49 protein-coding genes, 2 tRNA genes, 3 pseudogenes and 1 other annotated feature are annotated in these 49,015 nt (G+C 30.5%); of the genes and pseudogenes, 13 read left to right on the top strand and 41 right to left on the bottom strand.

Annotated features, from left to right (window positions below; genetic code table 11):
- From B5F09_RS09480 to B5F09_RS09430, 11 genes and pseudogenes are all read right to left on the bottom strand, one after another.
- Positions 1–397: pseudogene (locus B5F09_RS09480) on the bottom strand (3-deoxy-7-phosphoheptulonate synthase); the annotation flags it as partial.
- Between the two features lie 38 nt (positions 398–435).
- Positions 436–682 (bottom strand) — a binding site (T-box leader).
- A gap of 207 nt (positions 683–889) precedes the next feature.
- Positions 890–1,225, bottom strand: a complete 336-nt coding sequence (locus tag B5F09_RS09475; protein WP_087373817.1) for an inorganic diphosphatase — start codon at positions 1,223–1,225, stop codon at positions 890–892.
- A 122-nt stretch (positions 1,226–1,347) separates the two neighbouring features.
- Complete coding sequence (locus tag B5F09_RS09470) at positions 1,348–1,899, bottom strand: Sir2 family NAD-dependent protein deacetylase (protein WP_087299254.1); 552 nt, start codon at positions 1,897–1,899, stop codon at positions 1,348–1,350.
- 179 nt (positions 1,900–2,078) lie between these two features.
- Complete coding sequence (locus B5F09_RS09465; protein WP_239404305.1) at positions 2,079–2,825, bottom strand: NAD-dependent epimerase/dehydratase family protein; 747 nt, start codon at positions 2,823–2,825, stop codon at positions 2,079–2,081.
- A 78-nt stretch (positions 2,826–2,903) separates the two neighbouring features.
- Entirely contained in the window at positions 2,904–3,905 is a 1,002-nt protein-coding gene (locus B5F09_RS15205; RefSeq protein ID WP_239404304.1) for a methyltransferase domain-containing protein, read from the bottom strand.
- A gap of 219 nt (positions 3,906–4,124) precedes the next feature.
- Positions 4,125–4,622: a GyrI-like domain-containing protein gene (locus tag B5F09_RS09455; protein ID WP_087373813.1), complete on the bottom strand. Its 498-nt coding sequence runs from the start codon at positions 4,620–4,622 to the stop codon at positions 4,125–4,127.
- A 69-nt stretch (positions 4,623–4,691) separates the two neighbouring features.
- On the bottom strand, positions 4,692–5,132 hold the full coding sequence (locus tag B5F09_RS09450) for a GNAT family N-acetyltransferase (protein WP_087373811.1): 441 nt from the start codon (positions 5,130–5,132) through the stop codon (positions 4,692–4,694).
- Between the two features lie 143 nt (positions 5,133–5,275).
- Positions 5,276–6,394 (bottom strand): 5-methyltetrahydropteroyltriglutamate--homocysteine S-methyltransferase, encoded by a 1,119-nt coding sequence (locus tag B5F09_RS09445; RefSeq protein WP_087373809.1) that lies wholly within the window; start codon positions 6,392–6,394, stop codon positions 5,276–5,278.
- 117 nt (positions 6,395–6,511) lie between these two features.
- Complete coding sequence (locus B5F09_RS09440; RefSeq protein WP_204215278.1) at positions 6,512–6,958, bottom strand: flavodoxin family protein; 447 nt, start codon at positions 6,956–6,958, stop codon at positions 6,512–6,514.
- Positions 6,924–7,109 (bottom strand): flavodoxin family protein, encoded by a 186-nt coding sequence (locus B5F09_RS15320; protein WP_087373805.1) that lies wholly within the window; start codon positions 7,107–7,109, stop codon positions 6,924–6,926. The genes B5F09_RS09440 and B5F09_RS15320 overlap by 35 nt, the downstream gene beginning before the upstream one ends.
- A 58-nt stretch (positions 7,110–7,167) precedes the next feature.
- A complete protein-coding gene (locus B5F09_RS09430) occupies positions 7,168–7,401 on the bottom strand; it encodes a hypothetical protein (protein ID WP_087373803.1) in 234 nt (77 codons plus the stop codon).
- Between the two features lie 132 nt (positions 7,402–7,533).
- Here B5F09_RS09430 and B5F09_RS09425 point away from each other — a divergent pair, with 132 nt between their 5' ends.
- Both B5F09_RS09425 and B5F09_RS09420 read left to right on the top strand, forming a co-directional pair.
- Entirely contained in the window at positions 7,534–8,415 is an 882-nt protein-coding gene (locus tag B5F09_RS09425) for a LysR family transcriptional regulator (RefSeq protein ID WP_087373801.1), read from the top strand.
- A 95-nt stretch (positions 8,416–8,510) separates the two neighbouring features.
- Positions 8,511–9,987 (top strand): annotated as a pseudogene (locus B5F09_RS09420) (glycoside hydrolase family 1 protein).
- Between the two features lie 58 nt (positions 9,988–10,045).
- Here B5F09_RS09420 and B5F09_RS09415 read toward each other — a convergent pair.
- Together B5F09_RS09415 and B5F09_RS09410 are read right to left on the bottom strand one after the other, a co-directional pair.
- Entirely contained in the window at positions 10,046–10,966 is a 921-nt protein-coding gene (locus tag B5F09_RS09415; protein WP_087299276.1) for an aldo/keto reductase family oxidoreductase, read from the bottom strand.
- 23 nt (positions 10,967–10,989) lie between these two features.
- Entirely contained in the window at positions 10,990–12,114 is a 1,125-nt protein-coding gene (locus tag B5F09_RS09410; RefSeq protein ID WP_087373799.1) for an aldo/keto reductase, read from the bottom strand.
- Between the two features lie 127 nt (positions 12,115–12,241).
- Here B5F09_RS09410 and B5F09_RS09405 point away from each other — a divergent pair, with 127 nt between their 5' ends.
- The 3 genes from B5F09_RS09405 to B5F09_RS09395 all read left to right on the top strand — a co-directional run bounded on the left by B5F09_RS09405 (position 12,242) and on the right by B5F09_RS09395 (position 14,711).
- The gene (locus B5F09_RS09405) at positions 12,242–13,009 is read left to right on the top strand and encodes a YdcF family protein (RefSeq protein WP_087373798.1); all 768 of its coding nucleotides are present in this window, start codon (positions 12,242–12,244) and stop codon (positions 13,007–13,009) included.
- 67 nt (positions 13,010–13,076) lie between these two features.
- Complete coding sequence (locus tag B5F09_RS09400) at positions 13,077–13,421, top strand: hypothetical protein (protein ID WP_087373796.1); 345 nt, start codon at positions 13,077–13,079, stop codon at positions 13,419–13,421.
- Between the two features lie 228 nt (positions 13,422–13,649).
- Entirely contained in the window at positions 13,650–14,711 is a 1,062-nt protein-coding gene (locus tag B5F09_RS09395) for a WYL domain-containing protein (RefSeq protein WP_087373794.1), read from the top strand.
- A 355-nt stretch (positions 14,712–15,066) separates the two neighbouring features.
- On the opposite strand, the gene B5F09_RS09390 is transcribed toward B5F09_RS09395, so the two are convergent.
- Positions 15,067–15,142, bottom strand: a tRNA-His gene (locus B5F09_RS09390).
- A 160-nt stretch (positions 15,143–15,302) separates the two neighbouring features.
- Positions 15,303–15,644 (bottom strand): phenylpyruvate tautomerase MIF-related protein, encoded by a 342-nt coding sequence (locus tag B5F09_RS09385; protein WP_087299285.1) that lies wholly within the window; start codon positions 15,642–15,644, stop codon positions 15,303–15,305.
- 331 nt (positions 15,645–15,975) lie between these two features.
- On the opposite strand from B5F09_RS09385, the gene B5F09_RS09380 reads away from it, so the two are divergent.
- Complete coding sequence (locus tag B5F09_RS09380) at positions 15,976–16,179, top strand: cold-shock protein (protein WP_087299287.1); 204 nt, start codon at positions 15,976–15,978, stop codon at positions 16,177–16,179.
- Between the two features lie 33 nt (positions 16,180–16,212).
- Here the strand turns inward: B5F09_RS09380 and B5F09_RS09375 are convergent, their stop codons facing one another.
- Positions 16,213–16,989, bottom strand: a complete 777-nt coding sequence (locus tag B5F09_RS09375; RefSeq protein ID WP_087373792.1) for a Cof-type HAD-IIB family hydrolase — start codon at positions 16,987–16,989, stop codon at positions 16,213–16,215.
- A gap of 140 nt (positions 16,990–17,129) precedes the next feature.
- Between B5F09_RS09375 and B5F09_RS09370 the strand changes: the two genes are divergently transcribed.
- From B5F09_RS09370 to B5F09_RS09360, 3 genes are all read left to right on the top strand, one after another.
- Positions 17,130–17,924 carry an MBL fold metallo-hydrolase gene (locus B5F09_RS09370; RefSeq protein WP_087373790.1) on the top strand — a complete coding sequence of 265 codons (795 nt, stop codon included), beginning with the start codon at positions 17,130–17,132 and terminating at the stop codon, positions 17,922–17,924.
- A gap of 71 nt (positions 17,925–17,995) precedes the next feature.
- Positions 17,996–20,875: a PD-(D/E)XK nuclease family protein gene (locus B5F09_RS09365; protein ID WP_087373788.1), complete on the top strand. Its 2,880-nt coding sequence runs from the start codon at positions 17,996–17,998 to the stop codon at positions 20,873–20,875.
- On the top strand, positions 20,865–24,566 hold the full coding sequence (locus tag B5F09_RS09360; protein WP_087373786.1) for a UvrD-helicase domain-containing protein: 3,702 nt from the start codon (positions 20,865–20,867) through the stop codon (positions 24,564–24,566). The genes B5F09_RS09365 and B5F09_RS09360 overlap by 11 nt, the downstream gene beginning before the upstream one ends.
- Positions 24,567–24,601: 35 nt before the next feature.
- Here B5F09_RS09360 and B5F09_RS09355 read toward each other — a convergent pair whose 3' ends face one another.
- On the bottom strand, positions 24,602–25,609 hold the full coding sequence (locus B5F09_RS09355; protein WP_087299296.1) for a nucleoid-associated protein: 1,008 nt from the start codon (positions 25,607–25,609) through the stop codon (positions 24,602–24,604).
- A gap of 67 nt (positions 25,610–25,676) precedes the next feature.
- On the opposite strand from B5F09_RS09355, the gene B5F09_RS09350 reads away from it, so the two are divergent.
- Positions 25,677–26,405 (top strand): YaaA family protein, encoded by a 729-nt coding sequence (locus tag B5F09_RS09350; RefSeq protein ID WP_087373784.1) that lies wholly within the window; start codon positions 25,677–25,679, stop codon positions 26,403–26,405.
- Positions 26,406–26,423: 18 nt separating this feature from the next.
- Here B5F09_RS09350 and hisC read toward each other — a convergent pair whose 3' ends face one another.
- The 3 genes from hisC to pfkA are packed head-to-tail and all read right to left on the bottom strand — an operon-like array spanning position 26,424 to position 29,253.
- Positions 26,424–27,479, bottom strand: coding sequence for a histidinol-phosphate transaminase (hisC, locus tag B5F09_RS09345; RefSeq protein WP_087373782.1), 1,056 nt, complete (start codon positions 27,477–27,479; stop codon positions 26,424–26,426).
- Positions 27,480–27,491: 12 nt separating this feature from the next.
- Positions 27,492–28,280, bottom strand: a complete 789-nt coding sequence (locus B5F09_RS09340; RefSeq protein ID WP_087299303.1) for a Cof-type HAD-IIB family hydrolase — start codon at positions 28,278–28,280, stop codon at positions 27,492–27,494.
- Between the two features lie 13 nt (positions 28,281–28,293).
- Positions 28,294–29,253, bottom strand: a complete 960-nt coding sequence (gene pfkA / locus B5F09_RS09335; protein ID WP_087373779.1) for a 6-phosphofructokinase — start codon at positions 29,251–29,253, stop codon at positions 28,294–28,296.
- Positions 29,254–29,518: 265 nt separating this feature from the next.
- Here pfkA and B5F09_RS09330 point away from each other — a divergent pair, with 265 nt between their 5' ends.
- Positions 29,519–29,860: a helix-turn-helix domain-containing protein gene (locus tag B5F09_RS09330; protein WP_087299307.1), complete on the top strand. Its 342-nt coding sequence runs from the start codon at positions 29,519–29,521 to the stop codon at positions 29,858–29,860.
- 74 nt (positions 29,861–29,934) lie between these two features.
- Here B5F09_RS09330 and B5F09_RS09325 read toward each other — a convergent pair whose 3' ends face one another.
- From B5F09_RS09325 to B5F09_RS09280, 10 genes are all read right to left on the bottom strand, one after another.
- Complete coding sequence (locus B5F09_RS09325) at positions 29,935–30,810, bottom strand: zinc ribbon domain-containing protein (protein ID WP_087299309.1); 876 nt, start codon at positions 30,808–30,810, stop codon at positions 29,935–29,937.
- An 8-nt stretch (positions 30,811–30,818) separates the two neighbouring features.
- A complete protein-coding gene (locus B5F09_RS09320) occupies positions 30,819–31,268 on the bottom strand; it encodes a thioredoxin family protein (protein ID WP_239404303.1) in 450 nt (149 codons plus the stop codon).
- 65 nt (positions 31,269–31,333) lie between these two features.
- Positions 31,334–32,851, bottom strand: a complete 1,518-nt coding sequence (gpmI, locus tag B5F09_RS09315; RefSeq protein WP_087299312.1) for a 2,3-bisphosphoglycerate-independent phosphoglycerate mutase — start codon at positions 32,849–32,851, stop codon at positions 31,334–31,336.
- Positions 32,852–32,948: 97 nt separating this feature from the next.
- On the bottom strand, positions 32,949–33,131 hold the full coding sequence (locus B5F09_RS09310; RefSeq protein WP_087299313.1) for a hypothetical protein: 183 nt from the start codon (positions 33,129–33,131) through the stop codon (positions 32,949–32,951).
- 49 nt (positions 33,132–33,180) lie between these two features.
- The gene (locus tag B5F09_RS09305; protein WP_087299315.1) at positions 33,181–33,561 is read right to left on the bottom strand and encodes a hypothetical protein; all 381 of its coding nucleotides are present in this window, start codon (positions 33,559–33,561) and stop codon (positions 33,181–33,183) included.
- Positions 33,542–34,135 (bottom strand): CDP-alcohol phosphatidyltransferase family protein, encoded by a 594-nt coding sequence (locus B5F09_RS09300; protein ID WP_239404302.1) that lies wholly within the window; start codon positions 34,133–34,135, stop codon positions 33,542–33,544. The genes B5F09_RS09305 and B5F09_RS09300 overlap by 20 nt, the downstream gene beginning before the upstream one ends.
- A 61-nt stretch (positions 34,136–34,196) precedes the next feature.
- The gene (locus tag B5F09_RS09295; RefSeq protein WP_087299317.1) at positions 34,197–34,625 is read right to left on the bottom strand and encodes a GNAT family N-acetyltransferase; all 429 of its coding nucleotides are present in this window, start codon (positions 34,623–34,625) and stop codon (positions 34,197–34,199) included.
- Positions 34,625–35,542 carry an alpha/beta fold hydrolase gene (locus tag B5F09_RS09290; protein WP_087373775.1) on the bottom strand — a complete coding sequence of 306 codons (918 nt, stop codon included), beginning with the start codon at positions 35,540–35,542 and terminating at the stop codon, positions 34,625–34,627. The genes B5F09_RS09295 and B5F09_RS09290 overlap by 1 nt, the downstream gene beginning before the upstream one ends.
- A 42-nt stretch (positions 35,543–35,584) precedes the next feature.
- A complete protein-coding gene (locus B5F09_RS09285; protein ID WP_087373773.1) occupies positions 35,585–36,781 on the bottom strand; it encodes an AI-2E family transporter in 1,197 nt (398 codons plus the stop codon).
- A gap of 86 nt (positions 36,782–36,867) precedes the next feature.
- The gene (locus B5F09_RS09280) at positions 36,868–37,608 is read right to left on the bottom strand and encodes a copper homeostasis protein CutC (RefSeq protein WP_087299323.1); all 741 of its coding nucleotides are present in this window, start codon (positions 37,606–37,608) and stop codon (positions 36,868–36,870) included.
- Positions 37,609–37,862: 254 nt separating this feature from the next.
- Here B5F09_RS09280 and B5F09_RS09275 point away from each other — a divergent pair.
- Positions 37,863–37,939 (top strand) — tRNA-Arg (locus B5F09_RS09275).
- Between the two features lie 210 nt (positions 37,940–38,149).
- Here B5F09_RS09275 and xerC read toward each other — a convergent pair.
- The 4 genes from xerC to B5F09_RS09255 all read right to left on the bottom strand — a co-directional run bounded on the left by xerC (position 38,150) and on the right by B5F09_RS09255 (position 40,943).
- A complete protein-coding gene (gene xerC / locus B5F09_RS09270) occupies positions 38,150–39,595 on the bottom strand; it encodes a tyrosine recombinase XerC (RefSeq protein WP_087287469.1) in 1,446 nt (481 codons plus the stop codon).
- 19 nt (positions 39,596–39,614) lie between these two features.
- Positions 39,615–39,815, bottom strand: a complete 201-nt coding sequence (locus B5F09_RS09265; protein ID WP_087287472.1) for a helix-turn-helix domain-containing protein — start codon at positions 39,813–39,815, stop codon at positions 39,615–39,617.
- Between the two features lie 472 nt (positions 39,816–40,287).
- Positions 40,288–40,524, bottom strand: a complete 237-nt coding sequence (locus tag B5F09_RS09260; RefSeq protein WP_087287475.1) for a helix-turn-helix domain-containing protein — start codon at positions 40,522–40,524, stop codon at positions 40,288–40,290.
- Between the two features lie 2 nt (positions 40,525–40,526).
- The gene (locus B5F09_RS09255) at positions 40,527–40,943 is read right to left on the bottom strand and encodes a sigma-70 family RNA polymerase sigma factor (protein WP_087287479.1); all 417 of its coding nucleotides are present in this window, start codon (positions 40,941–40,943) and stop codon (positions 40,527–40,529) included.
- 574 nt (positions 40,944–41,517) lie between these two features.
- On the opposite strand from B5F09_RS09255, the gene B5F09_RS09250 reads away from it, so the two are divergent.
- Positions 41,518–41,874 (top strand): helix-turn-helix domain-containing protein, encoded by a 357-nt coding sequence (locus tag B5F09_RS09250; RefSeq protein WP_087287267.1) that lies wholly within the window; start codon positions 41,518–41,520, stop codon positions 41,872–41,874.
- A 155-nt stretch (positions 41,875–42,029) separates the two neighbouring features.
- Here B5F09_RS09250 and B5F09_RS09245 read toward each other — a convergent pair whose 3' ends face one another.
- The 7 genes and pseudogenes from B5F09_RS09245 to B5F09_RS09215 all read right to left on the bottom strand — a co-directional run.
- Complete coding sequence (locus tag B5F09_RS09245) at positions 42,030–42,221, bottom strand: cysteine-rich KTR domain-containing protein (protein ID WP_087287263.1); 192 nt, start codon at positions 42,219–42,221, stop codon at positions 42,030–42,032.
- Between the two features lie 43 nt (positions 42,222–42,264).
- On the bottom strand, positions 42,265–43,155 hold the full coding sequence (locus B5F09_RS09240) for an alpha/beta fold hydrolase (protein WP_087373771.1): 891 nt from the start codon (positions 43,153–43,155) through the stop codon (positions 42,265–42,267).
- A 10-nt stretch (positions 43,156–43,165) separates the two neighbouring features.
- Complete coding sequence (locus tag B5F09_RS09235; RefSeq protein WP_087287259.1) at positions 43,166–43,807, bottom strand: TetR/AcrR family transcriptional regulator; 642 nt, start codon at positions 43,805–43,807, stop codon at positions 43,166–43,168.
- A 191-nt stretch (positions 43,808–43,998) separates the two neighbouring features.
- Positions 43,999–44,901: a conjugal transfer protein gene (locus tag B5F09_RS09230; RefSeq protein ID WP_204215280.1), complete on the bottom strand. Its 903-nt coding sequence runs from the start codon at positions 44,899–44,901 to the stop codon at positions 43,999–44,001.
- Between the two features lie 18 nt (positions 44,902–44,919).
- The gene (locus B5F09_RS09225; RefSeq protein WP_087287254.1) at positions 44,920–45,924 is read right to left on the bottom strand and encodes a bifunctional lytic transglycosylase/C40 family peptidase; all 1,005 of its coding nucleotides are present in this window, start codon (positions 45,922–45,924) and stop codon (positions 44,920–44,922) included.
- On the bottom strand, positions 45,921–48,029 hold the full coding sequence (locus B5F09_RS09220) for a CD3337/EF1877 family mobilome membrane protein (RefSeq protein WP_087287251.1): 2,109 nt from the start codon (positions 48,027–48,029) through the stop codon (positions 45,921–45,923). The genes B5F09_RS09225 and B5F09_RS09220 overlap by 4 nt, the downstream gene beginning before the upstream one ends.
- 5 nt (positions 48,030–48,034) lie before the next feature.
- A pseudogene (locus tag B5F09_RS09215) lies at positions 48,035–48,907 on the bottom strand (ATP-binding protein); the annotation flags it as partial.
- Positions 48,908–49,015 lie beyond the last annotated feature (108 nt).

Genomic DNA, 49,015 nt, shown 5'->3' with positions numbered 1-49,015 from the left:
TTGGTTTGAAAGCACCACCTCTTAAAATATTAGCCCCTGAAGCTTTGATTGATTTAGCTATTTCAATTACCTGTTCTTCACTTTCAACAGAACATGGTCCAGCAATCAAAGCCAGATTATCACCACCGACTTTAACCCCAGCTACATCGACAATCGTATCTTCAGGATGAAAAGCACGATTAGCTAATTTATATGGTTCAGAAACCTTCATTACTTTTTCAACACATTCTTCTACTTCAATTACTTTAGGATCGATTCTGGTAGTATCTCCTACCATTCCAATAATTGTTTGAATTTCTCCTTTTGATACATGCGGTTCAGCACCATTATCACGAATTATTTCTTCAATTTTTTTAATATTTTCATCATTAGTATGCGGTTTTAAAACAATAATCATTTGATTTTCCTCCTTATATAACAAAAAAACTCGTCCTAGCAAAGGACGAGATAACTTCGTGGTACCACCTTTATTCACTAATAGGTCACCCTATCAGCCTCATCAAGTACGCCATATTAATTATGGTTCATACTCTAACACGATAACGGGTGTTCCCGGAGATGCCTACTATTTTCAACATTCTACTCCTTGATGTATTCAACTATTTGTTTGGATATCGTCACACCACACCGATACTCTCTTTGCCTAAACGCCTAGCCTACTAGTTCAATTCTTCGTATTTAATTTATTATGTTATTAACATAATACTAGTAAATAATTTTTTTGTCAATTAATAAATATTTATTTTTTTATCTCTTCTAACGCCATTCTAATTAGTAATAGGATTACCATACAAAAATAACTTATTATATAATGTCTAAACTTTATTCATTTAATCATCTTTTGATTATTTCGTAAATATAGATATACATACATTTATAATGCTAGGGTTCATCTTATAATTATATGTTTAAAAAAACGTTCTTGAAATTCTACTAAAGCTTCAAGTTGCTCATTACTATAGTTTTTATTCGTTGGAACTATTACTAATTTATCATCATTATCATCGATTCTATGAATCAATGCGATACATTTTCCAGTAAAATATTTTATTGGTTCAAATACTCCTAATATATAACAATCTAATTCTTCACTATCCCCACTAATGGTATTTGGAACATACCCATAATTAATTGGATAAATAAAACCATAGTCAGGATGTTTACTTCCAAATTCTCTGTCTATTTTAACCTCAAGAATCCTTCCAACATATTTTTTATTATCCAAATTCAGTTACCTCCATAAATAAAATTTGTATAAAACATATAATAATATATTAAAAGCATCCTATTTTCTTACTGTACTGATCCAAAAGTTTTATACTGATACTCCTTTTTTTAAAATCATATTTACTTAATCAATTTATCCAATACTTTCCTAACATTATGAGCAGCATCATCTTGAATTTCAATAATTCTTGCTCCCCTTGACTTAGCAACCTCTCTTAAATCAACAGCTATTGCGGTATGATAAGAACATCCAATCACTAAAAATACATCACCAGGTCCTAGACCATAAACCATTTCATATGCTTTTTGATAATTAGGCGCAGGGTCACCATATAAAACCGGCTTATTATATAATGACCAGGCTTGATCCATTTCATCATCTTCAGGTAAACCACCATGCATTTCTAATGCATCACTTCCAGCCAACTTATGTAATCCGTCAATATTCATTGTAATAACTGGAATTTTATATTCAGCTAAAGCAATGTGGGCATCATTTGGTTTTGCCCCATTCATATTAGCTTTTAATTGTCTAATAACTTCGTTATATTCTTCATGATGAGTATTAGCATAATCTCTAAACAACTTTTCTCTAACTTCAGGCTGTTCCATAAAAGTAGGAATATTAGATTGCTTTGATATTCCTGCACCTGTAAAAGCTAAAATTTTCATTAAAACCATCTCCTTTATTCTATATTAAATATTTAATTTTAAATTATATTTATTTTTATTTGCAATAAAACTTATTTATCATAATTATACTTGATTTATAGTATAAAACAAAATAAAAGATACTCAATAGAATAGTAATTAAACTCTCAAGTATCTTATAATAACACTAAAACAACATCTTATAATTCGTTTGTTTTATTAAATATATTATTATCAATAAATTCAATGAATGGCTTTTTGTTTACCTCATCCATGTTTTTTATATACCACTCATATGACTCTTTTAAACCATCTTCTAATGATAGTGTTGATGATATTAAAGTATCCTGATTTGTAACATCCAAATAATATTCGTAATCATAAAAACTAAAATATTTTCTTTGATTTATATTATCATAAACATTTATAAACTTAGGCTTTTTATTCAACACACCATAACAAGCTTCTACCCATTCTTTGATAGTAATTGCTTCTTTATTTCCTACATTAAAAATGTGTTGTGCCGGTTTATTTTCTATAAGAAAGTCTATAACCCGACATAAGTCTTTAACATGGAAAAATTGTAATTTCATTGAACCATCTTTAGGCAAATAAAATGGTCTATCATCAATTGCACAATCAAAAACAAAAGCTTCTCGATATACATTATTCATCGGTCCATATAAATATGGTGGTCTAAGAATATAAGCATCACTCACTCTTTGCATAAGTGTTTTTTCAGCAGCGATTTTATCAGTCCCATATTTTCCCCAAAACTTATTTTTTGCTAAAACACTATTCTCTTTAAAAGGCTGACTGCCATATTCAGGATAAACCGCACTAGAACTTATCATGATATATTGTTTAAAATTACCTAAACCATCTAATAAATCATTAATATCATTTTCATTATATGCAACAACATCGATAACTACATCAAAACTCATATTCTTGAACTTTTCTTGCTTTAAACATTCCCGCATGTGTTGTTAAATAAAAAATCTTATTTTTGTCAAAATAATGTTTTAAATATTGGTAAAATTGCACTTTTTTCTATATAACGGTTCTAAATTAGGACTCAGTCCTTTTCCGCTTAATATAAATTGATAAAATAAATCCATATCTGTAATTTCATAAGTTTCTTTACGATCAAATGATTCAACATTGCAAAAATATTTGATTAATTTTTCTTTACCATTTTCATATCCAAATCGGTTATATAATATCTCTTGATCAAATGATATTTTAGAATCAAATTTTTTTAACATCTCATCTCTTTCTACCATCATATCCTTAGCTATTGTCGAACAATATATAGTACCTCCTTTTTTTAGTACCCTATATATTTCTTTTAAAGCCTGATCTAAATTTTCAAAATACATTAAAACATGATTAATGATTATAATTTCAAAACTTTCATCATCATATGGCAAATGAAAACAATCAGCCAAATCAAAAGATTTTATTTGTGAGATGCCATAAAGTTTCAAATAACTTTCATCTATCATCTTTTGAGAAATATCACTTAAAATTATTTCAATATTTTTAGGAATCCTATCTTTATTACATTGCCATAATGTACCATCTCCACAACCTATTTCTAAAATCTTGTCACTATCGTTAAATTGATAATGATCAAACATCCATTCATGAAAGTTTTGATCAAAATGGGTATGTCTATGATGAAATAAAACCCTTGTTTTTAATCCATCTGGTGTTTCAAATTGAAGTTGTAAATTTTGTCTATTTTGAATTTGTAAAAATTTTGTATATATTTTTGAAATATTCATGTTATTTTCATTTTGTATTTCATCAATAAGAGATAACATTATTTTAGTATTAGTTAACTGTATATTTAATAAATCTTTTTGCATGACTATTTGTTCTTCAATGTTTTTATCCTTAATAATGTATTTGATTTCTTCTAGAGTATAGCCTGCTTTCTTTAAAAGTTGTATTGTCTGTAATTGTATAAAATAATCTTCTTCAATATATTTTCTACCATTTTCAATAACTGGTATAATCAAATTTATGCTTTCATAATATTCTTAAAGTTCTAAGTGTTGTATGAGTAATATTTGAAAATTCTCTATAACTATATTTTTCCATTACCTTCACCTCTTGATTAGATTATAATTTGGAACGTAACGTCACTGTCAACTGAAATTTCTATTAATATCTTTTATTATTTTAATCCAAATTATTTATACCCATATCAAAAGTATACATCATCCTATATCAATAAATTATTTTTTTAGCTTAACAGGAATCCAGATTTCACTATATGCATAATCTTCTTTATATTCATTCATTTTAGTAAAAGAAAAGGAAAAAGAAAATGCTAATTCATAATTAGAAGCAGGCAGCCATTTTGAATATATTTTGGCCATCGTATTTTGTAGTGTAAAAGGGAATGGCCCTTTATTTGGAAAAACTGCCCATGTACAAGCTGGCATTGAACACTTATCAAATTGATTACTAAAATCCTCTCGTGTAGTTAAAACCCCAACTAAATGTGTTAAATGGCCTTTTTCTTCAAGAAAATCGCTATCAGAATCATAAGATACATTTACTACTTCAAATGGTTCAATATTTTGTAATTCACGTAACTCCTTCCATTGATTTTCTGTTATTCCTTGTGTCAATTTTACTATTTCGTTATTTACACCTTCAAATTGCAAGGCTACGCGTTTACTAACTCCAACAAAATTAAATGCTTCTTTTTCAACAATTTTAAAATCCATACTTTTCTCTTTAAACGATAATATATTCTTTAAAAAATCATTTATTTTAATTCATTTATTAATAACTTCCTATATTTTTTTCTGATATATTTTTTCAATCTTTCCATGCCGATTTTCTTTATAATCACATATTTTAAAGCCATATTTTTCATATAAATTTACATGATCTGATACTATATATACTGCTATAAATCCTAAACTGCTTGCATAATCAATAGCCTTATCTATCATTTTTTTACTTAATCGGTAACCTCGATATTTTTCATCAACATAAATATAGCCAATAAATGGTCTATAATTTACATTTTTAATGCAATCTTCTTTAGTAAATGTACAAAAAGCAATAATATTATTATCTTTTAAAACAATCAAAACACGCTGCCAATCATTAAAATAGTTATTAATCATTTTACTAGCTAATGATTTTCCAGCTTTCCACGGACAATTTTGGATATATTCTATTGCTTTTTGCCATTCTTTGTCATTTGATGTAATAAATTTTAATTCCATTTTATCTTCCTTATAATAGTAATATTTTAATGTAATTATTTTATCAAACAATAATATTATTTTAAATCTCTTCAATTACTTTTAGTATAATTTTAATAAACAAAAAAGAAGATCTCTTTGACCTTCTTTTGCCTATTTTAAGATTATTTCCAAATTTCATCTGCTATTTCTTTAACTAACTCTAATTTTGCCCATTGCTGTTTTTCAGTTAGTTTATTTCCAATTTCACAAGAAGCAAAGCCACATTGGGGACTTAAGCATAGTCTATCTAATGGAATATATTTTTTAGCCTCATTGATTCTAGCGATAATCTCTTCCTTATTTTCTAAAACTGGTGATTTTGTTGTAATTAAACCTAAAACAACTTTTTTATCTCCAGATACTTTTGCAAGTGGTGCAAATCCACCAGATCTTTCATCATCAAATTCTAAATAAAATGCATCAACATTTTGATTGCCAAATAAAACATCGGCTACTGGATCATAGGCACCACTATTGGCATATGTAGAATGGAAATTTCCTCTACAAACATGCATACTAATGACCATATCTTTTGGCGCATTAGCAATAACCTTATTATTAATATCTTTATGAATCTTTTGGATTTCTTTTAGTCCTTCTGGAGTAGTTCCATATGCAAGATGACCAGTTTTATCAGCCATCATTCCCCAAGTACAATCATCAAATTGTAAATTTCGACATCCTGCATTATACAAATCATCAATTACCTTTTTATAACCAGCAACAATATCATTAATTAATTCTTCATCACTTGAATAATACTTTTCAGTATTTTCTCTATTAAAAGGCATTATAAATTGTGCTAAAAATTGAGCTGGTGCAGGAATTGTTTGCTTAGCTACTGTATTTTCATCTTCTAATGCTTTAATAAATCTAAAATGATCAACAAATGAATGTTCATGTGTTAATTTAACTTTACCAGTTAAATAAGTATCATCTATCATTGCTGCCTCATCATGAAATGGTAAACCAGTGTTTGTCTTAGAGTGCCCTACTCCTTCAAAATCCCACATAAAATCTAAATGCCAAGTAGCACGTCTAAATTCACCATCAGTAATAACATGATATCCTAGTTTTTTTATTTTAGTTACCAAATCAATAATACATTCATCTTCGACATTTTTTAATTCACCGTAAGATATTGAACCAGCCTCAAATTCTTTTCGAGCGTTTTTTAATTTCTCTGGTCGTAAAAAACTACCGACAAAATCATATTTAAAAGGTATTTGTAAGTTACTCATTAATTCATCCTCCTATAATATCTACCGGATATTTTAACAAGCTAATTACTATTTGAAAAATATAAAAATTTATCGGTTTACTATAGTTTTTATCTATAGCAAAAAAATTTTAAGCCTTTAAATTCTTTTTGAATCATTTCCATCACTTTTTTTTAACCTTTTTAAAACATATGCCATATTCTGACCAATATTTTTCATGTTTTCGATTCCTTCTAAATCAGTTTCAACATCACCTGGTAATTGACCATAAACCATATTCCAATATGTTGAACCAACAATAATCATTTGCTGATTCAAGAAAAAATGATTCATTGCATCCACTGCATTTAAACCACCACGTCGAAGTGATACGATGGATGCTCCTGCTTTATATTTAATTGAAAGGGTTTCTTTATTCATATCCAATACAACTGCAGCTCTTTCTAATAAAGCCTGCATAGATGAAGATATATTAGCCATATATACTGGTGAGCCTAATATGATTCCATCAGCAGTCATCATTTTGTTAAAAACATCATTAAAATCGTCTTTATAAACACAATTTTTTTCTACTATTACAAGCAAAGCAGGCACGACAAGGATTGATTTTTTTGTCATAGAGAGTTACTAATTCTGTTTCTATTCCTTCCTTATTTAACTCTTTAAAAATATATTTAATAAGTATTGTAGTATTACTATCTTTTCTAGAACTACCGTTTATTCCTATTACCTTCATCTTTGCTCCTCAATTTATTTTCATTAATACTATATTTAATTGATATAGAACAGTTATTTTATTCAATATCTTTTTTTAATTTACATAATAAATAATCCAAACTATCAATTTGACGATGATATTGATGCAATTTATCTAAAAGCTTATTTCGATGTTTCGATAAAACATAAATCAACGAATCAATTTGTTGTGCTTTTTTCAATAATTTACATTTTTCAATCATTTCATGATCACATCCAGCATCCAATAAATTTTCTATAAAACAACTATTTTGATCATAATAATCTGGCAATAATATCACCCCCTATTAATTAAATAACATTCTAATTTTCAGTCATTAAAATGTCTAATATTTATAATTTATATCAAGTTATTCTTTTTAAGAATAATTATCTTCTGTATAATAAACATAGAGGTGATTAAAATGGAAATAAGAGTTTTACGTTATTTTCTAGCAATCGCAAGAGAAGAAAATATGACTAGAGCTGCAAAATATCTTCATGTAACCCAACCTACCTTATCTAAACAAATAAAGCAATTAGAAGAAGAAATTGGTAAAAAGTTATTTATCCGCAGTAATTATAGTATTAAATTAACTGACGAAGGTCTTCTTTTAAGAAAAAGAGCTGAAGATATTTTAAGCATGGTTGATAAAACGATGGAAGAATTCCAGGCATTAGATGATATTACTGGTGGCGATATCTATATTGGTGCTGCTGAATCTGAATCATTTAGCTATTTTGCAACAGCTGCTAAAGATTTACAGCTTCAATACCCAAATGTAAAATTTCATTTATACAGTGGTAATACTGAAGTTATCGCTGAAAGACTAGATCGAGGTTTATTAGATTTTGCCATAATTGTTCAAGAAGTAGATTTATCTAAGTATAACTATATTAAAATACCTACCAGTGATACTTGGGGAGTTATTATGCGTAAAGATAGCCCACTAGCAAAAAAAGAATATATCACTATCGAAGATTTAATTGATCTACCTTTAATTGTATCAAGACAAGGAATCACTGAAGATTATCCAAAGTTATTTAAAGAAAAATTAGATCAACTACACATTGTAGCAACTTTTGACCTTATTTATAACGCTTCTATCATGGTCAAAGAAGGATTTGGCTACGCATTAAGTTTTGATAAAATCGTCGATACTAGTGAAAATAGTGAGCTTTGTTTTCGAGTACTAAAACCAGAATTAAAAACTAATATGTATATTATCTGGAAAAAATATCAAGTATTTACACCTATTGCTGAAAAGCTATTATCAAAGATGCAACAACACTTCAATGATAGATAAATAGAATAATTAGATATAAAATATAAATATTGGATATTTCTTTACCATCTTTATACAATAAAATCATCAAAATTTTATTGAAAGGATGGATAATAATGAGTTTTAAAGAAGATTTTTTATGGGGTGGCGCTACAGCAGCTAATCAACATGAAGGAGGCTATAACAAAGGAGGACGTGGCCTAAGTACATTTGATGTTGTTACTGGTGGTGGATATAAGGTTCCTAGAAAAGTTACTTTTAAAACCGCTAACGGGAAAATAGGTGCAGTTCCTGTTGATAGCACTATGACAGGACCAGTACCAGAAAATAGCGTTGGTTATATCAAAGAAAATACTTATTACCCTAGTCATGAGGCGACTGATTTTTATCATCATTGGAAAGAAGATATCGCTTTAATGGCCAAGATGGGATTTAAATGTTTTCGAATGTCAATTAGCTGGTCTAGAATCTGTCCTAATGGTATGTATGAAATCAATGAAGAAGGACTTAAGTTCTATGATCTTATCTTTGATGAGTTATTAAAATTTGGTATTGAACCGGTGGTGGCAATTAACCATTTTGAAATGCCTATGTATTTAGCTGACCATTATGATGGCTGGCTAAGTCGCGAAGTCATTGATTTTTTCCTTTTTTATACTAAAACTATTTTTGAACGTTATAAAAATAAAGTAAAATACTGGATGACATTTAATGAAATCAATGTCTTATCTGGATGGTGTCAAATCGGCGTTCATAATAATAATCCTCAAAATTTATATCAAGCTCATCATCATATCTTTGTTGCTAGCGCGAAAGCTGTTAAATTAGGTCATCAAATTAACCCCAATTTTAAAATTGGAATGATGGTATCTTATACACCTAGTTACCCAATGACATGTAAACCAGAAGATGTTATGGAAGCAATTAAATTTAATCGTCAAAAAGAATTTTATATGGATGTTCAAGTAAGAGGGTATTATCCTGAATATCAATTAAAGAAATTTGAAAGAGAAAATATTCATATCAAAATGGAAAAAGATGATTTGAAGATTATTGAAAATGGAATTGTAGACTATATTGGTTTTAGCTACTATATGTCAACTGTTTCTTCAACTGATCCAAATGCTAAAAAAACTGAAGGAAATCAATTTATAGCATATAAAAACCCTTATTTAAAAACATCAAATTGGGGTTGGACTGTCGATCCCCTTGGACTAAGAATTGCTTTAAATCAAATTTATGACCGTTATCATAAACCAATGTTTATCGTTGAAAATGGTTTAGGTGCCAAAGATGTTATTGAAAAAAAATGGAACTATCAATGATGATTATCGTATTGAATATTTAAAGAATCATATCAAAGCAATGAAAGATGCTGTTGAATTAGATGGTGTTGATTTAATCGGATATACAGTGTGGGGCTGCATTGATATTGTTTCAGCAGGAACTGGAGAAATGAAAAAAAGATATGGTCTTGTTTATGTAAATAAACACGATGATGGAAGTGGCGATTTTTCTAGAATAAAGAAAAAATCGTTTAATTGGTATAAAAACGTTATTCAAAGTAATGGCGAAAACCTCGATAATTACTAAATAAAAAAAGAAGCATCGCTTCTTTTTTATTTAGTGTGTTAAAGCATAAAACCAAAATCTATGGTAATGGTTTATCACTAGCTAAATATAAATCATACCATTGTTGTCTAGTTAGTTTAACATTTATAGCCTCTACACTTTCTTTTAAATGAACTGGTGAAGTTGTTCCAACAATAGGCTGCATATTAGCTGGATGACGTAATATCCAGGCAATAGCAATAGCCGTTTTACTAACATGGTATTCATTAGCTAATTTTTCTAACTCCTGATTTAATTTAGCGTAATCAGGATTATCAATAAATGTTCCTTCAGCCCAAGAAGCCTGAATAACACTCCATGGTTGAATAGTGATATCATTTAAACGACAAAAATCTAAAACGCCACCATCTTTATCTTGAGCCCAATCTTCTTTCATATTCATATTTAATCCTGAATCAATCATAACAGAATGAACAATTGAAAGTTGTAATTGATTAATGATGATTGGATATTTTGAATACTTTTGTAATAATTTGATTTGATATGGCGTATGATTAGAAACACCAAAATATCTTACTTTTTTACTTTCATACAATTCATCAAAAGCTTCAGCCACTTCTTGAGGATCACATAATGCATCAGGTCGATGCAATAATAAAATATCAACATAATCGCAATTCAATCTTTTTAACGATTCATTAACACTATTAATGATATGTTCTTTAGAAAAATCATAACGTTTACCTGGAACAATGGCACATTTAGTTTGAATAATCATCTTTTCACGATATTCAGGATGTTTTTTTAAAACTGCTCCAAATAATTCTTCAGATTTTCCCCCACCATAAATATCAGCATGATCAAAGAAATTAATGCCTAAATCTAAAGCTGTAGCAATTAGCTCTTCAACTTCTTCAACGCTTTTATCAGCAATTCGCATACATCCTAAAGCAATCTTTGAGACCTTTAAATCTGTTTTTGGTAATTGATAATATTCCATAATAAACTCCTTTTATATTATTTTTAATTATCAGAATTTAAATATTCAGAAACTTTTTGTAAATCATCACGAATTGAAAGTTGTTGTGGACATAGTTTTTCACACTTACCACACTTACGACAGTTTTCAGCTTTAGCTTCTGGTTTCATGCTTGCTAGTTTATCCTTGAATTGTTCATGGCTATCATAAACAAATGCATTATTCCAGTATTTAAAATTGCTAGGAATATCGACACCAAAAGGACATGGCATACAGTAACTACATCCAGTACATCCGTTTTTCATACGAGCTTTTAAAGTATCACGAACTTCTTGAATCAACATTAATTCATCTTGATTTAAATATTCAAAATTTTCAAATGTCTTCAAATTATCAAGTACTTGATCGTAAGTTGACATTCCACTTAAAACTACTTTAACATTTGACAAACTAGCTACATAACGTAATGCCCATGATGAAATACTAGCATCAGGATTATAATCTAAGAATTTTTGAGCAATATCTTTTGGTAAATTAGCCAAAGAACCACCTTTAATCGGTTCCATAACTACAATTGGTATTTGCATTTTTTCAGCTAACTGATATCCTTTCATACCAGCTTGAATATCCATATCCATATAATTTAATTGTAACTGACAAAAATCCCAATTATGATATTCCAAAATTTCTTTAAATACAGGATATTCATCATGAAAACTAAATCCTAAATAACGAATTTTTCCAGCTTCTCTTAATTTTTCACACATCCCAATCAAATCATATTCGATTACTTTTTGCCATTTTTCACTATCTAAAGCATGTAATAAATAGAAGTCAACATATTCAACATCTAATCTTTTTAACTGATCTTCAAAAATCTTTAAAGCCTCTTCTTGACTATTAACCTTCCATACTGGTAATTTTGTTGCCAAAAAGAAACTATCACGACGATATTTTTTTAATACTTTACCAACAAAAGGTTCACTATCGCCATTATGATATGGATAAGCAGTATCAATATATGTTACCCCTGAAGCGATTGCTTTATCAATCATTTTTTCAGCTTCTGCTTCATTAATCTTACCATCTTCAGTTAATGGAAAACGCATACATCCAAATCCTAATAATGATGGTTCAATTCCTAATTTTTCAAATCTTTTAACTTTCACTATTATTTCCTCCTACAACATACTTTTATTATACTACTAAGTAATAAATTAGTGCAATTTTAAATATTTTTAAGAAATTTCTTTAAATATTTATGATAGAATGATAAAAAGGAGTTTTTTAAACAATATGATAAAGAATTGTCGAATATTTGATTATTTATTAATTACTTTGAGTATAATTTCAATCATTTATTTTATAATCTTAGTAATTAATTCTAGATTTATAACTGCTTATTTTATTTACCCTATTTTTTCAATAATTACTGGTTTTTATAGTTTTTATGAACTAAAAAATAAAGTTAGTATTTTATCTAATTTACCCAAGGGGGTAAATTACAGTATCAAAGCTATTTTAATTTTAGGAATTTCAATATTTGTAGTAATTGAAAGCTTAATTATTTATGAATCTAACAATAAATATAATCATGAATGTGATTATGTAATTGTTCTAGGAGCTAGATTAAATGGTTCATCACCTTCACCATTACTTCGCTATCGATTAGAAGCAGCTTTACAATATCATCAAAAATTTCCTAACACTAAAATTATTGTTAGTGGCGGTCAAGGCGATGGCGAAAATATAAGCGAAGCCAAAGCAATGAAAGATTATTTAGTAGAAAAAGGTATTGATGAATCACTTATTATTACCGAAGATAAAAGTACTAATACAAATGAAAATATTATTTATAGTAAAGAAATTATTGAAGAAAAAACAAATAAAGATTATGATGTTGTAATTATTACTAATGGTTTCCACTGTTTTCGAAGTAAACTGCTTGCAAATAAACATAATTTAACAGCCCATACATATGCTGCTAAAGAAAGAGATGATACTGCACCACACTATTATTTAAGAGAGTTTTTCGGCTGTTTAAAAGATATTCTTTTATCTTAAATTTCCAAAATGTTCCCATATTTATATAAAATTTACTTTGATATAATATTTTTACGGAGGAAAATCTATGTTTAGTAAATTATATATTACCATTAGGGCAAAAGATCAGTTAGATGATGCCATTATTGACCCTCTTTCTTTTATTTTGATTGACTGGAACGTCGATGGTTCTTTAATTGATTGGGATATTTATCCAGATCGTGCTAAGTTAGAAATCAATATTGAAAATGACAACTATCAACATTACGATATCACATTTCAAGGCATGCAAAATATTATGGAATTATGTTATGAATATGAATTCGTTATGACAATCATTGATAATGATGATTGTCAGGAAATCTATACGACATATTACAGTACTTATAATTCTAGTAATTTTGAAACTGAGGTTTCTGAATTACTTAGCTAAAAGTATAAAGATTGTTTTCTTTATACTTTTTATTTATGATTAAACTCCTAAAATATGTTCTTCTTCCTATAAAATCACACATAAAATACATTTTTTTACATTTGTTTTCAAAAAATTACAAATTTATTTAAATAATATATTTTTAATAACAAATAATTAATCTTATTTTAAGTTTGCGATTTTACATATTTTGCAAGATAAAGTAAAATAAATCAAGGAGGGAAGAAAATGGGAGAAATTAGCAACGGAACTAGAATTTTATTAATTCAATACCTATTAAAAAGATTAACCGATCAAAATCATGCTCTATCACGAGATGAGTTGATTTCAAGAATCAGTTCTATTAGTGCTTCTGTTTCAGGAAATACAATTAAATCAGATATTGAATCAATTAAAACATTTGATAATCTAATTAATGTTTACAATGATATACTAATTCAACCTTTTGAAAGTAATAGTGGTGGTAAGATAAACTATGTAACGAAACAAAAAAAAGGTTCTTACGTAGAAAAGCCATTTTATAGTGATGCGCAACTTATTTTATTAGCCAACCTATTAAATAAAATATCATATTTAGAAAATCAAGAAGAACCTAAACTAATTGAAAAAGTTTTATCTGATAGTTCGATATACCGTATTAATCATTATCATCTATTAGATAACATAAATAGTACTAATGATAATTCAATTTACAGTAATCTAGAATTAATAATCAATGCCATTAATAGTCATTCATGTCTAGATTTTAAATGCTTAGAGTATAATATCATTAACAATAAACTAACTGATACTGTTAATTCCCGATCAATATTGTTATATCCGACAAATATTGAACTAAAAAATGATTTAGTTTATGTTTCTGGCTATCAATATACAAAGGATGCCGATTTTGAATTAAAATATTATTGTTTAGATAGAATTACTGATTTAAAAATTTGTTACTGTCCAAAAAATATTCAAAATAAAATGGAAGCTTTTAAAACAAAAACATGGCAAAAAAACGATCCATTAAAACTTGATACTAAAAACAAAATCAACCTAAAATTACGTGTATATTTAGGTAATACTGATATTTTTGAAAAATTAGCACTATATTTTAAAAATAATATTAGCCAGATTGAACAATTTCATCAATTTATTGAAGTTTCAATTAATGACGTTAATAATGATAATGATCTACTTACAAATCTATTACAAATAGCTAGTCATGTTGAGGTTTTAAAACCAATTGAACTTAGAGATAAATTGAAAGATGAAATTCAAAGAATGTATACGATTTATCGAATATAAAATCATCGTTGAATAATCGATGATTTTTGGTCCTATAATTTAAACAGAGTATTTATAAATCTTCGTTTAAATTATAGAGCCATTTTTTATTTATCAATAACTTTACCGTATAAAAAACATAATTACCCTTTTTACATATGGTTTAATTATGTTATTTTCTTACAATAGTATATTTTATAAAATATTGGTTTATAAAATAATAAAACTAGAAACCATAGTAATTTCTAGTTTTTATTTCGCCTTTAAATTATAAATAATAAACTTTATCTATAACATTTAATTTTAAGCGAGTATTAAATTTTATATAGTGTGTTAATCTTACTTCTATTATAAAATCATATATGCCCTATATAAATGGGGCGGACGATGGGGATCGAACCCACGCATGCCAGAGCCACAATCTGGTGTGTTAACCACTTCACCACGTCCGCCACATTAAAATAGATTTTTCGCTTAACGCAAGAAAGATTATATATAATATTTTACAAAAAGTAAAGAGAAAAATAAAAAATTATAAAAGTTTTTCTCTAATATTATTATAAAAACCAAATATTTAATAAAATCCCGCTAAATAAGCGGGATTTTACCATCCTAAATCAATGTACCTTGTTTACCCCAGTTTGGATATTCATCAAAAGATACATAAATATCATCAACATCAATATTTGTCGTTTCTTTGATCATCACAACTAACTTTTCAGTAAATTCTTTTTTAGCATTTAAATCAACTTTATTATATAATTTAACAGCAATCATCATACATGGAATATCTTCGCCACGGAAATACATGATTTGATTATCTTCTAGATGTAACATTAAATTTTCTTCTTTTTTACCTGGCAAAATACTAATCAATTCCCCAGTTCTTTTAGCGATTTCATTTTCTTGACGAAGTGTCAATTTATGATTAGTTGTAAATGAAATAAATGGCATAATAAAAACCTCCTTTGTCTTATACTATATTATTCTACCATTGTTTTATTCTAATGTTAATAAGATAATGGTTGAAGTTATTATTTTATACTACAGTATTAATGTGTATTTTAAATTAACAATATTATCGAACTAGCAAAAAAGCACTCTATTGCTTTATTTATTTGATTATGGTACAATAAAAGTGCAAAAGTAGCAATATAATTTTCATAGTATCACAAGTATTAGAAGATTGTATTACCTTTATGTACCACCCACAATCCGATATTTGTGATTACGCGAGTTACATAGAGTATTTCCTTTTTGCACATATTTCAAGGAGGTACCAACAATGAGTACAGGAAAAGTTAAATGGTTTAACCAAGAAAAAGGTTACGGATTCATTACTGATGACGAAGACGGAAAAGACGTTTTTGTTCATTACACAGCAATTAATGCTGAAGGATTTAGAACATTAGAAGAAGGACAAATCGTTGAATTTACTATTAATCAATCTGATCGTGGTCCTCAAGCTCAAAACGTAACAGTTAAATAGCATTATAAAAACCCATAACTGGGTTTTTATTTTTTAGTCAATTATTTTATAATGTGCCAATGCTTTATAAATGCCGCCATCATTAATATCACCAGTGATATATTCACAAGCTTTTTTAGCTTCATCAACACCATTTAACATAGCTATTGAATGCCCCACCGCTTTAAACATTGGTATATCATTAAGGCCATCACCAAAGGCATAACTATCTTCTACTGAAATATTTAATATTTTCAATAATTTTGTTATCCCCACCCCTTTATCATAACCAATGACTGTGGCATCAGCTGAATTATGTCCACTATGAACATTAAATATTATACGATCATCAAAATATTTTGCAATTTGGTTAAAATGTTTTTCATCTTTAAAATGTACATCAAACATATGTGCATTAATATCAGATAATTTAAAATCTTCAATATAATAAGGATGTTTAAAATCATTTTGCATATCCAATAATTTATTAGCTTCAATATTAAAAGCATAACCATTATAACTGCCATTAAAATTATAACCGCATTTTAATTTCATAAAGCCATCCACAAAACATTCCACTTCCTGTAAAGTTAATGGTTCATCTAAAATGATTTGATCTTTATATACGATATATCTTCCATTACCACAAATAAAACCATCTACATATTTTTGATAATGCTCTTTAGCATAAATATAAGGTCGTCCTGAACAAATAAAAATATAATGACCTAATTGTTTTAGCTTATTTAAAGCCGTAATTGTATCAGCAGGGATAATATTTTTATCAGCAAGAGTTCCGTCAATATCAAAGAAAAAAATTTTTTTATTCATTATTATTTTCCTCCTCATTTAATTATACAAATAATTAAATTATTTGTATAATAGTTTATTGTAATAAAGGATATTCTTGCTTTTTTTGATGATTACGATATACTTTTTATAAATACTAATATTATTTATATGAGGTTATTATGGAAACTTATGACGCAATCAAAATAAATGAACAAAGTTATTATATAAATGATGAAGACCAGGATTCTTGTTATTTAATTATTGGAGAAAATAAGACTTTATTAATTGATTTAGGCTTATTTAAAAAGCCTTTATTACCTACTATCAAAGCTTTAACAAATAAAGATCTTATTGTTGTTTGTAGCCACGGCCATGTCGACCATATTGGCACAATCAATGAATTTGATAATGTCTACTTATCACATTTAGATAAAGACGTTTACTTTGATAATCAAAAATTACAGCCAGATTTTCCATTGATTGATTTTAATAACATCAAAGATTTAAAACCATATCAAAAATTTGACTTAGGCCAAATAACAATCGAAGCAATCCCATTAGCTGGTCATACTCCTGGATCAATGATTTTTTTAGATACTAAAAATCACGCTGTCTATACTGGTGATGCCATTGGTTCTGGCTGTGGTGTCTGGATGCAATTATTTCATAGTTTAAATTTAAAGACGTACCAAAAAAATCTAAAACAAGCTATTGATTACTTAGAAAAAACTGGTGTCGATCAAACATGGAAATTCTGGGGTGGTCATAACCAGCAAGAATCAATGTCAAAAGTCAGCTCATTTAATCGTCTGGATTTTGATTTAATGAAAGATATGTATCAATTATGTATTAAGTTAATCAATCATGAAATAACCGGTGTATTAAATCAAGCTCCTACTTTTGATAATCATCAGGCATTTTATGCCAGCTATCAAAAAGCAGAAATGATTTTTCAAGAAAACAGTTTAAAGTGAAATTAATAATTTCACTTTTATTATTTTGAAATAATCTATGATAAAATAAAAGCTATATCGGAGGTACTTTTATGAAAACAATAAGTGGTTTAAATTATACTCTAAAAATTAAAGAATTAATAAAAAACACTATCAACGAAGCTCAAAAAAACATTTTTGAAAATTATTATTTCATCGTTGATGATCCTCTTTTCTTTGAAGAAGCATTTTTCAAATATACTGACACTCTTTTTAATATCAGAATCATAACATATAATACTTTAATCAATAATTTATTAAACCATTATCAAATATATAACCAACAAAAACTATCTAAATTAGAAACTATCTTAATGATCAAACAAATAATCGAAACAAACAACTATATTTTTAACACTAATAACAAAATGGAATTAATCCCAGAAATCATCAATATCTTAGAGCTTTTTTATTTAGAAGAATTAGACAATCCTGATATTGAAACTCTACCAGATTTATCTAAACAAAAAATTACAACAATTATTGATATTTATAAACAATTTAAACTTGCAACGCCTAAAGATAAATGTTTTCAATATGAAGATCTTTTATTTAATCACTTTAATGATTCACTTAAAAATAATCATTATTGTTTTATAACTGAAAAAATCTTTACCAAACATCGTTATAAATTAATTAATCAGCTTGCTAGTATTAGTGACGTAACTATTTTAATGAACAACAGTGATGATAATCGTGATTTAAATAAACCATTTATAAATTATTATGATAAAGATAACGATATTATCAAAGATGATGATCTTTATTTAAAACATTTAAATACTTATACATTTTCATTGCAGGCACCAAAATTTAATGATCAAAGTCCATTATATAAAATAGCTCAAACAACACCCAAAGCCGAAATTGAAAGTGTCATTTTAAACATCTATCAAGATATTGTTGATAACCAGACTTACTATCATGATTATGCTATTTATTATCCTAATCATGAATATAAAATGTTACTAATCAACACTTTAGAACAATTTAATATTCCTCATAATCTTAGTAAAAGTCTAATTTTTAAAGAAATGAATGCTTGTCTTTCATTTCTTAAATATAAAATAAATAAGCAAAAAGATGATTTATTAGATCTTCTTGATAGCAGGATGTTAAAGAAATTCAATGATTTAAATTATCTTGATCGTATTAAAAAGAATTATTTAGAAAATAATGTCTTAGATGATCCATTTTCAAATTATGATTTTAATCAATGTGTTACTTTAAATGATTATGTCAAAATAATGCTTGAATTTATTGATCAAGAAATGATTACTAATGAAAATGTCATTACACTAATCAATTATTTTAAGGAATTTCAAAGTACTCAAGAATTTTCTCTATCTGATTTTTATATTCTGATTAAAAAAACTAAGCCCGAATTAAAAGAAGATAAAAAGCCATGTAACGATCATCTTTATTTATTAAATTATGATCAATGTTATAGTGGTATTCTTGATTGTAAAAAGGTCTATTTAACTGGAGTTAATGAAACAGTTGTTCCACTTCAATTTAAAGATACCGGTATTTTATTAGACCAGGATCTAAAAAGCTTAAAATTACCAGATTTAAGTTATCAAATCGGTTCTAATCAAAATAATATTTTAAAAGCATTAAACAGCAATAATAACTATTTAGTTATCAGTTTTGCTAATGCTTCAATAGATGGCCAGCCTTTATTAAAATCATCATTATATAATCAGTTAAATAATATGTTTGATATTAAAAATATTGATATTAGTAAAGATTATTTACATCAAAGCTTAAAGAAAAATCTTTATCTAAAAGGTCAGCAAGATTCAAAGCAAACAGCTTTAAATACAATGATTGATAAATATATTCAAAGTCGTAATCAGCCTGGTAGCCTAACAACACCACTATTTTCTAATTACCTTTCTGCTAGTAAATTAGAAACTTATAATGGCTGTCCTTATAAATATTACAATCAATATGGCTTAAAATTATATCCTTTTAAAAAGCCATCTTTTCAAACAAATGAAATTGGTTCAATTGTCCATTATGTACTAGAAAAAACTAAAGAGTTATTTAGTCAGCTGGTCATTGATGTTGACACATTACCAAATATAATTGAAAAATATGTAAATGAATATATCGATAATAATGAACTAAATGATCGTTTGAATGATTACAATAATATTTATATTATTAAAACTGTTAAACAGGATTTATTAAATACTATTATTGTATTAAATCAGCAGTTGCAAGCTTCTGATTTTGAAATTGTTGGCAGTGAAATTGAAATCAAAAGAAAATATCCAGATTTCAACTTTACTGGTATTGTTGATCGCGTTGATCAAAGTGATAATTATTTAAAAATTATCGATTATAAATCAAGTAATAAAGATTTAAATATTTCACTGGCAATCCAAGGCTTTAATATTCAAATGCTGCTATATCTTGATACTTTAGCTTCTAAACAGCAATTAGATTTAGGAGGATTATTGTATTTCAATACTAAAAAAAGAATTCTAGCCAGCAGTTTAAAAATAACTGAAGAAGAATCAAGCGAAAATTTCTTTAAGCAATATCGTATGAATGGTTATGTAAATGAAGAAGTGGTTACAAGAGTCGATAATGAATTTGAGCGTAATTCCAATATTATTAAAGCACGCTATGTAAAAAAAGATGATTGTTATAAAGGGAATATTTTAAGCAGTTTTGCTTTAAAACGATTAATTGATTATGTAACTGGTCATATTGAAAAACTATATGATAGTTTAAGTCATGGTAATATTCAAATTGCTCCTAAAGGCAGCGATGATCCGGCTATTTTCACTAAAGTTAATCCATGTACTTACTGTAATTATCGTGCTATCTGTAATTTCGATGTTTTCTATAACGAATACACTCTTGTTAATAATGAAAATTTAGAATATTTAATAAAGGAAGGTGAAGATAATGCCAATTAACCCATTAAACAGCGGTCAAGAAGAAGCCGTAACTAGTCGGGGCTGTTCAATTCTTGTTTCTGCTCCAGCTGGTTCTGGTAAAACAAAAATTTTAGTTAATCGAATCATGGCATTAATCGAAGAAGATGGCTATAATGTTGATCAGCTTTTAGTTCTTACTTTTACTAATGCTGCTGCATTGGAGATGAAACAGCGTTTACAAGTTTCCCTAGATCAGCGTCTTCAAGAAAATATCAGTGATTCTTTAAAACAACATTTATTAAAACAAAAACAGTTATTACCAAAAGCATACATAACTAATTTCCATGGTTTTTGTAGCACTTTATTAAAACAATATGGTTATCTAATTGACTTAAATAGTAATTTTGACATTACTAGTGATCCAACATTAATCAAACACCAGATTCTAGATCAGTGTATCGCTAAATGGGTTAATGACGACCAGTTTATTGATTTTGTAAACACTTATTTCCCTGATTATTATTTTGGTAAATTTAAAAACGCTATTTTTAAATTTGAAAATTTAAGCAATACAATCTATAATTTTGATCAATATATTGATGATATTAAAACTAATATATATGATCATATAATTAATAACAATGAAGATTCAATTAATACTTGGCCAATTACTAGACCAATCATTTCATTATTAAAAAAACAGGCAATAATGGGAATAAATAAAGTCTATGAACTTGCAAATTTTGCTGATAGTCATAATTTAGGTTTTTACTGCCAAAACCCTTTTGATAGTAATTCAAAAAAAGGAAGTATGCCTACACCATTTGATGCTCACTTAAAATACTATTATGATGTTATTAAAGCAATTGAAAGTAATAATCTTACTGAAATAATTAGAGCAAGCAATGCAAAACTAATTAAAAGCTATGATAGTCGTGGTTTATTTAATGAAGATAACGAAGAATATAAAGCTAAGTATAATAGTTTAAAAACAAATGTTATTAAGTTCTATCGTGATAAATTTAATGATTTAGTTTATGATGATTTTGAAGAATTTAAAAAAGTTTTAACTACTTCTATAAAACCATTAGAACAGCTTGTTTTTTATCAAAAAGAATTTAAAAAAGCTTATCAAGAATATAAACAAACTAATAATTTACTAGATTTTAACGACTTAGAAGCTAACGCTTTAAAAATACTGGCGCCACAATATGGTATTGTTGATTTACTTTATCATCAATTAAAAGAAATTATGATTGATGAATATCAAGATACCAATCAAATCCAGGAAACATTAATTGATAAAATTGCTGATTATAAAGAACCAAAGATCAATCGCTTTATGGTTGGAGATATGAAACAATCTATTTATCGTTTTAGAGAAGCCGACCCTGAAATCTTTAATCAAAAATATTTAACTTTTAATCAAATACCAAATACCAAAAGAATTGATTTAAGATATAATTATCGTTCAAATAAAATTGTTCTTGATAGTGTAAACTATATTTTTAATCAAATAATGGATCAGGATATTGGTGGATTGGATTATTATTTAGACGATAGTGCTAAACTTAACTATGATTTCTTAAGAAAAGAAGGTGCTAAAGAAGTCGATGAACGTGAAGAAGTTACTGCCAAGGCATCAAAGCGTTATGATAATGAAACTCGCTTTACAAGTGAAGTTTTACTATCTTATCAAACCAGAACTACTAATAATGATGCTGAATTAGAAGCTAAAATGGTAGCTAAAAAAATCCAGGATATGATTGGAAATTTACAACTTGATAATTTTGATAAAACAACACGACCTGCTAATTATCGCGATATTGTTGTATTAATGCGTAATACTCGTAGTTTTATTGCTTTTAAAAAGATTTTCAATCGTTATCATATTCCTAGTCATATTGTTTTATCACAAGGCTTTTTACAAGAACCTGAGATAATTAGTATGATCCATGTTTTAAAAGCTTTTAATAATCATCTTGATGATATTGCTTTTACAAGTTTATTAACTGGTAATTATTTAATTAGTAATTTTGATGAAAATTTAATTGCGAAAATTAAAACTGATGAATCACTTAGTATGTATGATAATTTAATCAATTATATTAATGAGCAAAAAGATAATTATGAAATATTGGAAAAATTTATTAATTATTATCATCAAATGCGTGATTATTTTATTTATCATAGTGTTAAAGAAGGAATAGAAAAATTTATTGATGATAGTGAATATTTAACATTTTTAGCCTCATTAATAAACGGTAGTCAAAGAGTAGCTAATATTGAATTATTTATTGAAAAACTAGGAGAAATAAATGATGATTCTTTAAATAGTATTACCACTAAATTTACAAACATGTTGGAAAATGGCATTGGTGTTTCTCCAGCAACCGTTTCTAGTAATGATGATAACGTTGTTTCTTTTATGACAATTCATAAATCAAAAGGTTTAGAATTCCCAATTGTTTTTGTTTCCAATTTACAAAATAAATTTAATTTACAAGATGCAAGAGAACAGATCATCAGTGATAAACGACTAGGAATTGCAATCAAGCCTCGGGTTAAAGTTGATTTACCACCATATCGTGATGTTGTTGTTGAATATGAAAATAAATATCGTAAAGTCATTGCCAGCTACCAGACCAATGAAGCTATCAATGAAGAAATGCGTATTTTTTATGTTGCTTTAACAAGGGCTTCTCAAAAATTAATTTTAACTGGATTAATTAAAGAACCTCAAGATATCATTAAATATCAAGAATACGTAATAACTAATGGAACAGATTTTATTAAAAATCCACGGTGTCAAGATAAAGTTATTTTATATCATAACGCTAGAATGCAAAATAGTTATATGGATTGGCTAATGGTTTCATTAATGAGTCATGATAATATCATTGAACAAGGAATCAATAAAAATTTATTAGACTCTAATCATGAAGATGAATTAATCGAACAAATTAAACATAATTTCCAAACTATTATGATTCATCAAAATAAAAATCTGATTCAAGATAATACTAAACATAGTAAATTTTCAATTAAGATTTTTAGTCATGATGATATTGAACAACAGATTATTATCAATAACTCACAAGAATCAAAATTAGATTTAAAAAATTATCAACACTATAACGACTTTGTCTATCCATATCCAACCAACCTTGATAAAGCTATTGCTGTAACTAGAAAAATCGAAGATGGTGACCGTAGTTTCAGTGATATTAGTTATGATAGTAATGATATTAATGTCGATGCTAGTACGCGAGGAACAATTATTCATAGTTTCTTAGAACATTTAAAAATAATACCAGAATTAGATTTTAAACAAGAAGTTATTCGTTTAAAAGAATCTAATCTATTTAATGATGATGAATGGTCCGTTATCGAGCGATATTTACCTCATTTACAAGAATTCGTTGCTAGCGATGTCTTTAGTTTAATGACAAATAGTCAACATTTATATCAGGAAAAAGAATTTTCAATGCTTGAAAACGGACAAATAATCCATGGTATTTTTGACGTTGTATGTATCAATAATGATGAAATAACTGTAATTGATTATAAAACCGATAATTTAAATAAAAATACTGATGATAAAACATTAATTGCTTTACATCAGCCTCAATTAGAGTATTACAAAAAAATCTTAGCTCGTATTTTTAAATCAGCTAAGATCAAAGCCATCGTCTATTATTTACATATTGACCGTTATGTATCATTTTAAAGAATCAAGGAATAGCAAACGCTATTCCTTATTTTTTACTTAACTACAATATCTTGAATATTTTTTAAAATGATTTTTGTTTTACCATTTTCATCAATTTCTTTTTCAATATCAATACCATCTAAATAATCTTCAACATTTAATTCAATAATTCGATCATCATCTAAAACCAGCTTACAACGTGACATTCGATCTAAAGAAATTGGAACATTAACAATTTCATCATCTTCTTCTATTCCTAAATCTTTCATGATTGTTTCTACTTCTTCACTAGCATTATAATCATCACCCATTACTTTTTTAGCTAATTCTAATGGTTTTACTGGTCGATGTTCCATGACTAAATCCACTAATTCTTTTTTTACAACTGGTAATGGATCTCCATCGATTACATTATATTGACTATCTACTTTTTTAACTACCTTATTAACAATACTCATTTTTTGTTTATCAGTAAGCTTTGGTTCACCTTTAATATACTGTTCATTTAAATAATATCCCGGTTTACCATCTATCATAAATCTTTTTTCAATGATTGATAAAATACTATCTTCAACATTGATAATAATTGCTTCTTCAACTGCTGTAGTTTTATTTGGTAAAATCTGCTGATTAACAAAGCGTATACTTTGTTTTCCATCAACTTCTTCAATTAAACTCATTGGCATTGTTTTATAGTTTAATTTAATTACTAAAATATATTTTTTACCATCAACTTTCAATTCAACAAACATTAAATTAGCATTAGGCATTTCTTCAATCTTAGTACAAAGATTAAAAAGATCTTGAGTAATCTTAATAGATTCTTCTTTGAATGTTTCATCACTTTCTAACATATTTCTAGCTGCTTGTAGTAAATGATGCTGACTACCAACTACTAATTCTTTAATACCAGTATTTTCTAAACATTTTTCAATTTTTTTATCATAATATTCAGTTGTTCCTTCTACTAAATTGATAAAAGTATCCGAATAAATTACTTTACTATGTTCTAAATCCAACATATGAATCAATATTTTATCAATTATAATTGTATTATTCATCTTTTCATCACCATGACAAGTATACCATATTTAAGAAAAATACGATATAATAAACTCGGTGATAAAAATGAAAATAATTATAGCTCCAGCTAAAATAATGAAAAACAAACAATTAAATATTAAACAGACTGATTTATTATTCCCTAATAAAACTGCCTATCTTCATCAATACTTACAAAATTTTAGTGTTGAAAATCTTCATGATACGATGAAGATTTCTTTTAAGATGGCCCAAACAGTCTATGATTATTATCATAATGATGATATTAAAACTACACCTGCTCTTTTTTGTTATCAAGGAACAGTGTTAAAACAGCTCAATTTAAAAACTTACGATGAATCCGATTTTGACTATTTAGATAAATATTTAACTATTTTATCAGCATATTACGGTATTTTAAAATACAATACTGGTATTACTCCTTATCGCTTAGATATGACGATGAAATTAAATATCGATCTTTATCAATATTGGCAACAAGAAGTTGATGATTATTTTAAAAATGAAGATTATCTTATTTCTTTAGCGTCTAACGAATTTGTGAAAATGGTCAATCATCCTAATATCATTAATCTAGATTTTGTTGAAGATCGAGGTGGTAAATTAACTCGTAATTCAATGTACGTTAAACAAGCTAGAGGAAAAATGTTAGAGATAATGGTTAAAAATAAAATCACCTCTTTAAAAGCTATCCAAGAAGTAACTTTTGATGATTATGTTTATCAGCTGTCTTTATCAACTGAAAATAATTTTGTCTATCTTCGTAATGGTAAAAAAACATATAAAAAATTATAACCAGATTAACTAATCTGGTTATTTGTTTAAGTATTCTTTTAAAAAGGCTATTAAGCGCTCCATTTGTTCATCACTGCCAATACTGATCCGTAAATACTGATCAATTCGTTCTTGATTCCAATGGCGAACAATAATTCCCGCTTTTCGTAACGCTAAAAATAACTCTTCACCATCAACATCAGGGTGTCTAACAAAAACAAAGTTAGCATAACTGTCTGGAACTATAAAACCTAAATCTTTAAGTTCTTTTTTTACTTTTTCTCTAGTATTAATTATTTTTTGACATTTATTTTTAGTATCTTGATCATCTAGAATGCTAGCTAAACATACTTGTTGAGCTATATAGTCAATTGGATAAGAGTTAAAAGAGTTTTTAACATCATATAGATGACTAATTGCCTCTTCACTTCCTAAAGCTACTCCTAGACGAATTCCAGCTAATGAACGTGATTTTGAATAAGTTTGAATTACTACTAAATTATCATACTTATTAATTAACGGTACACAACTTTTGCCACCAAAATCTATGTAAGCTTCATCAATAACTACGATACTATCAGGATTATTTTTTAGCACGGTTTCAATAAAATCCAAATCAACTAACAAACCAGTTGGTGCATTAGGATTAGGAAAAATGATACCGCTGTTAGGCTGATTAAAATCAGTAACGTTGATACTAAAATCATCATTTAATCTTACTAATTGATAATTAATCTGATACAAATTACAGTATACCGGATAAAAAGAATAAGTTATATCTGGAAATAAAACCGGATCTTCCCCATTAAAAAAAGTTAAAAATGTTAATGCTAAAACTTCATCAGATCCATTTCCTAAAAAAACCTGTTTTTCATCTAAATTATAATAATCAGCTAAAACTTTCCGCAGCGTATTAGCATCACTGCTTGGATATAGTCTTAGTTTTTCAATATCAATATTAGCTAAAACTTCCTTTACTTTATCACTTGGGCCATATGGATTTTCGTTAGTATTCAATTTTATCATATCAACAATTTTTGGTTGTTCCCCTGCAACATATGGTTCAACGCATCGTAGTTTATCTTGCCAGCTCATTTTTATTCCCCCTTAAATATTTATCATTTCTGCAATTAAATCAGCTACATGTTCTACTTGTTTATCAGCATGTTTACAAATATCATCTTCAACATGGTTAAAAGTATAACCCCAAGTTGCACTTTCAAACATACTAATATCATTATATGAATCCCCTATTGCATAACTGATTAATTTGTCATCAAGCAAGTTGACTAATGTTTCAATCCCCGTTCCTTTAGTACAATTACTAGGTGTAATATCTAAATAAATAGTATTTAATGTACCATGGGCTTCAAAGTCGTAATTTTCTTTAATATAATTTTGAATTTTCAATAAGTTATCAATATTTTGATCATCCTGATGTAAAGCAATGATATCAAATTCTTTTACCAATGGATATTCTTTTAAAAAATTATAATCATTACTTTCAATAATCTTACCATTATGATCATATTCATAAGTAACGCCTTGAAAATACGCCAAGGTTTTTTGACCATCATAGAAATACAACCATAAATCAGGATAATTTAAGCAATGTTCAATAATCTTAGAACCAATTTGATTAGAAATCACTTTTTTAAACAATTCTTGTCCTTGATCATCAATAATCTGTGCTCCATTATTTAAAACTAAATAATCATATTTTAAATCTAATTGTCTAATTGCCTTGATTGCTTCTTCATAATTACGCCCCGTATTAAAAGCAAACAAATGACCACTTGCTCTTAATTTTTCAATCATTTCTTTATCCTTATCATAAAGCAAGCCATCTTGATTCATAATTGTTCCATCCATATCACTAAATAAAATCTTTTTCATTATTACCTCCAGGCTATACCAGATCTTCAAAAAGCTGATATAACATTTGATTATTTTTATTTACTTCTGTTAATGCTTCATCAATTTTTTTAGCAACTATTTGACTATCAACTAAACAGACACATTTACCATTTTCACCATGTTCAATCAATTCAATTGCTTTATTAGCCATTCTTGAAGCTAAAATTCGATCTTCGGGCACTGGTGAGCCCCCACGTTGAATATGTCCTAAAACTATCGAACGCCCTGAAAATCCAGTTTCATCGCTAATTCGCTTAGCTAACTTTTCGACATCAAATATTTTTTCACTAGCAATGACAATCGCATGTCGTTTATTATAGACAGTTTCATTTTTTATTAATTCATCGATAATATGCTGTTCATCATAGCCAGTTTTATTTGTAATAACTAATTCACTACCACAAGCTATCGCTGAATATAAAGCCAAACTATCAGCATTATTACCCATAACTTCAACAACAAAACAACGATGATGAGAGCTAGAAGTATCCCGCAATTTATTTACTGCATCAATTATATTATATAAAGCAGTATGAAAACCAATCGTTTCATCAGTACCATTAATATCATTGTCAATAGTTCCAGGAATAGCAATACAATTTATGCCTTTTTTTGACAAAGCTAAGGCACCACGATAACTGCCATCTCCTCCAATGACTACTAAATTATTAATTTTTAAATCTTTCAAGTTTTTAACAGCCTGGTCTTGAACATTTTCTTCTTTAAACTCTGGCAACCTTGAAGATTCTAAAATAGTTCCGCCTCGTGCTAATATTTCTGAAACGTCACTATACCCCAATTTCTTTATTTTTCCAGCTACTAAACCACAATAACCTTCATAAACACCATACATTTCAAAACCATGCTGGATCCCCACTCTAACAAGTGCTCTAATTGCTCCATTCATCCCTGGGGCATCACCACCAGAAGTTAATATTGCAATTTTCTCCATTTTACACCCCTCCTATTTTTATAAAAATATATTGCCCCTATATTGTTATTTTTACAAAACCGTTTTGATTTATGATAATGATTATAACATGTTTCTATCCGATAATAAATCTCATGTGATTTATATTTAAATATTATGTCAAATTTTTTCTAGATATCACAGTAATAACACATATAGTGTGCATTTACTAAAATTATTGTCCATTTTGTGTAAATTTTTATTTTTCGTCAAATCTTAACCTATAATACAGTATGAGGTGTAAAAGATGACTAGATTAACTGGAGAAAGAATTGCATATTTACGTGATGAACATAATCTAGAACGTAAAGAACTTGCCAAGATCATCGGCGTTAAACCCCGCACTTTAGCTGCTTATGAGCAAGGAACACGCGATCCTAGTACTAAAGTATTAAGAGCTATGGTCGAGTACTTCAATGTTACATCAGATTATATTCTTGGTTATACTAATAAACCAATTAATTTAGATGAAATACGTGATCAAGAAAATACCTATATTGATTTACCAATTACAATTCAAGTTTCTGCATATAAATATAATATCGTTAAAGATTTTGTTGAATTTATTGCTAATAAAAAAGAAGATTAAGTTACACACTGCATTATAAGTTATTTTATGCAGTTTTTTATCTATAACAAAAAAACTGGAGCAGTACTCCAGTTCTATACCAATTTTTCTAAATCTATTTCTGTTTGATATGTTAATCTAAATCGATAATCTTTTTCAGCCCCTAATATTCTCATAGCAACTTCAGTTTCATCCTGATTATCATTAACACCAAGACCATAATTACCTAGAGTTAGAGTTTGGTTATTGAAATCTGTTTCTAGCGCATTGAATTTTTCAGCAGTTTGATTATAGCACTTAAATTCCTGTTCACCATTGAACAAAGTTACTATTTCTTTAGCAAACTGACAACTTTGATCATTTATCTTCATTGCTTCGAAATTTTCAAATCCACTAGCATTATATTCTACATTAATACTATTAGTTTCACCAGATAAATCATAAGATAAAGCTATCTTAATACTTTCATTTTCATTAATTGATAAATCATAATTAATGTCACTATAAATATTATTTTGATCAGTTACATAAAAATTATAATCTTTATCAAAATCTACATCACCATATTTACTAGCAATTGTTTTTAAATCAGCCTCTATATTTTCAATTTTCTCTACATATGGATCACTATTTTTAACTAAATCACTAAAATCTTTTAATGATCCAAAATAGTATTCAATTATTTCACTACTAGCATCTACTTCTCCTAATGGACCAACAGTTATCGCACTTTCTGGTGTCGTACCATTACCACTTGCAGTTGCCATATCTTCACCTAATAGACTACCAAACATAAAAGTTGTTAAAACTGGTGAAAAAATTAAAATTAAAGCTAAAATTGTATAAATATAGTTAGGAAAAGAATTAGTTCTTTTCATTGGCTGATAGCCTTTTTCTAATCGATTACCACAATAGGGGCATACTTTAGCGCTATCAGGAATATTCTTTTTACAATATGGACATTTTTTCATTCAATCACCTACTCATAAATATTTGTCATCCAAGACTTAAATTCTTCAATATATTTTTGCTTTTCTTGAGCTTGTTTATCTTCGTCTTTTATCTCATAGTATTCTTGACTTAAATAAGTATACTCATCAATTGTTTCACCTTTATTAACTAATTTTAGCGTAGGTGTCCAATCAAAATCAAGTTCTTCCCTGATATTATCATAAAAATCAATTTCTTCCTTGCTAGCACCTTCTTTAGAAGCCGCATCACGAAAAGCCTGAATATTTAAATAATAAAGATATGTCCCTTCATTTTCTTCTATATAGGAAGTCAATATCGGGTAGAATTCCTGACAATCCTTGCAATCAGGACGGCCAATATATAATACAAATAGTTCATTGCTATTTAGTTTTTCCTGCAAGCTTTGATAATCAATCTCATGAATTCCTGATAAACTGGTATCTTTTTGAATATGCATAGTGGATGCTTTTTGGCATCCACTAATAGTTAAAATTAAAATAATTAAAGTAATTAACTTTTTCATTATTTAAGTAAAGATTGTCCATCCATTTCTTCAGGAATTTCCAATCCTAATAATTGTAAGATAGTTGGTGCTAAATCACCTAATTTTCCACCTTCTTTTAATTCTAAATGAGAATTAGTTACAATTAAAGGTACTTCATTTGTTGTATGTGCTGTAAATGGATTACCTTCTTCATCTAATAACATTTCACTGTTACCATGGTCAGCTGTGATTAACATAGTTCCACCTAATTCGAATACTTTGTCATAAACAGCACCAACACATTCATCAACAACACTTACTGCTTTGATTGCTGCAGGAATAACTCCAGTATGTCCAACCATATCGCAGTTTGCAAAGTTTACAATAACAACATCATAGATATCTTTATCTAATTCAGCGATTAATTTATCTTTTACTTCATAAGCAGACATTTCTGGTTGTAAATCATAAGTAGCAACTTTTGGAGAATTTACTAAAACTCTTGTAGCTCCTTCGATTTCTTTGTCTAAACCACCGTCAAAGAAGAAAGTAACATGAGCATATTTTTCAGTTTCTGCAATACGTAATTGTTTTAATCCTTTAGCTGATAAATAATCTCCTAAAGTATTAGTTAGTTTAGCTAAAGCAAAAGCAATTCCACCATTTACACTATCTGCATATTTCATCATACAAACAAATGTAATATTTTTTGGAACGTTTTTAAATTCATAATCATAGAAACCATCATTTGTAATTACAGTTGATAATTGAATAGCTCTATCTGGTCTAAAGTTAGCAAAAATAATTGAATCACCATCTTGAACTTGTCCATCAACATTTTTGTTATAACCTGGTACAACAAATTCATCATATACTTCTTTTTCATATGAATCTTTAACATATTGAACTGGAGATTCAAATACTTCCCCTTCATGATTAACAATTGCATTGAATGCTAATTCAACGCGATCAAATCTCTTATCACGGTCCATTGCATAATATCTTCCAGAAATAGTAGCAATTTCACCAACACCGATTTCTTCAATTTTATCAACTAATTCTTGAACGAAATCTACACCACTATCAGGAGCAACGTCACGTCCATCTAAGAAAGCATGTACATATACTTTTTCTAAACCTTCTTGTTTAGCTAGTTTTAATAAAGCATAAATATGTTCATTAGAAGAATGAACCCCACCATTAGATAATAATCCCCAAATATGTAATTTTGTATTATTATCTTTTGCATTTTTAATTGCTTTTAAAAATTCTTCATTTTGATAGAAACTTCCATCAGCCACTGCTTTATTGATTAAAGTTAATGATTGATAAACAGTTCTACCAGCACCAATATTTAAATGACCAACTTCACTATTACCCATTTGTCCATCAGGTAATCCTACTGGCATTCCTGAAGCCTTAATTGTAGTTGTTGGATAAATAGCCATTAGATCATCTAGATTAGGGGTATTTGCTAGTTTAACTGCATTCCCATCAATTCGTTCACTTATTCCGTATCCATCCATGATACATAATACAATAGGTCTTTTTTTCATTTATAATTCCTCCGTTTTCATGACAATTATAACTTGTTTACTTATAATAATCAATAAATTAAAACAACTATTGATAGTTAAAATCAATAGTTGCTACTTACTTTTTCTTTTTAGGGGAACTTAAAATGTACATTCCAAAAAAACAAAGTATTAATGGCCAATAACCCTTAACATAATATGCAATTGTTGCTACTATTCCTTGAAAATCCTGAGTTCGGTCCATTGTCAAAATTATCCCTAAAATTATTAAAACAATTCCCGCATTTTTCCTAAAATCCATTTTGATCACCCTTTATATCATATCAAGAGCAATCAAATGAATTTGTCGATTAAAGAATCGAACGAGCAAACTGCATTAATCTGCTTAATTCAATTGGTTCCTTTCCTTTTTTTGAATAAACATAGATTTTTTCATGATCATGATATTCAAATTTATTTGAATGAATAATACTATTAATATCACGACGAATTTCTTCATCAATATGAATAAACATATTCTCTGACATTTTTCTAAGCAAAATACATAAACTTGCCAATGCCAATTCTAAATCAAAATAGGAATGAATGAGATCTTTTTGAATAACTTCATCATCAAAAACACCTTTTTTTTCTTTTAGTTTATCAATATAATTCAATACCGCATCAACACTATTTATTTCATCTTCAAGCATATCTAAATAGCATTCTTCTTTAATCAATCTTTTGTTCATCTTTTAACTTATCCTTATCTTTTATCATCTGTCTTAATTCTTTTGCGTATAATATAAATGACAAAAACATCAACGCACTACTAGTAAAAATCATTATTTGACTTGGTACAGTATTTGGGATATGCAAACCAATCAATAATATTACTACTACATAAAAATAGGCTGTTGCAATTTTGCCCCACCATGAAGCACCCTTAACTTTAACACCATAATCATATAAGTATAAACCAACAATACCTAACATTCCATCCTTTAAAACAATTATCACTAACAAAATCCAAGCTAATGGATAGGTAAATAAAAGAGTAATTGCAATCGTAAATTGGGTTATTTTATCAGCAATAGGATCTATTAATTTCCCAAAATCAGTAATCATATTAAACTTACGAGCAATAAATCCATCTAAAAAATCACTCAAACCTGATAAAACTAAAATAAAAGCTGCCGCAACATAGTGATACTCCCACTTGGCATAAAAATAGACAAGTAAAAATACAGGTATTAATAAAATTCTAAAATAGCACAAACAGTTTGGTATATTAAAAAAATTTGTTTTATCTTTCATTTTTTCCATATTAGTTCCTCTTTTAATTAATTATAGTATTCTTACTAAATATGTCAATAATTGCCAACTTTTATATCTTTTTTACCATTGTAATATGAGGGCACCACTCATCATAATAAATATCACCAAAACTTTCATATCCTAGTTTTTGATAAAAATTCATTGCTTGCTGTTGAGCTGATAGTTCTATTTTTTTAAACCCTAATTTTTGAGCCTCTTTTTCTAATCTTTGAACAGCTTTTGCTCCTAAACCATGTTTACGATATTGTTTTAATACTGCAATACGCCCTAAAATCATTGTTTCTTCATCTTTTTGATACATTCTAGCTGTTGCCACAGGATGACTATCTAAATATAACACTAAATGATAAGCACTATTATCAATATCATCAAATTCATTTTCAAAACCTTGTTCTTCTACAAAAACTGCTTGTCGAATCATTTTTGAATCATCAAAATTAACTTTGCCATGGTTTAATTGATATGTAATTTCATCCATTATAATTTCCCCCGTTTTTCTAATTGTTGATTTAAATAAGTTACAATATCATGATATACCAGTTTTTTATTTTTCTCATTTAAGATTTCATGACGCATCTTTTCATACAATTTAGCTTCAACATTGTAATAACCCTGATTTTTTAAATGATTAACTGCCTGATAAAAAGATTTTTGATTGACTAAACATGGATCTTCATTTCCTGAGATAAATAAAATTGGTAAATCAGCTTTAATATGATAATCAAAATTTTTATATGTATTAATCATTAAGTCTAATAAATTATAATAACCATTTACTGTAAAATTAAAATTACACAACGGATTACTATTATATTGATCAACTACATTACTATCACTACATATCCATTCGTTAGGTTTGTCAAAACCATGATTAAACATTCCAAGTGACATATAATGCATTAATTTACTACGATAATGATCTCCTTTAAATTTAGCGATAATACTACAAATCATCTTACCAAATATCGCTAATTTATTTTTACTAGGACTACCACAAACAATTAGTCCATCAATAGCCTGACTATAAAATCGCAAATAATTTCTCACTACTAAAGACCCCATTGAATGACCAAATAAAAATATTGGTAAATCTGGATATCTGTTTTTGATATAACATGTTAACTGATAAACATCGTCTATTAATACCTGACTATTCTTTTGATAAAAATAGCCTAAATCATCTTTATTTAAAATACTAGCACCATGACCACGCTGATCATGAATAATAACTCCAAAACCATTTTCATTTAAATATTTGATAAAATCTAAATAACGTTCTTTATGTTCACACATACCATGAACTATTTGAACAATTGCTTTGGGTTGTTTACTACATGATACAATTACTGAAAGTGGTAACTGATCAGTTTTTGAATTTATTGTAAAACTTTCCATTGTATCCCCCTTAAATTTAAATAAAAACCTGTTTAAAACAGGTTATTTTGAAAGCTGTTTAATTGTCGTTTCAGTAATCTTAAGTTTTCTCTTTCTTAAAACTAAATTAACCAGTTCGCTAATTAAAGAATAGATACACGCTGCTGATGGAACAGCAATAATTGTTCCAAATATTCCAAATAAATCACCAAAAATAAAGATTGAAAGAAGAACCCAAATTCCTGGTAAACCAACAGTTCCACCAACAACCCGAGGATAAATAAAGTTGTCTTCGATTTGTGATAATATTTGGAAATAAACCATAAACCAAAAAGCTTGAAAAACATTTTCAGATAAAATCAAGAATGCTCCTACAAACATAGCCGCAATCGGACCAAAAAATGGAACAAATGAAAATATCGAAATTACTGTAGCAATAAGTTCTGGATATGGAAATCCAAATAGCAACATTGTACTGTAGTATAATATCCATAAAATTGCCGCTTCAACTAATTGACCAGTAATAAAGCTAGAAAAAACGATATTTGTTTTATGAGCGTAGTGAAAAATTACTCGTGTTATTTTATATCCAAATATAGCACCGATTAGTTTACGGAATTGTCGTAAAAATTTTTCTTTATTACCAAGTAAATATAAAGAGAAAATAAAACTTGTAAAAACTACACCAAAAGTAGATAAAAAATTGGTTGCATTTGCCATTATGCCATCGGCATTTTTAGTTAAAAAATCTAATAATCCTTTTACTATATTTTGCCAAGGCATATTTATTAACTCATTTATACTAGTAATATCATTAGTTCTAAAATCAATATTAAAATACATGAAAATCTTATCAATATTATTGAAAATAGAACTTATTATATTTGATATATTACTAATCAAAGTTATTAAACTTTCAATAATATTAGGAATAATTATGCTCGCTAGCGTAATCATTAAACAAACAAGCAAGATCAAAGTTATAAAGATTGATAATCCTCGTTTTTTACGATAAATAAAACTTTCAGGCTGAAACTTTTTAACAATGCATTCTTCAATTATTTTCATTGGCTGATTTAAAACATAAGCTATTACAATACCAAATAGTAAATATTCAAACAAGCCAACAAACTGGCTAATCATCTGAAAAATATTACCAATATTAAATAAAATATATATTAAAAAAACCGTGAATCCTGAAATAATTATTCCCGGCTTAACTTTTTGCTTCAATTCTTCATCTATATTGAAGATTTTCAATCCAATCAACTCCCTTTTTTCTATTATACCACATCAAATTAAAATTAAAACCCCATTGCCTTTAAGCAGTGAGGTCTTACAAACTATTATTCAATTAAATCAACTATATCTGCCAATGTCTTTACTTTTTTAAAATCCACGACATCATAGTCACCATCATGATAACCAAAATCAGCATTATTGATATGTGTAGTTGGATCATTGATCCAATCTTTACATGAACTATGAACTTGATTAATACCTGTAAATTCAATCAATTCTTTAACATTCTTTTCATTAATACCACTACCAGCTAATATTTCAATGCTATTACCATAAGCATCATGAAGATATTTTATCATTCGTCTACCTTGATAAGCCTGATTTTGTAAACCACTAGTTAAAATACGATCAATACCAACAGTTATTAAGATATTAATAGCCTCATCTATATCTACAACACAATCAATAGCTCGATGAAAAACTGCAGTTTTATGATATGACTTAATAATATCTACCATTTCTCTTGTTTGTCTAATATTAACTTCACCTTCATTAGTCAAACAACCAAAAGCAATACCATCAGCCCCGTTATCTAATAAAATCTCAGCATCAAGTTTCATAATTTCAAAATCTTCATCATTGTAACAAAAACCTGCTCCTCGTGGTCTTACCATGCAAATAACTTCTAAATCAGTATCTTCTTTAATTTTTAATAAAGTTGCCAGCGATGGAGTTAAACCACCCAAATGTAAAGCACTATTTAGTTCAATTCTTCTTGCTCCACCTTTTTGAGCTTGAAGAGCATCATAATAACTACCACAACATACCTCTAAGATATTACTCATCGTATCAACTCCTAACTTGTTATTATTATAGCACTTTTTTAATAACAATTATAATAATTTGCTTTTTGAAACAAGTAATGTTAAAATCATAGGGACATATTAACTATACTTGATTTTAGATAGTAATAATCGACATTTAAAAATTAAATATGCCCCCGTAGCTCAGTGGATAGAGCAGTGCCCTCCTAAGGGCTAGTTGGAACAAACGCCTTTTGATATGATAACTAGATAAATTTGAATAGATTTTTAATAATGTCCTCGTACCTCAGCAGGATAGAGGGTCCGCCTCCTAAGCGGAACGTCGCAGGTTCGATTCCTGTCGGGGACGCCACAAACAACGCTGAAAGCCTTGATTTTTCTAGGTTTTCAGCTTTCTTTATTTATGGCTTTCTATCTCTGCTGAAAAAGGACTTTTTTTATTTTCAATATTTTGTATTCGATTATTTGTTAAGACTATTGAGGAAGTAGGCTTGCTAACACTTTTTCTATTTCTGGTGAAAAATCACTGGATTTTGGAAAATTTGCTAACACTTTTGAAAAATTACTTTTGAAGTGTTTGCTTTAAAAGCTGTTCTTTCATCTCTGGCGACAGGGATTTGAGCAACTCCAAGAGTGCCATATCACTATCAGTCAAACCTGTATGTTGCTGTTGGTTGTCCATATCGTCATTGAGAGTAGAATAAAACTCTCTATCCATCTTCTGTGCATTGAAACGTCTGTCCTCGTCAATGATTTTAGAATAAACATCTGTAACCATTTCTGCTTCTGCATGACCTGTATCACCCTGTACGGATTTCACGTCACCATTCGTCATTTTTAATTTGTACCCTGTACTCAAATGACGTAGGCTATGGAATACAACAGTTTCATAGTTGTTTTCTTCGCAGAGCTTTTGGAATCTATCTCTGACAATGCGGCTTTCCACAGGGTTTCCATTTTCTAATGCAATAACAAGGTTATAATCGTTATATGCACTTCCGAGAAATTCTTTTAATTCCTGTTGGTCTTTTTTATACTGTACTAATAATTCAGCAACAGTTTTCGGTAGCCAGACAGTTCTATTACTTGTTTCTGTTTTTGGTGTTTTCAAGACAAGTCTTGTAGTACAGTGTGGTTTCTGTGTTGGAAAAATCTTGATAATATCTTTTTCTTTCAATTTCTGCATTGCTTCTGCATTTATTCTTGAAAGTTCCTTATTGATGATTACCTTTGCATTATTTGTAGCAATGGATTCTTCGTCAATAATCACATCTTCCCATGTAAGACCTGTAATCTCACCAATACGCATAGAACAGGAAAAAGCTAAGTGCATACAGATTGAAAGTAAATCATCTTCCGCAGCTTTTACCGCTTCACGGAATGTCTGTATGCTCCATACTTTTCGTCTGACTTTAGGTACTTTTGGTAAAGTAGCTAATGACGCAGGATTTCTTTTGTTTGTGTCAATGTACTCCCAACGGATAGCTTGGTTTAAGGCACAACGGATAATGTCATGTATTTTTTTGATGTTAGCTGGTTGTACGCAACGACCAGTTGCTTTTCTGTTTGCTCGTGGTACTTCTGGAACGCTTAATAAATCGTTGTAGTATTTTGATAGGCTTTTAGTTGTAATGTCATTGAGTTTCCAATCACCGATAATCGGATTGATGTAATTTTCAATAGTACCTACCTTGCCACTGAATGTACTAGGCGACCATTTAGATGTGCCATAGAGATTGACAAAAATCTTTAGGAACTCACGCAATGTAATATCCTTGTCAGCAACTTCCAAATCCTTTTTAGAATCCTCGATTTGATGTGCAAATTGTTCCTCTAAAGGAACTAACACATATCCATATTTTTCTTGATAGTATTCTATAAAGGCTTTACGCTGTTTTGCTTCTTTTCTTGTTTCCAGCGTGTCCCATTTTTGCTTTCTTTCTCCAGTATCATTTAAGTACCAGTAAATAACGGAAAAACTTGATTTTCTTTGTTTGATTGTAGCCATATATTTCTCTCCTTAACAGTTAAATTTGATTTAACCATTTATCGAAAGAAACTTTTGATACTCGTATAACTCGACCAACACGAACATAACTAAATTGACCGCTTTTTACCAATGAATAAGCTACCTTTTTGCTAACTCCTAGTTGTTCAGCAATTTCCTCTACTGTATAAGTCTTTTTTTCCTTTTTTAAGGGTTGTGCATTTTGTGTATCACTTATCACTAATAAGACTCCTTTCGTAGTGACAGCAGCAAAACACACTCGTTTAATGAAGTTATTATATCACAACTCCATGAAATGAGAACATATATTTTGCTGCTGATAATACCTTTTCTTCTAAACAATCAGATGGCTTTAGCAAGCTCCACAGGACTTTCACCTTTCCCATTCTGATGGGTGAACCGTGTCATACGGGTGTATCATTATCCAGATATACAGGTCATGGCTAAACGACCATTCCAAAAGTCGCTCACAGATCATTGCATGAATCGCTCACTTTGTTTTGAAAGGTCATGGCGTACAATATCCGCTGGCTCGCTGCATATCAAACGTATCTGATTGTTTTATTCAGTTGTCAAAGAACACCCGACTGTATTTGTCAGTCTGTGAAAATCCATTATCTGAAATAATAGACTTTCATAGATTGACAAGCGGAGCATAAGGAAAGGGAGAAAAGCTCCGCCCGTCGGAATGGTTAAATTACGATAATCTCAAAGTTTGCAATCATATCCATCACCGCAGCCTGTATTCTGCCTTTCAATTCAGAATCCACTACCATGTAGACATTTCCGTATTCATCATACAATTTGCGTAAACTCAACTTTGATATGTAACCGTCATAAAAATCCAAGATTTCCTGTATTGCAGCTTCATCACCATTAGTAGCCGCCACAATCACAGCAAACGGTATGTGTTTTTTGCTATTATCCACTTTTATTCCTCCTCCATCATTTTTCGTAAATCTTCCAGAGTGCTTGTCCTGTGACGGTAAACAGTGGTACGAACCACATTCATAAGCTCTCCAATTTCTGCGTCAGACATATCCATAAAGTATGACAACAAAATAATATTTCGTTTTCTCTCTGGTAAACATTTGAGTGCTTTACTCAACTGGTCGTCAGATACTTGTACTTCCATGCCAAGAACATTGAACGCTGTATAATCGCTGGAATACTTGTCATAAACGCCAGCTTTATTCAATTCCAAATCCGATATTTCAGAAAATGGAACTTCATGCTTCAAGCGTCTTGAAATATCACGGTTATACTTCATTGCTGCTCTTTTAATGACTTTCTTTGTAAGGCAATCAAACTGTGCTTGAATAGCCTGCTCGAAAGAAGATGACTTCATAGTTTTTCACCTCCTTTCTGCGTGAGAGTGAATAAGGGTTGTTTTCCCTCTATCCCCCTTTCCGCACAGTAGCTACCCACGCAGCAGCTATTTGTTGCGTTTTCAGAAAAGAATTTGAAAAAAATTTTTAAGCAGCAAAAAAGCACAAGAGCATAAAAGAAATGCTGTTCTTGTGCTTTTACGATTGTTCCTGCTATGTAATGTGAAAAACCACATTCAAGGGTATTTTGTACCGCTGTGAAAGTTAGATTTTTTTTGACAATAACGGATATGTCGAAAAATGTTGTCTATACAGGTCTTTCAATGCGGCTACCTCCCAGAGCCGCTAAAACAAAACCTATATGCTGTTTTTTGATGGAAAAAAGAAAAAGGCGGCTTTTAAACCGCCATTGAAGTAAAGATATTTTTTGACACGCAAAAATGGTACTGTTAATAACGGTTTTTTTTATTTACCGCTAGGCAGCACTCCTTTTAAGCTTTTACGCATAATAGGAACTGATAAACCATACTATACGTTTTTTTGTACCTGTTAGAAAATCAACAGGAACAGTAAAATATAGTGAGGTGATTACATATGCGTAAAAAAGAAGATAAATATGATTTTAGAGCTTTTGGTCTTGCAATCAAAGAAGCTCGTAAAAAGCAAAAATTAACTCGTGAGCAAGTGGGAGCAATGATTGAGATTGACCCACGCTATTTAACAAATATCGAAAACAAAGGGCAGCACCCAAGTTTACAGGTGTTCTATGACCTTGTATCATTACTTAATGTTTCCGTTGATGAATTTTTCCTGCCTGCGTCTGATCTGGATAAAAGCACCAGAAGACGACAGTTGGAAAAACAACTTGACAGCCTTTCCGATAAGGATTTAATTATCATGGAAAGTGTCGCTGATGGAATCATTAAATCTAAGAAAGTGGAGGACGAGTAATCCTCCACTTTTGGCTCTTAAATAAAATAAGCCGATAACCCAAGAAATTTCATTCATTCTCGGTATTATCGGCTCTGCGTCTTAGCGTCTGGCTCTTTGATAATTTGTATTATTAAGCACCTATTAAAAGCTCTTTTCCAAAAACGTTTTTATGTTCAGCTCCGCATTTTTTCATTATGATTTTTAACGACTGTTACCTGTAAATCCTTTGCTTCAATCAAACTTTCCTGTTTGCACTTTGGGCAGTAGAGGGGAAAGTTTTTCAGTTCCGTATCTTTCCGTATCTGCAACCTTGTTTTATTCCCACAGACAGGGCAACGTACCCATTCAGATACCATCTTTGCCATATTATCCGTCAACCTCCTGTAATTATATAATTAGTACAAATTACTACTTTTTTGTAAAGTTAAAAACTGCTTCTTTGATTTCTTTCTCATGTCCAACCATTAAATGTCCACCGTTTTCAAAAGAAAGAAATGTGCAGTTTGGGAAGCGTTTTACTACATTTTCCGTGTCGGCATAGTTTATTAGCTTATCGTCTTTTGCTTGAAAAATCAGTGTTGGAGCTTGTAAATCTTCAATAGGATAACTATCAAAATTTCTTGCCATATCGGAATTAGTAACAGAAGCGTCCAGTATTACGCCATTTTTTCTACTACCACAAGGAAGCATACTATAAATTGTGGATGGCTCCATACCCATAACAAGATTGAATAATGGACTAATTAAAAACATAGCATAATCATTACATAAAAAAGCGGGCGGTCCGGCATATTCCATATACTTTTCCGGCTTTTCTATATATGGCATAGCGGAGCAATATAAAATTAAGCCTTTTATTCGTTCAGGATAATCCAATGCGAACCGAATAGCAACGCTTCCGCCAGCCGACGTTGCCAACAAATATACTTTATCAATTCCTAAATTATCCAATAGTTCAACATAAGCCTTTGCCTGTTCAGCAGGTGTCCCATCACCCAAAATATCACTACCTAAATATCCAAATCGTGAGGGAGCTATAATTCTATAATCAGAGTTAAAATCTTTACATGTATCATAGGATTGGTCATAGCCACCAAAAATTCCATGAACAGATAGGATTGTTTCGCCCTCTCCCGTATCAACGTAACTCATATTGCCATAACTCAATATAGCTGTTTGAACCTCATAAGCGGCAAGCCGTTCTTTGCTTGCTTTTACCGCTATACTACACCGTATTCCTTGAACAATTAGATAGACTGCAAGAACAAGCAGAATACCTCCTATAACATATATTATCATGTGCTTATTCCTAGCCTTTCCTGTTGTCCTTTTCGTTGTCATTCCTTGTTCCTTTATATGTTTTACAAAATTCTTGCACCACTAAGGTAAGTTCATGTTTGGCTTCCTCTATCTCATTAGGGCGCATATCATATTTTTGAAGCAGATAGAATATAGGTGTGTAAAAACGCAGAGCAATAATATGAGGATTTTCCCCTTTGATAACTTTTGCGTCTATAAGTTTAGAAAATATTTCTTTTTCATGGTCGATTGCTCTAATAATAAAAAAATCTTCAAACAGCCGGTTAATTTCCGGGTTATGGTATCGTTCTATCATCAGCATTTTACGAAATTTTGCTGCCACATTATCCTGCAAATAAAACATAAAAAGAGCGTTTGCAACCTCGATAAGATGTTCTTCAGCAATCGTTTCATAAGAGAATGAAGCTGTCTTACTTCCCGGTAGCTGCATATTATTTCTGATATTTTCCATTCGTTCTGCAAAAACTTCAACACAAGAATTAAAAATGTCTTGCTTACTCTTGTAGTGTTTATATAGTGATGGTGTTTTTATGCCTACGGCATCGGCAATCTCACCGACATAAACCGCACTATATCCCTTTTCCGCAAACAGTGTCAGCGCTTCATTCAAAATTTTCTGTTTTGTTGTCATTCCACTACCTCCTGAGCTAATTCAAATTAGCCTGTTACATTATAGGCTAATTTGAATTAGCTGTCAATGGACTTACAGAAACTTTCACCCAATTTTCATCTTACCGAAAAACGGTATAGTGATAAATATGTTTTAAATTGTTAGACAAGGCTTGCTATATAAATATAATATCTAGCAAGTCTGTTTTCAATTTATTTTACAATCTTCCAGTTACTATCTTTTTCCAGCGTCAAGTCAAACTGTGAAATCTGCGTCGCCTTTGTTCTCTGGTCGAGATATTTCACCGATACCGACACTTTGACCTGTTCACCATCTTTGATAAAGATAGGATTTACCAGCTCCGAGAACACATAATCGCAGTTTACAGGTTCAAGCACATTCCCAGATACATAGTAGGCAAGTTCCTTTTCGGTTGCAGTCGGATAGAGCTTGAAGAAAGTTTCCAAGAACTCTGTCACTTCCTCTGTTGTGGCAGCGTCCACCGTTCCGTCAGATTCCTTTGTTTTTGGTTCATAGCTGGATTTTGTTGGTGTGCTGCTGATGGTCGGATTCTGTGTGATAACCATGTTTCCGTCACTATCTACATGAACCACCACCATATAAGCGGAAGTATAACCGATAGACTGTTCACCCTCCGTTACCGTCTGATCTACCGAGTAGACAACGGTAAAGTCGTCTGTTCCAGCATCTTCTATATCCCATATCTTCACATCTGTGACCGTAGAGCTTGTAGGTATATCCTGTCTTACCGTATCAACATTCAAATCCTGCAAGCTCTTTGTCAGATAGTTATTGATGGCTGCGGTTCGTGCGTCAATGGATTCCTGCGTGTTGTTCCAAGAATAGTAGACTAAAGCAAAGGATTTTACAAAGTTCTCTATCTTGTTGGTATCAACGATACGCTGTTCAATGACTTCTTTCTCATGTACCGTGTGCATATCAATAGCGGTGAAATTCTTATACACCCCAAAGCTGACACTTGCAATCAGCACCAGCCATAAGGCAATCACGGTTTTCTTATGCGTACCTATTTTCATCACAGGCACGTGTCTTTCTTTTTTGGGTTTCGATTCTTTGTCCTTTTTCTTAAATATCATAGTACCATTTCCTTTCTATTTCGTTTTTACCCGTCCAGCACCAATCAAATGTTGCTGCCAGTACGAGCTTGTTAAATCTGCATATCCGATAGGATTTCCAGCGTGATACATTCTGTTGTTTCCTGCATAGATTCCCACATGAGTAACATACGTTCCAGCATTATAAGTTGAGTGAAAGAATACCAAGTCACCAGCCTTTGCCTGTGATAATGGTATGTGCTGTGTAGCGTCATACTGTGCCTGTGCGGTACGAGGTAAACTGATACCAACTTTTCCATAACACCAAGAGGTAAGACCAGAACAATCAAAGCTGGTGTTTGGATTGCTGCCGCCATAGACGTACTTCCAGCCTTGATACTTCAATGCTTCATTGAAGATTGCCTGCACCGTAGCGTCGCTAAAGTTTGGAACAGCTAAATACTGATTCACAAGCCGCACGTAGAACATATTCCCGTACTTGTAACGCCAGCCGCCATTTTCCTTAATGGAAATCTCATTTTTATAGGTAACTTTGACACCGCCCGATTTATCCTTTGAGAAACTGACAGCCAGCTCAAAAGTATATTTCTTCCCATGACTGGAAACATAATCAATAAAGCCACCGCCATAGTTATAGGCTTGTACCACTGTATTGATGTCACAGCCTTTTGCTTCTGCGGATTTTAAAAGCTCCGAAAAGTATTTACACCCCTGTTTGATGGATTCCTCTATGGAAAGGGAATTAAGCGGCAGACCAAGTGATTCACTTGCCTGCATAACGTCTGTCGTACCTGTGCCGCCAGATTCCACCTGCATGATAGCAAGCAGATAATTCACATAATCCTCAATCCCGTATTCTTTCGCATATTTTTCTACCGTTGGCTGATGTTTCAGCACTTCCTCTGACAGATTCAGTCCAGAAAAATCATAGTGGGAAGTGCTGCTTTCTTCATCATCTGCGGTCACGATAAACAGAAACAAAAGCAGACCGATAATCACCGTGAAAATCCCACCAAACACAGCGAAGTGTCTTAGCTTCATTTCTTGCCGCCTTTCCTACTGGACGTTTTATTTGTAGTCTTTTTACTTACTGTCTTTGTCTGCTTCTGACGCTGTACGGTCTGACGGGTAGTAGGGGCAGATTGTTTATTTGCTGTTGATGTAGATTCTCTGACAGCCTGTGCCCTTACATTCTCCTGTTGTCTTGTCACTGGTTCTTTTGCTCTGGAAGATTGTGATTGTTCCTTTGTCACAGTTGCAGGACGGTCTTTCGCAGCAGATTCCTGTTTAGAACCTGCCGCCTGTGGAGCTGCTTTCGCAGATACAGGCGTTGTCACTGGTCGCTCATGCAATGGGGCAGTTCCTTTCGCTGTACCAGCTTTTGTCGCTGATCCATTGTCCTGTCGCTCCTTATCCTGTTCCACAGATTTCTTATCAACCAGCGGTCTTTGTTTATTCTGTTTCTCTGATGGCTGCTGTTTCGATACCGCTTTTTTATCCACGATACCACGCTTAGAAGTTGCACTCGTTTCCTGCGTCTGGCTTGCAGAGCTGCTATGTACTGTCTGTGAAGAATCGCTGTTCTGCTTATCGGGCAGAGCAGGCGGCTTTTGATTCACTGGTAAAGCAGGCGGCTTTCCATTACCTCCACTATGGGAAGATGGCGTATTATTCGGTCTGGTATGACCGCTGCCTGCTGATTTTGTATTATCCGTCTTTTTCGTGGCAGTAGCAGCCGCAGCACAAGCGACACCGCCAGCAGCACCAGCCGCAACCGTTCTTCCGATTTTACGCTCCAAGCGTCTTGCCCTGCGGTTAAGGAACATATAAGGTCGTCGCATGATTCGTCTGCTGACCTGCTGTGTATCGGAAGATTGCAGACTGAACATTGCCATCAAATCACCTAATTTAAAATAGATTCCTGCAAAAGTGACTATCTGTAAAAAGGCAATCATAAAGAACGGATAGCCAGAAGAAATCGAGTAGAACATAGTGGATATGCTGAAAGCAGTCGTAATAATCAGCGTGATTCCTGCCCTCATCATAATGGTATTGAACAGCTTCGTAAGTGCCTTTTTTGCCATGCCCTCATAAGTCGGTATCATAGACAGGATAAAGCTAATCGGTAAAAACATGGCGTAAATGATAAATAGCACCTGTGAGAAAATCATCAAACCTGTAAGCAGGAACACGAAAGCCGATATGCCGATATTAAAGATAAACAAAAATACCACCATACCTAAACGGGTCATGGTCTTTGTAACACTTAGGTTGTCATTGTCCTTATCTTCGATTTCCTCAACCACAACGTCCTCTCTGTCGTCCGTATCTGGACTTGCCGATAACAGGCTTTCCACACGGTCAGAACCCAGTGTTTCTATATCGGATTCCCCATACTGCAAGAGTAGCCACGGTTGTTTCACCTGTATGGAAAACAGGCTGTCCCTTATCAAATCCACGCTGTCTTTTCCTTTGCTGTTGGAATCGGGCAGCACAATCTTTGTGCCAAGCGATAACGCCGAACTGCTTATATCAGCGGAAAAGTCATTGATTTTACTGATATAGTTTGGAGCGTAGGCAATAAAGGACGCTGACAGGATAAAGACTACAAGAAAATTGATTACCGCATGAACCGCTTTTGTCGTTTCCCTCTTGATAAGTCCTGTGTAAGCGACATAGATACCCATTACCAGAATAAGGATAAGCAGGAATCCCACATAAAACCCCTCACTGGAAAAACCGCTGGAAGTGACACCTGCAAGCGTCTGAATGTTCTTTCCGATAGAGCTTGCGGTATCCGAGATAAAGTCCAGCTTGTAGGCTTCCTGTACCACATATCCCGTCGCATTGGAAATGTATAAGCTCACCGTCCAGACAAAGTTTGTGATAGCATATAGTCCGTACTGAATACTTTTTCCGATACCGTCCAGCCAGTTCCAGGGCAACCAGTCCCAGCTTGAATCCACATAGAAGTCCAACTGGTAGTTTTCCAGCGGATATTTTGAATAGGCGTTAGCGTCACTCACCGTATTGTCTACCAGACCAGCCGCATGAGCCACCGTACCTGTGATTGACAGGAATACCAGCACACCAAGAACCACCAGCAGAGCGATACCGAAGAATCTTAGGATTTTTCGTTTACGCATAGACTTCACCTCGATTCTTCCGTCTGCACTGGCGGTCTGGTATCAAAGGCATGGAATAAGTCTGAAAATACAGGGTGTATCTGGATAACACCCACACGCCCGTATAAATCTTGAAACAGGCATTGCCCGTTTTCCAAATCCCTAAGTCGCTTCTGGTTTCCCTCGTCCTCCTTATCCACACCGAAAAATTCAAGGGTATTCTTGATTTCCTTTATATCTGTGCTTCTAAAGGCAAATTTCAGACCGATATTGTTCTTCATCTTTTCGTCGTCTACATCACCAGAGTTTTGTGTGACAAAGTAGACAGCGGCGTTCATGGAACGTCCAGCACGAATCAATTTATTTGAGAGTGCTTTTCCCTGTGCCACCTGTAAAAACGTCCACGCTTCGTCCAAGTCCACCATCTTGAAAATACTTCTGTCCGAATGGATAAAGTCTAAGGCAAAGGTACTGATAACGATAAGCATTGCCACAGAAAGTAGCTCCATTGTGGTGTATTCTTCAAACTTTGTGTCCTTGTCTGGCAGTACAAGGTCTGCCACCTGTATGATATTAAGTTGTCGGTCTAAACTGATGGACTGCTTTACATCACCGTCCGAGAACAGAAGATGTGCAAAGTCATAGTCCGTCATGCTTTCGATATGGTCTGCAATATTCTCTGCCACTGATGAACCGTCTTTTCTTAATTCATCAATGACACGGAATAGTCCACGCTGCTTACTCTGTGTCACGGAACGGATTGCACGACGCAGGACAGGGAACTTCTCACCGTCACGACTGCTGATACCAGTTAAAAAAGTGAGTATGTCGATAGCCAGACTTTCAGCGTCCTTTGTACGCTTCATAATCACATACGGGTCAAGAAGTCCTTTGTTCTTATATAAATGTCAATATAATTTTGTACAAAAATGATCATTTATGATGTACAATTGTGTTCCTTCTCAATATAATCAAGAGCATTTTTAAGTATTAGGATTCCTCTTCAT

Origin of the sequence: Erysipelatoclostridium sp. An173, assembly GCF_002160495.1 — a bacterium.
GTDB classification, from domain to species: Bacteria; Bacillota_I; Bacilli_A; order Erysipelotrichales; family Coprobacillaceae; genus Thomasclavelia; species Thomasclavelia merdavium.
Note: the sequence above shows the minus strand (reverse complement) of the source record. Positions and strands in the feature narration are given on the sequence as shown.

Coding starts and splice junctions, on each gene's coding strand:
- B5F09_RS09305 (WP_087299315.1), bottom strand. CDS start 33,561: ATGAACAAAAGATTGATTAAAGAAGAATGCTATTTAGATATGCTTGAA.
- B5F09_RS09455 (WP_087373813.1), bottom strand. CDS start 4,622: ATGGATTTTAAAATTGTTGAAAAAGAAGCATTTAATTTTGTTGGAGTT.
- B5F09_RS09300 (WP_239404302.1), bottom strand. CDS start 34,135: ATGGAAAAAATGAAAGATAAAACAAATTTTTTTAATATACCAAACTGT.
- B5F09_RS09465 (WP_239404305.1), bottom strand. CDS start 2,825: ATGAGTTTTGATGTAGTTATCGATGTTGTTGCATATAATGAAAATGAT.
- B5F09_RS09240 (WP_087373771.1), bottom strand. CDS start 43,155: ATGATAATATATGTTATAGGAGGTATTCTGCTTGTTCTTGCAGTCTAT.
- B5F09_RS09290 (WP_087373775.1), bottom strand. CDS start 35,542: ATGGAAAGTTTTACAATAAATTCAAAAACTGATCAGTTACCACTTTCA.
- hisC (WP_087373782.1), bottom strand. CDS start 27,479: ATGAGCTGGCAAGATAAACTACGATGCGTTGAACCATATGTTGCAGGG.
- B5F09_RS09295 (WP_087299317.1), bottom strand. CDS start 34,625: ATGGATGAAATTACATATCAATTAAACCATGGCAAAGTTAATTTTGAT.
- B5F09_RS09395 (WP_087373794.1), top strand. CDS start 13,650: ATGGGAGAAATTAGCAACGGAACTAGAATTTTATTAATTCAATACCTA.
- B5F09_RS09310 (WP_087299313.1), bottom strand. CDS start 33,131: ATGGATTTTAGGAAAAATGCGGGAATTGTTTTAATAATTTTAGGGATA.
- gpmI (WP_087299312.1), bottom strand. CDS start 32,851: ATGAAAAAAAGACCTATTGTATTATGTATCATGGATGGATACGGAATA.
- B5F09_RS09415 (WP_087299276.1), bottom strand. CDS start 10,966: ATGGAATATTATCAATTACCAAAAACAGATTTAAAGGTCTCAAAGATT.
- pfkA (WP_087373779.1), bottom strand. CDS start 29,253: ATGGAGAAAATTGCAATATTAACTTCTGGTGGTGATGCCCCAGGGATG.
- B5F09_RS09400 (WP_087373796.1), top strand. CDS start 13,077: ATGTTTAGTAAATTATATATTACCATTAGGGCAAAAGATCAGTTAGAT.
- B5F09_RS09245 (WP_087287263.1), bottom strand. CDS start 42,221: ATGGCAAAGATGGTATCTGAATGGGTACGTTGCCCTGTCTGTGGGAAT.
- B5F09_RS09450 (WP_087373811.1), bottom strand. CDS start 5,132: ATGGAATTAAAATTTATTACATCAAATGACAAAGAATGGCAAAAAGCA.
- B5F09_RS09380 (WP_087299287.1), top strand. CDS start 15,976: ATGAGTACAGGAAAAGTTAAATGGTTTAACCAAGAAAAAGGTTACGGA.
- B5F09_RS09365 (WP_087373788.1), top strand. CDS start 17,996: ATGAAAACAATAAGTGGTTTAAATTATACTCTAAAAATTAAAGAATTA.
- B5F09_RS09340 (WP_087299303.1), bottom strand. CDS start 28,280: ATGAAAAAGATTTTATTTAGTGATATGGATGGAACAATTATGAATCAA.
- B5F09_RS09370 (WP_087373790.1), top strand. CDS start 17,130: ATGGAAACTTATGACGCAATCAAAATAAATGAACAAAGTTATTATATA.
- B5F09_RS09405 (WP_087373798.1), top strand. CDS start 12,242: ATGATAAAGAATTGTCGAATATTTGATTATTTATTAATTACTTTGAGT.
- B5F09_RS15320 (WP_087373805.1), bottom strand. CDS start 7,109: ATGAAGGTAATAGGAATAAACGGTAGTTCTAGAAAAGATAGTAATACT.
- B5F09_RS09250 (WP_087287267.1), top strand. CDS start 41,518: ATGCGTAAAAAAGAAGATAAATATGATTTTAGAGCTTTTGGTCTTGCA.
- B5F09_RS09325 (WP_087299309.1), bottom strand. CDS start 30,810: ATGAAAAAATGTCCATATTGTAAAAAGAATATTCCTGATAGCGCTAAA.
- B5F09_RS09470 (WP_087299254.1), bottom strand. CDS start 1,899: ATGAAAATTTTAGCTTTTACAGGTGCAGGAATATCAAAGCAATCTAAT.
- B5F09_RS09235 (WP_087287259.1), bottom strand. CDS start 43,807: ATGACAACAAAACAGAAAATTTTGAATGAAGCGCTGACACTGTTTGCG.
- B5F09_RS09445 (WP_087373809.1), bottom strand. CDS start 6,394: ATGAGTAACTTACAAATACCTTTTAAATATGATTTTGTCGGTAGTTTT.
- B5F09_RS09375 (WP_087373792.1), bottom strand. CDS start 16,989: ATGAATAAAAAAATTTTTTTCTTTGATATTGACGGAACTCTTGCTGAT.
- B5F09_RS09425 (WP_087373801.1), top strand. CDS start 7,534: ATGGAAATAAGAGTTTTACGTTATTTTCTAGCAATCGCAAGAGAAGAA.
- B5F09_RS09255 (WP_087287479.1), bottom strand. CDS start 40,943: ATGAAGTCATCTTCTTTCGAGCAGGCTATTCAAGCACAGTTTGATTGC.
- B5F09_RS09220 (WP_087287251.1), bottom strand. CDS start 48,029: ATGCGTAAACGAAAAATCCTAAGATTCTTCGGTATCGCTCTGCTGGTG.
- B5F09_RS09320 (WP_239404303.1), bottom strand. CDS start 31,268: ATGCATATTCAAAAAGATACCAGTTTATCAGGAATTCATGAGATTGAT.
- B5F09_RS09330 (WP_087299307.1), top strand. CDS start 29,519: ATGACTAGATTAACTGGAGAAAGAATTGCATATTTACGTGATGAACAT.
- B5F09_RS09355 (WP_087299296.1), bottom strand. CDS start 25,609: ATGAATAATACAATTATAATTGATAAAATATTGATTCATATGTTGGAT.
- B5F09_RS09280 (WP_087299323.1), bottom strand. CDS start 37,608: ATGAGTAATATCTTAGAGGTATGTTGTGGTAGTTATTATGATGCTCTT.
- xerC (WP_087287469.1), bottom strand. CDS start 39,595: ATGGCTACAATCAAACAAAGAAAATCAAGTTTTTCCGTTATTTACTGG.
- B5F09_RS09360 (WP_087373786.1), top strand. CDS start 20,865: ATGCCAATTAACCCATTAAACAGCGGTCAAGAAGAAGCCGTAACTAGT.
- B5F09_RS09350 (WP_087373784.1), top strand. CDS start 25,677: ATGAAAATAATTATAGCTCCAGCTAAAATAATGAAAAACAAACAATTA.
- B5F09_RS09385 (WP_087299285.1), bottom strand. CDS start 15,644: ATGCCATTTATTTCATTTACAACTAATCATAAATTGACACTTCGTCAA.
- B5F09_RS09225 (WP_087287254.1), bottom strand. CDS start 45,924: ATGAAGCTAAGACACTTCGCTGTGTTTGGTGGGATTTTCACGGTGATT.